50 protein-coding genes and 1 pseudogene (1 of these 51 running past the window's edge) are annotated in these 57,671 nt (G+C 54.7%); 42 read left to right on the top strand and 9 right to left on the bottom strand.

Translation table 11 applies throughout. The annotated features are described in order from the left end of the window. The 4 genes from AACY08_RS25330 to AACY08_RS25315 form a co-directional block, all read right to left on the bottom strand. Positions 1 to 208: the beginning of a YciK family oxidoreductase gene (locus tag AACY08_RS25330; RefSeq protein WP_339471906.1), read on the bottom strand. 533 nt of this gene lie to the left of the window's left edge; 208 of the gene's 741 nt are visible here — the first part of the coding sequence; the start codon lies at positions 206 to 208; the stop codon falls past the left edge of the window. Between the two features lie 95 nt (positions 209 to 303). Continuing rightward, complete coding sequence (gene mupP, locus AACY08_RS25325) at positions 304 to 975, bottom strand: N-acetylmuramic acid 6-phosphate phosphatase MupP (RefSeq protein WP_339471904.1); 672 nt, start codon at positions 973 to 975, stop codon at positions 304 to 306. A 4-nt stretch (positions 976 to 979) separates the two neighbouring features. Then, positions 980 to 1,678 carry a bifunctional 2-polyprenyl-6-hydroxyphenol methylase/3-demethylubiquinol 3-O-methyltransferase UbiG gene (gene ubiG / locus AACY08_RS25320; protein WP_017734479.1) on the bottom strand — a complete coding sequence of 233 codons (699 nt, stop codon included), beginning with the start codon at positions 1,676 to 1,678 and terminating at the stop codon, positions 980 to 982. A 64-nt stretch (positions 1,679 to 1,742) separates the two neighbouring features. Continuing rightward, positions 1,743 to 3,074, bottom strand: coding sequence for a TRZ/ATZ family hydrolase (locus tag AACY08_RS25315; protein WP_339471902.1), 1,332 nt, complete (start codon positions 3,072 to 3,074; stop codon positions 1,743 to 1,745). A 108-nt stretch (positions 3,075 to 3,182) separates the two neighbouring features. Here AACY08_RS25315 and mtnA point away from each other — a divergent pair, with 108 nt between their 5' ends. The 33 genes from mtnA to AACY08_RS25150 all read left to right on the top strand — a co-directional run bounded on the left by mtnA (position 3,183) and on the right by AACY08_RS25150 (position 42,449). Beyond that, a complete protein-coding gene (mtnA, locus tag AACY08_RS25310; protein WP_339471900.1) occupies positions 3,183 to 4,259 on the top strand; it encodes an S-methyl-5-thioribose-1-phosphate isomerase in 1,077 nt (358 codons plus the stop codon). Between the two features lie 424 nt (positions 4,260 to 4,683). After that, positions 4,684 to 7,353, top strand: coding sequence for a DNA gyrase subunit A (gene gyrA / locus AACY08_RS25305; RefSeq protein ID WP_339471898.1), 2,670 nt, complete (start codon positions 4,684 to 4,686; stop codon positions 7,351 to 7,353). A 242-nt stretch (positions 7,354 to 7,595) separates the two neighbouring features. Continuing rightward, complete coding sequence (gene serC / locus AACY08_RS25300; RefSeq protein ID WP_339471896.1) at positions 7,596 to 8,681, top strand: 3-phosphoserine/phosphohydroxythreonine transaminase; 1,086 nt, start codon at positions 7,596 to 7,598, stop codon at positions 8,679 to 8,681. After that, positions 8,681 to 9,775, top strand: coding sequence for a prephenate dehydratase (gene pheA, locus AACY08_RS25295; protein WP_053132458.1), 1,095 nt, complete (start codon positions 8,681 to 8,683; stop codon positions 9,773 to 9,775). The genes serC and pheA overlap by 1 nt, the downstream gene beginning before the upstream one ends. 9 nt (positions 9,776 to 9,784) lie before the next feature. Continuing rightward, positions 9,785 to 10,897 carry a histidinol-phosphate transaminase gene (gene hisC / locus AACY08_RS25290; protein WP_339471894.1) on the top strand — a complete coding sequence of 371 codons (1,113 nt, stop codon included), beginning with the start codon at positions 9,785 to 9,787 and terminating at the stop codon, positions 10,895 to 10,897. 28 nt (positions 10,898 to 10,925) lie between these two features. Further along, positions 10,926 to 13,136: a bifunctional prephenate dehydrogenase/3-phosphoshikimate 1-carboxyvinyltransferase gene (locus tag AACY08_RS25285; protein ID WP_339471939.1), complete on the top strand. Its 2,211-nt coding sequence runs from the start codon at positions 10,926 to 10,928 to the stop codon at positions 13,134 to 13,136. Continuing rightward, positions 13,133 to 13,822 (top strand): (d)CMP kinase, encoded by a 690-nt coding sequence (gene cmk, locus AACY08_RS25280; protein ID WP_012722932.1) that lies wholly within the window; start codon positions 13,133 to 13,135, stop codon positions 13,820 to 13,822. The genes AACY08_RS25285 and cmk overlap by 4 nt, the downstream gene beginning before the upstream one ends. Before the next feature lie 119 nt (positions 13,823 to 13,941). Next, the gene (gene rpsA / locus AACY08_RS25275; protein WP_012722933.1) at positions 13,942 to 15,633 is read left to right on the top strand and encodes a 30S ribosomal protein S1; all 1,692 of its coding nucleotides are present in this window, start codon (positions 13,942 to 13,944) and stop codon (positions 15,631 to 15,633) included. A gap of 163 nt (positions 15,634 to 15,796) precedes the next feature. Beyond that, a complete protein-coding gene (locus tag AACY08_RS25270; protein ID WP_339471892.1) occupies positions 15,797 to 16,081 on the top strand; it encodes a hypothetical protein in 285 nt (94 codons plus the stop codon). Between the two features lie 132 nt (positions 16,082 to 16,213). Continuing rightward, on the top strand, positions 16,214 to 16,510 hold the full coding sequence (ihfB, locus tag AACY08_RS25265; RefSeq protein ID WP_003218804.1) for an integration host factor subunit beta: 297 nt from the start codon (positions 16,214 to 16,216) through the stop codon (positions 16,508 to 16,510). A gap of 25 nt (positions 16,511 to 16,535) precedes the next feature. Further along, positions 16,536 to 16,778: a lipopolysaccharide assembly protein LapA domain-containing protein gene (locus AACY08_RS25260; RefSeq protein WP_339471890.1), complete on the top strand. Its 243-nt coding sequence runs from the start codon at positions 16,536 to 16,538 to the stop codon at positions 16,776 to 16,778. Positions 16,779 to 18,975: 2,197 nt separating this feature from the next. Continuing rightward, the gene (locus tag AACY08_RS25255; RefSeq protein ID WP_339471888.1) at positions 18,976 to 19,380 is read left to right on the top strand and encodes a sugar 3,4-ketoisomerase; all 405 of its coding nucleotides are present in this window, start codon (positions 18,976 to 18,978) and stop codon (positions 19,378 to 19,380) included. Further along, the gene (locus AACY08_RS25250) at positions 19,373 to 19,837 is read left to right on the top strand and encodes an acyltransferase (RefSeq protein ID WP_339471886.1); all 465 of its coding nucleotides are present in this window, start codon (positions 19,373 to 19,375) and stop codon (positions 19,835 to 19,837) included. The genes AACY08_RS25255 and AACY08_RS25250 overlap by 8 nt, the downstream gene beginning before the upstream one ends. Then, positions 19,834 to 20,961 (top strand): DegT/DnrJ/EryC1/StrS family aminotransferase, encoded by a 1,128-nt coding sequence (locus AACY08_RS25245; RefSeq protein ID WP_339471884.1) that lies wholly within the window; start codon positions 19,834 to 19,836, stop codon positions 20,959 to 20,961. Before AACY08_RS25250 ends, AACY08_RS25245 begins: the two co-directional genes overlap by 4 nt. Continuing rightward, the gene (locus AACY08_RS25240; RefSeq protein WP_339471882.1) at positions 20,961 to 22,241 is read left to right on the top strand and encodes an O-antigen translocase; all 1,281 of its coding nucleotides are present in this window, start codon (positions 20,961 to 20,963) and stop codon (positions 22,239 to 22,241) included. The genes AACY08_RS25245 and AACY08_RS25240 overlap by 1 nt, the downstream gene beginning before the upstream one ends. Positions 22,242 to 22,300: 59 nt before the next feature. Beyond that, the gene (locus AACY08_RS25235; protein WP_339471880.1) at positions 22,301 to 23,479 is read left to right on the top strand and encodes a hypothetical protein; all 1,179 of its coding nucleotides are present in this window, start codon (positions 22,301 to 22,303) and stop codon (positions 23,477 to 23,479) included. After that, positions 23,476 to 24,813, top strand: coding sequence for an O-antigen polysaccharide polymerase Wzy (wzy, locus tag AACY08_RS25230; protein WP_339471878.1), 1,338 nt, complete (start codon positions 23,476 to 23,478; stop codon positions 24,811 to 24,813). The genes AACY08_RS25235 and wzy overlap by 4 nt, the downstream gene beginning before the upstream one ends. Further along, positions 24,810 to 25,673, top strand: coding sequence for an alpha-1,2-fucosyltransferase (locus AACY08_RS25225; protein ID WP_339471876.1), 864 nt, complete (start codon positions 24,810 to 24,812; stop codon positions 25,671 to 25,673). The genes wzy and AACY08_RS25225 overlap by 4 nt, the downstream gene beginning before the upstream one ends. A gap of 474 nt (positions 25,674 to 26,147) precedes the next feature. Beyond that, positions 26,148 to 27,557 carry a mannose-1-phosphate guanylyltransferase/mannose-6-phosphate isomerase gene (locus AACY08_RS25220; protein ID WP_339471874.1) on the top strand — a complete coding sequence of 470 codons (1,410 nt, stop codon included), beginning with the start codon at positions 26,148 to 26,150 and terminating at the stop codon, positions 27,555 to 27,557. Further along, positions 27,523 to 28,329, top strand: a complete 807-nt coding sequence (locus tag AACY08_RS25215) for a glycosyltransferase (protein ID WP_339471872.1) — start codon at positions 27,523 to 27,525, stop codon at positions 28,327 to 28,329. Before AACY08_RS25220 ends, AACY08_RS25215 begins: the two co-directional genes overlap by 35 nt. 19 nt (positions 28,330 to 28,348) lie before the next feature. Then, positions 28,349 to 29,383 (top strand): UDP-glucose 4-epimerase GalE, encoded by a 1,035-nt coding sequence (galE, locus tag AACY08_RS25210; RefSeq protein WP_339471937.1) that lies wholly within the window; start codon positions 28,349 to 28,351, stop codon positions 29,381 to 29,383. Next, complete coding sequence (locus AACY08_RS25205; RefSeq protein WP_339471870.1) at positions 29,380 to 30,480, top strand: glycosyltransferase family 4 protein; 1,101 nt, start codon at positions 29,380 to 29,382, stop codon at positions 30,478 to 30,480. Before galE ends, AACY08_RS25205 begins: the two co-directional genes overlap by 4 nt. 1 nt (position 30,481) lies before the next feature. Continuing rightward, the gene (locus AACY08_RS25200) at positions 30,482 to 31,438 is read left to right on the top strand and encodes an NAD-dependent epimerase/dehydratase family protein (protein WP_339471868.1); all 957 of its coding nucleotides are present in this window, start codon (positions 30,482 to 30,484) and stop codon (positions 31,436 to 31,438) included. 40 nt (positions 31,439 to 31,478) lie between these two features. Then, positions 31,479 to 32,489 carry an MraY family glycosyltransferase gene (locus AACY08_RS25195; RefSeq protein ID WP_339471866.1) on the top strand — a complete coding sequence of 337 codons (1,011 nt, stop codon included), beginning with the start codon at positions 31,479 to 31,481 and terminating at the stop codon, positions 32,487 to 32,489. Between the two features lie 107 nt (positions 32,490 to 32,596). Further along, positions 32,597 to 34,591 carry a polysaccharide biosynthesis protein gene (locus tag AACY08_RS25190; RefSeq protein WP_445262045.1) on the top strand — a complete coding sequence of 665 codons (1,995 nt, stop codon included), beginning with the start codon at positions 32,597 to 32,599 and terminating at the stop codon, positions 34,589 to 34,591. A 596-nt stretch (positions 34,592 to 35,187) separates the two neighbouring features. Next, positions 35,188 to 35,547 carry an IS66 family insertion sequence element accessory protein TnpB gene (gene tnpB / locus AACY08_RS25185; RefSeq protein ID WP_339471864.1) on the top strand — a complete coding sequence of 120 codons (360 nt, stop codon included), beginning with the start codon at positions 35,188 to 35,190 and terminating at the stop codon, positions 35,545 to 35,547. Between the two features lie 18 nt (positions 35,548 to 35,565). Further along, the gene (gene tnpC / locus AACY08_RS25180; RefSeq protein WP_339471863.1) at positions 35,566 to 37,098 is read left to right on the top strand and encodes an IS66 family transposase; all 1,533 of its coding nucleotides are present in this window, start codon (positions 35,566 to 35,568) and stop codon (positions 37,096 to 37,098) included. A 102-nt stretch (positions 37,099 to 37,200) separates the two neighbouring features. Beyond that, positions 37,201 to 37,506: a GDP-mannose 4,6-dehydratase gene (locus AACY08_RS30675; RefSeq protein WP_445262044.1), complete on the top strand. Its 306-nt coding sequence runs from the start codon at positions 37,201 to 37,203 to the stop codon at positions 37,504 to 37,506. A 394-nt stretch (positions 37,507 to 37,900) separates the two neighbouring features. Continuing rightward, a complete protein-coding gene (gene gmd / locus AACY08_RS25175) occupies positions 37,901 to 39,025 on the top strand; it encodes a GDP-mannose 4,6-dehydratase (RefSeq protein ID WP_320400434.1) in 1,125 nt (374 codons plus the stop codon). A gap of 1 nt (position 39,026) precedes the next feature. Beyond that, on the top strand, positions 39,027 to 40,004 hold the full coding sequence (gene fcl / locus AACY08_RS25170; protein ID WP_339471861.1) for a GDP-L-fucose synthase: 978 nt from the start codon (positions 39,027 to 39,029) through the stop codon (positions 40,002 to 40,004). A gap of 263 nt (positions 40,005 to 40,267) precedes the next feature. Continuing rightward, on the top strand, positions 40,268 to 40,600 hold the full coding sequence (locus tag AACY08_RS25165) for a ComEA family DNA-binding protein (RefSeq protein ID WP_339471859.1): 333 nt from the start codon (positions 40,268 to 40,270) through the stop codon (positions 40,598 to 40,600). Positions 40,601 to 40,940: 340 nt separating this feature from the next. Then, positions 40,941 to 41,585 (top strand): GntR family transcriptional regulator, encoded by a 645-nt coding sequence (locus tag AACY08_RS25155; RefSeq protein WP_339471857.1) that lies wholly within the window; start codon positions 40,941 to 40,943, stop codon positions 41,583 to 41,585. Positions 41,586 to 41,600: 15 nt separating this feature from the next. After that, positions 41,601 to 42,449, top strand: a complete 849-nt coding sequence (locus AACY08_RS25150; RefSeq protein ID WP_339414802.1) for an urea carboxylase-associated family protein — start codon at positions 41,601 to 41,603, stop codon at positions 42,447 to 42,449. Between the two features lie 8 nt (positions 42,450 to 42,457). On the opposite strand, the gene AACY08_RS25145 is transcribed toward AACY08_RS25150, so the two are convergent. After that, on the bottom strand, positions 42,458 to 42,625 hold the full coding sequence (locus tag AACY08_RS25145; protein WP_339471855.1) for a DUF2897 family protein: 168 nt from the start codon (positions 42,623 to 42,625) through the stop codon (positions 42,458 to 42,460). A 111-nt stretch (positions 42,626 to 42,736) separates the two neighbouring features. Further along, complete coding sequence (gene eat, locus AACY08_RS25140; protein ID WP_049709334.1) at positions 42,737 to 44,101, bottom strand: ethanolamine permease; 1,365 nt, start codon at positions 44,099 to 44,101, stop codon at positions 42,737 to 42,739. A gap of 359 nt (positions 44,102 to 44,460) precedes the next feature. Between eat and kdpF the strand changes: the two genes are divergently transcribed. The 6 genes from kdpF to AACY08_RS25110 all read left to right on the top strand — a co-directional run bounded on the left by kdpF (position 44,461) and on the right by AACY08_RS25110 (position 52,459). Next, positions 44,461 to 44,550 carry a K(+)-transporting ATPase subunit F gene (gene kdpF, locus AACY08_RS25135; protein ID WP_003218754.1) on the top strand — a complete coding sequence of 30 codons (90 nt, stop codon included), beginning with the start codon at positions 44,461 to 44,463 and terminating at the stop codon, positions 44,548 to 44,550. A gap of 9 nt (positions 44,551 to 44,559) precedes the next feature. Next, positions 44,560 to 46,260, top strand: a complete 1,701-nt coding sequence (gene kdpA / locus AACY08_RS25130) for a potassium-transporting ATPase subunit KdpA (protein ID WP_339471853.1) — start codon at positions 44,560 to 44,562, stop codon at positions 46,258 to 46,260. A gap of 14 nt (positions 46,261 to 46,274) precedes the next feature. Continuing rightward, positions 46,275 to 48,338, top strand: coding sequence for a potassium-transporting ATPase subunit KdpB (gene kdpB / locus AACY08_RS25125; protein WP_445262043.1), 2,064 nt, complete (start codon positions 46,275 to 46,277; stop codon positions 48,336 to 48,338). A gap of 114 nt (positions 48,339 to 48,452) precedes the next feature. Further along, entirely contained in the window at positions 48,453 to 48,998 is a 546-nt protein-coding gene (gene kdpC, locus AACY08_RS25120) for a potassium-transporting ATPase subunit KdpC (RefSeq protein WP_339471849.1), read from the top strand. Positions 48,999 to 49,080: 82 nt separating this feature from the next. Further along, on the top strand, positions 49,081 to 51,732 hold the full coding sequence (locus AACY08_RS25115; RefSeq protein ID WP_339471848.1) for a sensor histidine kinase KdpD: 2,652 nt from the start codon (positions 49,081 to 49,083) through the stop codon (positions 51,730 to 51,732). A 37-nt stretch (positions 51,733 to 51,769) separates the two neighbouring features. Then, positions 51,770 to 52,459, top strand: a complete 690-nt coding sequence (locus tag AACY08_RS25110; RefSeq protein ID WP_010211910.1) for a response regulator — start codon at positions 51,770 to 51,772, stop codon at positions 52,457 to 52,459. Positions 52,460 to 52,574: 115 nt separating this feature from the next. Here AACY08_RS25110 and AACY08_RS25105 read toward each other — a convergent pair whose 3' ends face one another. Further along, the gene (locus AACY08_RS25105; RefSeq protein WP_339471847.1) at positions 52,575 to 53,612 is read right to left on the bottom strand and encodes a patatin-like phospholipase family protein; all 1,038 of its coding nucleotides are present in this window, start codon (positions 53,610 to 53,612) and stop codon (positions 52,575 to 52,577) included. 218 nt (positions 53,613 to 53,830) lie between these two features. On the opposite strand from AACY08_RS25105, the gene AACY08_RS25100 reads away from it, so the two are divergent. From AACY08_RS25100 to AACY08_RS25090, 3 genes are all read left to right on the top strand, one after another. Continuing rightward, complete coding sequence (locus AACY08_RS25100; protein ID WP_339414796.1) at positions 53,831 to 54,109, top strand: hypothetical protein; 279 nt, start codon at positions 53,831 to 53,833, stop codon at positions 54,107 to 54,109. A gap of 83 nt (positions 54,110 to 54,192) precedes the next feature. Continuing rightward, a complete protein-coding gene (locus AACY08_RS25095; RefSeq protein ID WP_339471846.1) occupies positions 54,193 to 54,954 on the top strand; it encodes a CHAD domain-containing protein in 762 nt (253 codons plus the stop codon). Positions 54,955 to 55,045: 91 nt separating this feature from the next. After that, a complete protein-coding gene (locus AACY08_RS25090) occupies positions 55,046 to 55,843 on the top strand; it encodes an acyl-CoA thioesterase (RefSeq protein ID WP_339471845.1) in 798 nt (265 codons plus the stop codon). Positions 55,844 to 55,876: 33 nt separating this feature from the next. On the opposite strand, the pseudogene AACY08_RS25085 reads toward AACY08_RS25090, so the two are convergent. Both AACY08_RS25085 and AACY08_RS25080 read right to left on the bottom strand, forming a co-directional pair. Continuing rightward, positions 55,877 to 56,116: pseudogene (locus AACY08_RS25085) on the bottom strand (DUF3040 domain-containing protein); the annotation flags it as partial. A 797-nt stretch (positions 56,117 to 56,913) separates the two neighbouring features. Then, the coding region (locus tag AACY08_RS25080) for an RHS repeat domain-containing protein (RefSeq protein WP_339471844.1) at positions 56,914 to 57,671 on the bottom strand (758 nt) is incomplete at its 5' end.

Below are 57,671 nucleotides of genomic sequence, written 5' to 3'. Positions count from 1 at the left end.
ACGGAATCACCACCGGTTGCGGGTGGCCCGCGGCTTCGATTTCGTCGTAGACCTGGGCCAGGTTGGCCTCGGTCTTGCCCAGCAGCAGCACGGTCGCGCCATGGGCGGCGTAGGTTTTTGCCGCCGCCGCGCCAATCCCGCGACCGGCGCCGGTTACCAGGATTATCCGGCCTTTGAGCAGTTCTGGACGTGCGGAGTAATCAAACATAAATAGCCTCGACAGAATTCAAGGTGATACAGCTCTCAATGTGGAATTCAATTCCTGTGGGAGCTGGCTTCAGTGTTTGCAGGGGCGGCAAACAATCAGCAACTGCACAGCGCGTTATCCAGCACCTTGCGCAGCTCCAGCGGGTGATCCACCACGACATCGGCGCCCCAATGACGCGGGTTGTCGTCCGGGTGGATGTAGCCGTAAGTGACCGCCGCCGTGCGGGTGCCGGCATCACGGCCGGATTCGATATCGCGCAGGTCATCGCCCACGAACAACACGCTGGCCGGGTCCAGGCCGAGCATCTTGCACGCCAGGATCATCGGCTCCGGGTCCGGCTTGCTGTGTTTCACATGGTCCGGGCAGATCAGCAGGGCCGAACGCTCGGCCAGGCCCAGTTGCTGCATGATCGGCTCGGCAAAGCGCAGCGGCTTGTTGGTCACCACGCCCCAGATCAGATGGGCCTTCTCGATGTCTTCGAGCAACTCGGCCATGCCATCGAACAGTTTGCTATGGATCGCGCAGCCCTTGACGTAGCGCTCGAGGAACTCCAAGCGCAATGCTTCAAAACCTGGGGATTCCGGGTCCATGGAAAAGGTCACGGCGACCATCGCCCGCGCACCGCCGGAGATTTCATCGCGGATGTGCTGGTCGTTGATCGGCGCCAGGCCGCGGTCGGCGCGCATGGCCTGGCAGATGGCGATAAAGTCCGGCGCAGTGTCCAGCAAGGTACCGTCCATATCGAAGAGAACCGCTCGCAACTTCACAGGCTTACTCCTCGCGCAGGGTCTGGATCATGTAGTTGACATCAACATCGCTGGCCAGCTTGTAGTGCTTGGTCAGCGGGTTGTAGGTCAGGCCGATGATGTCCTTGACGGTCAGCCCGGCCTGGCGGCTCCAGGCACCCAGCTCGGACGGGCGGATGAATTTCTTGAAGTCATGGGTGCCGCGCGGCAGCAGCTTCATGATGTATTCCGCGCCGATGATCGCGAACAGGTAGGCCTTGGGGTTGCGGTTGATGGTGGAGAAAAACACCTGGCCGCCCGGCTTGACCATACGGAAGCACGCGCGGATCACCGAGGACGGGTCCGGCACGTGCTCGAGCATTTCGAGACAGGTGACCACGTCGAACTGCTCGGGCATTTCTTCGGCCAGGTCTTCGGCGGTGATCTGACGGTATTCGACGTTGACGCCGGATTCCAGCTGGTGCAACTGGGCCACGGCCAATGGGGCTTCGCCCATGTCGATGCCCATCACGGTCGCGCCGCGCTGCGCCATGGCTTCGCTGAGGATGCCGCCGCCGCAACCTACATCCAGAACCTTCTTGCCGGCCAGGTTGACGCGCTCGTCAATCCAGTTGACGCGCAGCGGGTTGATGTCGTGCAGGGGTTTGAACTCGCTCTCGCGGTCCCACCAGCGGTGAGCCAGGGCTTCGAATTTGGCGATTTCGGCGTGGTCGACGTTGCTCATGGTGAATCCTCTAAATCTGATAAATCGGTTGGCCGTTTCTGAACGTCAGGGTTCAAAACCGGCGTTATTCGCTGTGCCCGCTGATGCGTTGGCCCCAGGCAATGGCCGTGGCGGTCAACTGTTGTTCATCCATGCAGGTCAATTGCCGGTCGTCGAGCAACTGCTTGCCGGCGACCCAAAGGTGTTTCACACAATCGCGTCCGGTGGCATATATAAGTTGTGAGACCGGATCGTAGATCGGTTGTTGCGCCAGCCCCGACAGATCGAAGGCGACCATATCCGCCGCCTTGCCCACTTCCAGCGAGCCAATCTCGCTTTCCAGGCCCATGGCCCGCGCGCCATTGAGCGTCGCCATGCGCAGGGCACGGTGGGCATCCAGCGCGGTGGCTGAACCGGCGACGGCCTTGGCCAGCATCGCGGCGGTGCGGGTTTCGCCCAGCAAGTCGAGGTCATTGTTGCTGGCGGCGCCATCGGTGCCGATGGCCACATTGACGCCAGCCTGCCATAACCGCTCCACCGGGCAAAAGCCGCTGGCCAGTTTCAGGTTCGATTCCGGGCAATGGATGACGCTGGTGTTGCTTTCTACCAGCAAAGCCAAGTCGTCCTCGCTGATTTGGGTCATATGAACGGCCTGGAAGCGCGGGCCCAGCAGGCCGAGTCGACCCAGGCGTGCCAGTGGGCGCTCGCCGGTCTGCTCAACCGCTTGCTGCACTTCAAAGGCGGTTTCGTGAACATGCATATGGATCGCGGCGTCCAGCTCCTCGGCGATTACCCGGATTTTTTCGAGGTTGTCGTCGCACACCGTGTAGGGCGCGTGCGGGCCGAAGGTGATTTTGATGCGTGGGTGGTGCTTGAGGTCGCCGAACAGCTCGACACCCTGTCGGATCGCCTCATCGGCGGTGCTGGCGCCGGGGATCGGGAAGTCGAGGATCGGAATCGCGATCTGCGCGCGCATGCCGCTGTTGTGCACGCAGTCACTGGCGACCTTGGGGTAGAAGTACATGTCGGAAAAGCAGGTAATGCCACCTTTGAGCTGTTCGGCGATGGCCAGGTCGGTGCCATCACGTACGAAGGCTTCATCGACCCACTTGGCTTCGGCGGGCCAGATGTGTTTTTCCAGCCAGGTCATCAGTGGCAAATCGTCGGCCAGGCCGCGAAACAGGCTCATCGCCGCATGCCCGTGGGCGTTGATCAGGCCGGGGCTGAGCAGCATGCCCGGCAGTTCGCACACCTCAACGGCCGAAAGCTTCAAGGCCGCGGCCCGTGGCCCGATAAAGGCAATGCGCCCATCGCGGATGCCCAGACCATGCTCCTTGAACACCACGCCGGCAGGTTCGACAGGTACCAGCCAGGTTGGCAGCAACAACAAGTCGAGCGGGGCGGCAGTGGCGGTCATCGCAGGCTTCTTCCCAGGCAGCTATAAAAGAAGGGCGAAGTATACCCGAGCGTCCTGGCTGGCGGATCGCTATAATCGGCGGCTTTGTTCATGAGTGCGGAGTAAGGGATGCGCGATCGACTGTTGGCAGCGGAGAAAGTGAAGGCCATCGATTGGCGTGATGGCGCGCTGTACCTGCTCGACCAGCGTGCCTTGCCGTCCCGGGAAAGCTGGGTGGCCTGCGCTACGGTCGATGAGGTGGCTGCAGCCATTCGCTCGATGGTGGTACGCGGTGCGCCGGCTATTGGTATCAGTGCCGCGTATGGCTTGGTGCTGGCGGCCCGCGAGCGCATCGCCGAAGGCGGTGATTGGCAGGCCGCATGGGAAGAAGACTACGCATTGTTAGCCGATACCCGATCGACCGCGTCGAATCTGTTCTGGGCACTGAAGCGCATGCGCGACCGCCTGGACCGCGTCAAGAAGCACGCCGATCCGCTGGCGGTGCTGGAAGCCGAGGCGATTGCGATCCACGAAAGCGACCGCGAAGCCAACCTGACCATGGCCCAGTTGGGCGTTGAGCTGATCCGCAAGCACCAGGGCAATGCCCAGGCAATCCTCACCCATGGCAACGCTGGCGCCCTGGCGACCGGTGGTGTCGGTACGGCCCTTGGCGTGATTCGTGCGGCCTATCTGGAAGGCATGGTCGAACAGGTTTACGCCAATGAAACCCGGCCCTGGCTGCAAGGCTCGCGCCTGACCGCCTGGGAACTGGCGGGCGAGGGCATCCCGGTGACGGTGAATGCCGACTCGGCCGGTGCACATATCCTGAAGACCAAAGGCGTGACCTGGGTAATCGTCGGTGCCGACTGCATCTCCGCCAATGGTGATGTGATCGGCAAGATCGGCACCTACCAGCTGGCCGTGTGTGCGATGCACCACGGTGTGCGTTTCATGGTGGTGGCACCGAGTTCGACGCTGGACATGATGATGGCTACTGGCGATGACGTTGCGCTGGAAGAGCGTGATGCGGATGAGCTGCTGGAAGTTGCGGGTCAGCGTTTCGCGGCCGATGTGACGGCTTACAACCCGGTGTTTGATGTGACGCCGGCTGATTTGATCGATGTGATCGTGACCGAGAAAGGCGTCGTTGAGCGGCCGGATACGGCCAAATTGGCCAAGTTGATGTGCCGTAAGCGGTTGCATTGAGGGCTTTGGCGCCTGTCCGATTGCTATCGCAGGCAAGCCAGCTCCCACCTTGGATAATGGTCACAGATCTAAGTGTGGGAGCTGGCTTGCCTGCGATTGGCCATTTAAGTCAATAAAATCCTTGGATCCACGCTCGAAAAATAGCACCACCCCACTTCTGAGCCCCTCTCGTCCCTCTCAAGCCTGTCATCCGTCAACTTACTATGCTCCATGCGCATCAGGGGGATAGGTGCGTGGCGGCGATTGTGATAACATCCGGCGGTTTCCAGGGCTGCCCCAAGGGGTGGCCTATAACGTGCAGATCCGTGTCATAACTCGTTGATTTGTCGTAAGTCGTTGTCAGGCACTCTGCCGGCAGCGGCGAGCTTCGTTCGTCCCATATGGATGTGACGAGGTTTCACCCGAAAAAGGAATCAGGCTTCTCATGGGCGAACTGGCCAAAGAAATCCTCCCGGTCAATATCGAAGACGAGCTGAAACAGTCCTACCTCGACTACGCGATGAGCGTAATTGTCGGTCGGGCACTGCCTGATGCGCGCGATGGCTTGAAGCCCGTGCACCGGCGTGTGCTGTTCGCGATGAGCGAACTGGGTAACGACTGGAACAAGCCGTACAAGAAATCTGCCCGTGTTGTCGGTGACGTGATCGGTAAGTATCACCCTCACGGCGACACTGCGGTGTACGACACCATCGTTCGGATGGCCCAGCCGTTTTCCCTGCGCTACCTGCTGGTAGACGGCCAGGGTAACTTCGGTTCGGTCGACGGCGACAACGCCGCGGCGATGCGATACACCGAAGTGCGCATGACCAAGCTGGCACACGAGCTGCTGGCCGACCTGCATAAAGAAACCGTGGACTGGGTGCCGAACTACGACGGCACCGAAATGATCCCGGCGGTCATGCCAACCCGTATTCCCAACCTGCTGGTCAACGGTTCCAGCGGTATTGCCGTGGGCATGGCCACCAACATCCCGCCGCATAACCTCGGTGAAGTCATCGACGGTTGCCTGGCGCTTATCGACAACCCTGAGTTGACCGTCGATGAGCTGATGCAATACATCCCCGGTCCGGACTTCCCGACCGCCGCGATCATTAACGGTCGCGCCGGCATCATCGAAGCCTACCGCACCGGTCGCGGCCGCATTTACATGCGCGCCCGCTCGATGATCGAAGACATCGACAAAGTCGGTGGCCGCCAGCAGATCGTCATCACCGAACTCCCGTACCAGCTGAACAAGGCGCGTCTGATCGAGAAGATCGCCGAGCTGGTCAAAGAGAAGAAGCTTGAAGGCATCACCGAACTGCGCGACGAGTCCGACAAAGACGGTATGCGCGTAGTGATCGAGCTGCGTCGTGGCGAAGTGCCTGAGGTGATCCTCAACAACCTTTACGCCCAGACCCAGCTGCAAAGCGTATTTGGTATCAACGTAGTCGCACTGATCGACGGTCGCCCGCGCATCCTGAACCTCAAGGATCTGCTGGAAGCGTTTGTCCGTCACCGCCGCGAAGTCGTTACCCGCCGTACCGTATTCGAACTGCGCAAGGCCCGCGAGCGCGGCCACATCCTGGAAGGCCAGGCTGTTGCGCTGTCGAACATCGACCCGGTCATCGCCCTGATCAAAGCCTCGCCGACCCCGTCGGAAGCTAAAGAAGCACTGATCAAGATGCCGTGGGAATCCAGCGCCGTAGTGGCGATGGTTGAGCGCGCCGGCGCCGATTCGTGCCGCCCTGAGACCCTGGACCCGCAATACGGTCTGCGCGACGGCAAGTATTTCCTGTCGCCGGAACAGGCCCAGGCCATCCTCGAACTGCGCCTGCACCGCCTGACCGGTCTGGAGCACGAGAAGCTGCTGGCCGAGTACCAGGAGATTCTCAACCAGATCGGCGAGCTGATCCGCATCCTCAACAGCGCCGTGCGCCTGATGGAAGTGATCCGCGAAGAGCTGGAAGTGATCCGCGCCGAATACGGTGATGTGCGCCGCACCGAGATCCTCGATGCACGCCTCGACCTGACCCTGGGTGACATGATCCCGGAAGAAGAGCGCGTCGTGACCATCTCCCACAGTGGCTACGCCAAAACCCAGCCATTGGCTGCGTACCAGGCCCAGCGTCGTGGTGGTAAAGGTAAGTCGGCTACCGGCGTCAAGGATGAGGACTACATCGCTCACCTGCTGGTCGCCAACAGCCACACCACGCTGTTGCTGTTCTCCAGCAAAGGCAAAGTGTACTGGCTGAAAACCTACGAAATTCCGGAAGCCTCCCGCGCCGCCCGTGGTCGCCCACTGGTCAACCTGCTGCCGCTGGACAGTGATGAATACATCACCACCATGCTGCCGGTCGAGGAATACACCGAAGGTCACTTCATCTTCATGGCGACCGCCAAGGGCACCGTGAAGAAGACCCCGCTGGAATCCTTCAGCCGTCAACGCAGTGTGGGCCTGATCGCCCTGGAACTGGATGAAGGCGACGTACTGATCTCCGCGGCCATCACCGATGGCGAGCGTGAAGTCATGCTGTTCTCCGACGGCGGTAAAGTAACGCGCTTCAAGGAATCCGACGTTCGCGCCATGGGCCGTACCGCTCGCGGTGTGCGCGGCATGCGCCTGCCGGAAGGGCAGAAGCTGATTTCGATGCTGATCCCGGAAGAAGGCAGCCAGATCCTCACCGCTTCCGAGCGTGGTTATGGCAAGCGTACCGCTATCAGCGAGTTCCCGGAGTACAAGCGTGGCGGCCAAGGCGTGATCGCCATGGTCAGCAACGACCGCAACGGCCGTCTGGTCGGCGCAGTCCAGGTGCTCGATGGCGAGGAAATCATGCTGATTTCCGACCAGGGCACCCTGGTACGTACCCGTGTGGCTGAAGTGTCGAGCCTGGGCCGTAACACCCAGGGCGTCACCTTGATCAAGCTGGCCAAGGACGAAAAACTGGTCGGCCTGGAGCGTGTCCAGGAACCGTCGGAAGTGGAAGGCGAAGAGCTGGAAGGCGACGAGCTTGAAGGTGAAGGCTTCGATGGCGAGGTGATCGCAGCCGGCGATGACAACGTCGACGAGCCAACCCTCGATGCAGCCGCAGACGAAGAAGAACCGCAGGAATAAGCGGACACACAGGGGGCGGATGAAGATTCGCCCCCTTGTTGTTTGTCCCTTATGAAATACACGACCTTTGTCCGGACGCGGCTCATGTGGGAGCTGGCTTGCCTGCGATAGCATCACCGAGGTATCACTGAGCTACCGAGGTGCGTGTATCGCAGGCAAGCCAGCTCCCACAAGGGTTCGCGCCATAGAAAGGTTGTTGCCGAACATGATTGCAGCCCCACCAGATCAGAGTGAGATTGGATGTGAGCAAGAGAGCCTATAACTTCTGTGCCGGTCCCGCGGCGCTTCCTGAAGCAGTCCTGCAGCGTGCGCAGGGTGAACTCCTCGACTGGCATGGAAAAGGCCTCTCCGTGATGGAAATGAGCCATCGCAGCGATGAGTTCGTGTCCATCGCCACCAAGGCCGAGCAGGACCTGCGCGACTTGCTGGGCATCCCATCCGACTACAAAGTGCTGTTCCTGCAAGGCGGCGCCAGCCAGCAATTCGCCCAGATCCCGCTGAACCTGCTGCCGGAAGACGGCACTGCCGACTATATCGACACCGGTATCTGGGGCCAGAAGGCGATTGAAGAGGCCTCGCGTTACGGTCACGTCAATGTGGCGGGCACCGCCAAGCCCTACGACTACTTCGCGATTCCCGGTCAGAACGAGTGGAAGCTGTCGAAGGACGCTGCCTACGTGCACTACGTGCAGAACGAGACCATCGGCGGCCTGGAGTTCGACTGGGTGCCGGAAGTGGGTGACGTGCCGCTGGTGTGCGACATGTCTTCGGACATCCTCTCGCGCCCGATCGATGTGTCCAGGTACGGCATGATCTACGCCGGCGCGCAGAAGAACATCGGCCCGAGCGGCATCGTGGTCAACATCATCCGCGAAGACCTGCTCGGCCGTGCCCGTTCGCTGTGCCCGACCATGCTCAACTACAAGGTCGCGGCGGATAATGGCTCGATGTACAACACCCCGCCAGCGTTCGCCTGGTACCTGTCTGGCCTGGTTTTCGAATGGCTGAAAGAGCAGGGCGGTGTGGCAGCCATGGGCAAGCGCAACGAAGAGAAGAAGCGCACCCTGTACGACTTCATCGACGCCAGCGGCCTCTACAGCAACCCGATCAACCTCACTGATCGCTCGTGGATGAACGTGCCGTTCCGCCTGGCGGACGACCGTCTGGACAAACCGTTCCTGGCCGGTGCCGACGAGCGCGGCCTGCTGAACCTTAAGGGCCACCGTTCGGTCGGTGGCATGCGCGCCTCCATCTACAACGCTGTCGACATCAACGCGATCAACGCGCTGGTTGCCTACATGGCAGCGTTCGAAAAGGAACACGGCTAATGTCTGAGCAAGAACTCAAGGCCCTGCGTGTACGCATTGACAGCCTGGACGAGAAAGTCCTGGAGCTGATCAGTGAGCGCGCGCGGTGCGCGCAGGAAGTGGCACGGGTGAAAATGGCGTCCCTGGCAGAAGGCGAGGTGCCGGTGTTCTACCGGCCTGAGCGTGAAGCCCAGGTGCTCAAGCGTGTGATGGAGCGCAACAAGGGCCCGTTGGGCAATGAAGAGATGGCGCGGTTGTTCCGTGAAATCATGTCGTCATGCCTGGCGCTGGAGCAACCGCTGAAAGTGGCGTACCTCGGCCCGGAAGGCACCTTCACGCAAGCGGCGGCCATGAAACACTTCGGCCACGCGGTGATCAGCAAGCCGATGGCTGCGATCGACGAAGTGTTCCGTGAAGTGGCGGCCGGTGCGGTGAATTTTGGCGTGGTCCCGGTGGAAAACTCCACCGAAGGCGCGGTCAACCACACCCTGGACAGCTTCCTCGAGCACGACATGGTGATCTGCGGCGAAGTCGAGCTGCGTATCCACCACCATCTGCTGGTGGGCGAGAGCACCAAGACCGACAGTATCAGCCGCATTTATTCTCACGCCCAGTCCCTGGCGCAGTGCCGCAAGTGGCTGGACGCGCATTACCCGAATGTTGAGCGCGTGGCAGTCTCCAGCAATGCCGAAGCCGCCAAGCGGGTCAAGGGTGAGTGGAACTCGGCGGCCATCGCCGGTGATATGGCGGCGGGCCTGTATGGCCTGACGCGCCTGGCCGAAAAAATCGAGGACCGCCCGGACAACTCCACGCGTTTCCTGATGATTGGCAGCCAGGAAGTGCCGCCGACCGGCGACGACAAGACCTCGATCATCGTCTCCATGAGCAACAAGCCCGGCGCGCTGCATGAGCTGCTGGTGCCGTTCCACGACAACGGGATTGACCTGACGCGCATCGAGACTCGTCCTTCGCGCAGCGGTAAATGGACTTACGTGTTCTTTATCGACTTCATCGGCCATCACCGCGACCCACTGGTCAAGGGCGTGCTCGAGAAAATCAGTCAGGAAGCCGTGGCACTCAAGGTGCTGGGCTCTTACCCGAAAGCGGTTTTGTGAGGCGTTAACATGAGTGGCAATTTTCTCGCCCTGGCTCAGCCGGGCGTGCAACAACTGTCGCCTTACGTTCCGGGCAAGCCTGTGGACGAGTTGGCGCGTGAGTTGAATCTGGATCCTTCCAAAATCGTCAAATTGGCGAGTAACGAAAATCCGTTGGGCCCGAGCCCTAACGTGCTCGCGGCGATTCGCGAAGAGCTGGCGGAGCTGACGCGTTATCCCGACGGCAATGGCTTTGCGCTTAAGTCGCTGTTGGCGCAGAAGTGCCGCGTCGAGCTGAACCAGGTGACGTTGGGCAACGGTTCCAATGACATTCTCGAGCTGGTCGGCCGTGCCTACCTGGCGCCGGGCCTGAATGCGGTGTTCAGCGAGCACGCGTTCGCGGTGTATCCAATTGTCACGCAGGCTGTTGGCGCTGATGCGCGCATCATTCCTGCGAAGGACTGGGGCCACGACCTGCCGGCCATGTTGGCGGCCATCGACGCCCAGACCCGCGTGGTGTTTATTGCCAACCCGAACAACCCGACCGGTACCTGGTTTGATGCTCAAGCGCTGAACGACTTCCTGCAAGACGTGCCTGAGCACGTACTGGTGGTGCTGGACGAAGCCTACATCGAATACGCCGAAGGCAGCGACTTGCCGGACGGCCTGGACTTCCTGGCGGCCTACCCGAACCTGCTGGTATCGCGCACGTTCTCCAAGGCCTATGGCCTGGCGTCGTTGCGGGTCGGCTACGGTCTGTCCAGTGCGGTGGTTGCCGATGTGCTGAACCGCGTACGCCAACCGTTCAACGTCAACAGCCTCGCGCTGGCCGCGGCCTGTGCGGCGGTTAAGGATACCGAGTACCTGGAAGAGAGCCGTCGCGTCAACGAAAGCGGCATGCTGCAATTGCAGGCAGGCTTTCGTGAGATGGGCCTGGGCTGGATTCCGTCCAAGGGCAACTTCATCTGTGTCGACCTTGGCCAAGTGGCTGCCCCGGTGTTCCAGGGTTTGTTGCGCGAAGGCGTGATCGTGCGTCCGGTGGCCAACTACGGCATGCCGAATCACCTGCGTATCACCATCGGTTTGCCGGCTGAAAACAGCCGCTTCCTGGACGCGCTGGCCAAGGTTCTGGCCCGTGGTTGATGTCACCGCATTGCAACCTGCTGTGCCTATGATCGGTCGCCTGGTGGTGGTCGGTCTGGGCTTGATCGGCGGCTCCTTCGCCAAAGGCCTGCGTGAAAGCGGGCTGTGTGGCGAAGTAGTCGGTGTGGACCTTGACCCCAAATCGCGTCAGTTGGCGGTTGAGTTGGGGGTGGTGGATCGCTGTGAAGCGGATCTGGCGCTTGCGTGCCGCGGCGCTGACGTGATCCAGCTCGCGGTGCCAATCCTGGCCATGGAGAAATTGCTCGGTATGTTGGCCGGCATGGACCTTGGTCAGGCGATCCTGACGGACGTCGGCAGTGCCAAGGGCAATGTGGTGCGTGCGGCGCAACAGGCGTTTGGCGGCATGCCGGCGCGGTTCGTGCCGGGCCATCCGATTGCCGGTTCCGAGCAGAGTGGGGTAGAGGCGTCGAATGCGCAGCTGTTCCGTCGCCACAAAGTCATCCTCACACCGCTGGAGCAAACCGACCCCGCTGCATTGGCGGTGGTGGATCGTCTGTGGCGTGAGCTGGGCGCGGATGTCGAGCACATGCAGGTTGAGCGTCACGACGAGGTGCTGGCGGCGACCAGTCACTTGCCGCATTTGTTGGCATTTGGCCTGGTGGACTCCCTGGCCAAGCGCAACGAGAACCTCGAGATATTCCGTTATGCCGCCGGCGGCTTCCGTGACTTCACGCGGATTGCCGGCAGCGACCCGGTGATGTGGCACGACATCTTCCTTGCCAATCGCGAAGCGGTGTTGCGCACCCTGGACACCTTCCGCAGTGACCTCGACGCCTTGCGCGATGCGGTCGACGCGGGGGACGGCCATCAATTATTGGGCGTGTTCACCCGTGCACGGGTGGCGCGTGAGCATTTCAGCAAGATCCTGGCTCGCCGGGCCTATATGGAAACCGCTGTGAGCGCTGATGAACTGACCTTTCTCGCCAGCCCGGGGGGCCGCTTGAGCGGGCGCATTCGGGTGCCGGGCGACAAGTCGATCTCCCATCGGTCGATCATGCTCGGTTCGTTGGCTGAAGGTGTGACCGAGGTCGACGGTTTCCTCGAGGGCGAAGACGCCCTGGCGACCTTGCAGGCGTTTCGCGACATGGGCGTGGTGATTGAAGGCCCGCACCATGGGCGTGTGACCATTCATGGCGTGGGTTTACATGGCTTGAAACCGGCGCCGGGGCCGATTTACCTCGGTAACTCTGGCACCTCCATGCGCCTGCTGTCCGGCTTGCTGGCAGCGCAGAGCTTTGACAGCGTGCTGACGGGCGACGCGTCCCTGTCCAAGCGCCCGATGAGTCGCGTGGCCAAGCCGCTACGGGAAATGGGCGCGGTGATCGAGACCGGGCCGGAAGGGCGTCCGCCGCTGACCATCCGTGGTGGCCAGTCGTTGAAGGGCGTGGCGTATGACATGCCGATGGCCAGCGCCCAGGTCAAATCCTGCCTGTTGTTGGCGGGTTTGTATGCCGAGGGCAAGACCGCGGTGACCGAGCCGGCACCGACCCGTGACCACACCGAACGTATGTTGCGCGGCTTTGGTTATCCGGTGGCGGTGCAGGGCGCGACGGCTTCGGTTGAGTCGGGGCATTCGTTGACGGCTACCCATATAGAAGTGCCGGGGGATATCTCTTCTTCTGCGTTCTTCCTAGTGGCTGCGTCGATTGCCGAGGGCTCCGAGTTGTTGCTGGAGCATGTCGGTGTCAATCCGACGCGTACCGGCGTGATCGACATCCTGCGGCTGATGGGCGCAGATATAACGCTGGAAAACCTGCGCGAAGTCGGCGGTGAGCCTGTCGCGGACCTGCGGGTGCGCGCGGCGGCGCTGAAGGGGATCGAGATTCCCGACGCGCTGGTGCCGTTGGCAATCGATGAGTTTCCGGTGCTGTTCGTCGCGGCGGCCTGTGCCGAGGGGCGCACGGTGTTGCGCGGAGCTGAGGAGCTGCGCGTGAAGGAGTCTGACCGTATCCAGGTGATGGCCGATGGTCTATTGGCGCTAGGGGTGAAGTGTGAACCGACCCCCGATGGGATTATCATTGACGGTGGCCTGATGGGGGGTGGCGAAGTGCATGCCCATGGCGATCACCGCATCGCCATGGCGTTCAGTGTGGCTTCCCTAAGGGCGGCGGCGCCGATTCGTATCCGCGACTGCGCCAATGTTGCTACGTCTTTTCCGAATTTTCTTACACTGTGTGCCCAAGTCGGCATCCGTGTTGCCCAAGAGGCTCAATTGTGAATATCAAAGCACCGGTGATTACCATCGACGGGCCAAGCGGTTCGGGCAAAGGCACGATAGCCGGCATCCTGGCCAAGCGCCTGGGTTGGTGCCTGCTGGATTCCGGCGCGCTTTACCGCCTGTTGGCGTTTGCCGCTCGCAACCATGGCGTCGACCTGACCAACGAAGAATCCCTGAAGCTGCTGGCCGCACATTTGGATGTGCAGTTCGTCGGCGCGACGGAAGGTCATCCCCAGCGCATCATCCTCGAAGGCGATGATGTGACCGATGATCTGCGCAACGAACAAGTCGGCTCCTGGGCGTCCCAGGTCGCCGCGCTGCCTGCGGTGCGTGACGCTTTGCTGCAGCGTCAGCGGGCGTTTCAGGAACCGCCGGGCTTGGTGGCCGATGGCCGCGACATGGGCACCGTGGTATTTCCAGAGGCGCCGTTAAAGATTTTCCTGACCGCCAGTGCCGAGGAGCGGGCTCGCCGCCGTTACTTGCAGTTGAAGGGCAAAGTCGATGGTGTTAGTCTGTCGAGTCTGCTAGATGAGATCCGTGCACGCGATGAGCGTGATACCCAGCGCGCAGTAGCCCCGCTAAAGCCGGCGGCTGATGCCATACAGCTGGATTCCACGGAGTTGTCCATTGAGCAGGTGCTGGAACGCATCATGAGCGAGATCGCTATTCGCGATATCGCCGGGTGACCAAGAAGGCCGCAGGGGACCAGTCATAGTCCTGTGGTGCTTCTTTTAATTGAAACTGACCCACACCGTCTGGGGTGTGGAGATGGGCGTATTCTTCGCCCTTATCAACAGGAATTAAAATGAGCGAAAGCTTTGCGGAACTCTTTGAAGAAAGCCTAAAAACCCTGAACCTTCAGGCAGGCTCCATCATCACCGGTGTTATCGTTGATATCGATTACCAAGCTCGCTGGGTAACCGTTCACGCTGGTCTGAAGTCTGAAGCTCTGATCCCTCTGGAACAGTTCTACAACGATGCTGGCGATCTGACAATCAATGTCGGTGACGAAGTTCACGTTGCTCTGGACTCGGTTGAAGACGGTTTCGGTGAAACCAAGCTGTCCCGTGAAAAAGCCAAGCGCGCTGAATGCTGGATTGTTCTCGAAGCAGCCTTCGCAGCTGAAGAAGTGGTCAAGGGCGTTATCAACGGTAAGGTTAAAGGCGGCTTCACTGTCGACGTTAACGGCATCCGTGCGTTCCTGCCAGGTTCTTTGGTCGACGTTCGTCCTGTGCGCGACACCACGCACCTGGAAGGCAAAGAACTCGAATTCAAGGTCATCAAACTCGACCAGAAACGCAACAACGTTGTCGTTTCCCGTCGCAGCGTCCTGGAAGCAGAGAACTCCGCCGAGCGTGAAGCTCTGCTGGAATCCCTGCAGGAAGGCCAACAAGTCAAAGGTATCGTCAAGAACCTCACCGATTACGGCGCATTCGTCGATCTGGGTGGCGTCGATGGCCTGCTGCACATTACCGACATGGCTTGGAAGCGTATCAAGCATCCTTCCGAAATCGTCAACGTTGGCGACGAGATCGATGTCAAGGTTCTGAAATACGATCGCGAACGCAACCGTGTTTCCCTGGGCCTGAAGCAACTGGGTGAAGATCCATGGGTCGCTATCAAAGCCCGTTACCCAGAAAGCACTCGCGTTACCGCGCGTGTTACCAACCTGACCGACTACGGCTGCTTCGCTGAGCTGGAAGAAGGCGTGGAAGGCCTGGTACACGTTTCCGAAATGGACTGGACCAACAAAAACATCCACCCTTCGAAAGTCGTACAAGTCGGCGACGAAGTGGAAGTTATGGTTCTGGACATCGACGAAGAGCGTCGTCGTATCTCCCTCGGCATCAAGCAGTGCAAATCTAACCCATGGGAAGATTTCTCTGGCCAGTTCAACAAGGGCGATAAAATCTCCGGCACCATCAAGTCGATCACCGATTTCGGTATCTTCATTGGTCTGGACGGCGGCATCGACGGCCTGGTTCACCTGTCCGACATCTCCTGGAACGAAGTGGGCGAAGAAGCTGTTCGTCGTTTCAAGAAGGGCGACGAGCTGGACACCGTTATCCTGTCGGTTGACCCAGAGCGCGAGCGCATCTCCCTGGGCATCAAGCAACTGGAAAGCGACCCGTTCTCTGAATACGTTCAGGACAACGACAAAGGCGCAATCGTTAAAGGCATCGTGAAAGAAGTTGACGCTAAAGGCGCCATCATCACTCTGGCCGACGATATCGAAGCGACTCTGAAAGCCTCCGAAATCAGCCGTGACCGCGTTGAAGACGCGCGCAACGTTCTGAAAGAAGGCCAGGAAGTAGAAGCCAAGATCATCAGCGTTGACCGCAAGAGCCGCGTAATCCAGCTCTCCATCAAGTCGAAAGACGATGCTGAAGAGAAAGAAGCCATCCAAAGCTTGAAAGACAAGCCTTCGGATAGCATCGCTGCTGGTCCTACCACTCTGGGCGACCTGTTGCGTGCACAAATGGAAAAACAGAACTAAGTTCTGTCAGACCATAGAAAAAGGGTGACTTCGGTCGCCCTTTTTTGTGCCTGAAATTTGTTGAATCAACGTCGAGAACCAAGGTGAGTAGCTCAGTGTCAGAACTGACTATAGTCTTAGGAAAAAAAGCGGTTCTCGTGATGTCGCTTCAATAAGGATTTGAATGAACAGGCTTATTGTAATACTCGCAGTGGTAATGCTTGCAGGCTGCTCTGCCACCAGTGCCAAGACCCACGCTAAGCGCGGCGTCAGCGGCATCGAGATCGACTGCTCGGGTCTGGGCAACAAGTGGGACAAGTGCGAGAAGCGCGCCGCCCGTGAGTGCAAGATGCAGGGCTACAAGGTCATCACCAAGTCCAGTGACGCCAAGGACGAAGAGGGCGACTACCTATTCGGCTGGAACCCTGCTGGCGCGGTGACTCGCAAGATGCTCGTCATCTGCAATTGAGGCGGTTACGTGTTTCACGCAGGTGTTTATTTAACCAGCAGATAAGTTTATCCATGGGCTGTTCAAATTCATCAAGTCATGCTAAAACCTTCGAAGCGCTTTTCCTAGCTGCTTGAAAAAGAAGGGAAAAATATGACGAAGTCGGAGTTGATCGAACGAATTGTCACCCATCAAGGGCTGCTCTCATCCAAGGATGTGGAACTGGCTATCAAGACCATGCTCGAGCAAATGTCCCAGTGTTTAGCGACTGGGGACCGGATTGAGATCCGGGGGTTTGGCAGCTTTTCGCTGCACTATCGTGCGCCGCGGGTAGGGCGGAATCCTAAGACTGGGCAGTCGGTGAGTCTGGATGGGAAGTTTGTGCCTCATTTCAAGCCGGGGAAGGAGTTGCGGGATCGGGTGAATGAGGATGAGGAAGAAGGCGTCTGAGTGTTTTTTGGGGTAGGAGAAGGTTATGAGTAGGGTTAAGCGCGTCATTGTGATACTGACGGTGCTGTTTGTTGCGTTGCTAGTGATGGCATTTGTACTGGAAAATCAGCAGGATATTTCTCTCTCGTTTATGGGCTTCGGTACTGGGAAGATGCCAGTGTCGATGTTTGTGGTTGGGGCGTTGGTCGCCGGAATGCTGGTAGGGCCATTATTTGGGTTTTTGATACGTAACCGGCGTCTTAGATCGGTCTATGACGGGCGGAGCTAAAGAATTGCACTTGCTGAAAAATGGTGAGCGGCTTGATGAGCGCTTATCAGAAGTTCCGCTTTTATTCTACGAAGTTGATTGTGCGTCCGGGCGGTTTTTCGATTGGTGAAATGATTTTTTCAGAGGAAAACCCCGAACAGTGCCCCGCTTGGTTACAGAATGTTTGTACGCTCTTAGAGGGTTGCAGTAGCATTTTCAACCTCGCGGCAAGAATCGTTTGCTTTACGTGCAAGGGCTCCGAAGAGGTTAGCGTAGTCAGCGGCGATTAGTGACCTCCCATCCAAAACTGATCACGCCTTCAGCTACACCGCTCATAACAGGAATGCAGTCGATTACACTCGGACCGGGTTATTCCTTGAACAATGCGTCAGTTTGAGGATTCACTGATTTAGCCCATGATCAACTATCTCGCTGTCAGCAAATTTTCAGTGACGCTTAGTTAACACCATTGCCCTTGCGGTGCTAGCTTGATAAGTACCACCTCCTTAACTCCGAGTGTTGAGATAAAACTTACGATTGATTCTAATTCGTAATCTTTTCAGAGTTCTACTGGCTAATCACCACAACCATGGTTTCGATTCTGGCAACTTACTGCAATGGAATTGAGTGCTGTATATATAGCGTGGAGGGCACAAAATATTTATTTTTAGCGAGGGTAGCTCTACAAGGAGATGGCTGGATGGAAAGTAACAATGATAAGCAGATTACTCCGAATTCCTAGTGACAGTTTTTCAGCGCCAGAGTCTCCTTAAAGAACAGCAATCATTACCCGCTTCTTATCAGTGCAAGAAATATTATTACTTTTCGAGTCCGCAGAGGCAAATTGAAAAGACTTGTATTTAAGCCGGTATCAATGACTAAGCTTTTTATGACGCTCCGCATAAATAAGTGCTGTCTTGATTGACGCAGTCGCGGAGCGCTCTGCCAGGTGCTAGGCGGAGCCGCATCAAGCTAAAGGGGCAGAGTTAGTGAGTCAGGAGATCTTAATGATTAACTCCGCCGCACTGCGAGTTTTCCGACCTTTTTCTGCGTAGGGAAAAGGAGAGCTGAAGAACTGCAAGTATCGTACTCAGACGTATGCGGGTCGGTAGGACACTAAGACCCACATAAAACCAGCGACGCCCTGCTGAAGTTTTCGTTATCGGGTCGACAGGCTAGCGATATTGCTTACGCCCAGCCGTTGCTTGCTGAGTCTATGTGCCGAGTACGCGTGACGGCCGACACCTTCCCCGCAAACGCCCTGGATTGCTGTTTGTAGAATATGCTTATAACCCCCACGTGTGACGTAGTTAACGCGACGGGCAGTTAATCTCTCAGCGTAGCACCAAGGAAAGTCTATGCCAGGGTGAGCGAGGCTGTTTGGACGCCATGCCAACTATTGGCAGCAAAATATCATCGAGCGTATCTCTGTTTGGCTGGCAGTGTGATGGAGAGAGCCTACGCATCGTTACGTACTTCGATCAAACCGCGCAAATTACCGGGCGATGGTTCCGTAGAGTTATTCTGCGCTGTGTCTACTGCATTGCGTATCGGGCAGACCCGTGCAACCGATTAGACGCAAGCACCGCCTCGATCGTACAATTCAAATGGCTATAATTCCGGTAGCACGAAGCATTCAGCAAGGTGCTTTAAGACTTTCTGCATATCATCGCTATAATGCGTGAGCTCTGAATTACAGGTTTGTTTGAACGGGGTTCTTCCAGCAAAAGCGAGGTGCTTCCTTCAGACGGCCCAAACACCAGATGCTGAGGGCCTGGCCGGAGCTCACGGGACGTTAAACGGTAGCAGTTGGGTATTGATGGAACCAAGAGTGTCCGGCTGCCTGAGCACTCCTTCGAACGAGGACAAAATCGCGACGTTTAGACTGAGCGTCTCCTTCCCATCACCATGCGGTTGCCTCGGACGACGGTAATTCGCTGTGGGTATGCGTGCGTTGAGTGCACGCATTTCTGTCTGAAGTTGTTGACCAGTTCACTATCGCGCGGCTTTGCCCGCTGTGGGTTTGAGGCAATGCCATTGCTGAAGGAGTATCTGCACAGGGTGACGGAAAGGGGGGGGGGGGGCGATCGCGTGATGGAAAGGTCAGACCGTCGGTTTTTGGTATGCAGTGCCTTTCGTGGTCTAATAATAGATATTTCTCTGTATGATGACATCATGCTGGCTACTTGATATGAGAATTGATTTGAGAGGGATCTAAATGAGTTTGGTGGATTTGGTTGACCTGCAGGTACTAGGTGATGATCGCGGGCAACTGGTTGTTTTAGAAGCACAAAAAAATGTCCCATTTGACATTAAGCGCGTTTATTTTCTAATTGGGACGCAGCCTGGCGTATCTCGCGGTTTTCATGCTCATCGAGAGTTGCAGCAGGCAGCTATCTGCGTCTCGGGCCAATGCCGTATGTTGATGAACGATGGTTTTAAAATTGAAGAAGTTATCTTAAATAGCTCAAGTAAGGCTATATTTATAGATAAGATGATATGGCATGAAATGCATGACTTTTCAGCAGACTGTATTCTTTTGGTTTTAGCCAGTGATTTTTATGATGAGCAAGATTATATTAGAGATTACTCAAAGTTTATAGGTCTTTTAAAATATGCCTAAAATACATGAGCTTGCAGATGTAAAAAGCAGTTATATAGGCGATGGTACGCGTGTTTGGCAGTATAGTGTAATACTTGAAGGCGCGAAGATTGGTAAAGACTGCAATATTTGTGCGCATACCCTAGTGGAAGGTGATGTTGTCATTGGAGATAATGTTACCTTAAAGTCGGGTGTGTATTTATGGGATGGAACTCGGGTAGAGGATAATGTTTTTATAGGGCCTAATGCCACGTTTACCAATGACTCAATGCCTCGTTCCAAAGTATATCCAGAAGAGTTTAAAAGTATTAACTTGAGGTTTGGCGCCAGTATCGGTGCGAACGCGACTATCCTACCGGGGGTTACCATTGGCCGCTTCGCTATGGTCGGTGCGGGGGCTGTGGTGACTAAAGATGTTCCTGATTGTGCAGTAGTGGTCGGAAATCCAGCTAAAATAATTCGGTATTTAAAAGTATGATTAAGTTCTTAGACCTGAAAGCAATCAATCACGATGTCCGGGCTGAGCTGCTAGAGGCGTGCGTTCGCGTTATTGACTCCGGCTGGTATATTGGCGGATTTGAATTGGAGCGCTTTGAGCACGAGTTTGCGGAGTATTGTGGTACTAAATACTGTGTAGGAGTCGCTAACGGTCTAGATGCGTTAAGTTTGACGTTGCGAGCCTGGAAAGAGCTCGGTCTTGTACACGATGGTGACGAGGTAATTGTTCCAGCGAACACTTATATTGCAAGTGTACTGGCTATCACTGAAAACGGTCTCGTTCCAGTTTTAGTTGAGCCCAATCCTACGACTTACAATTTGAATGTTAATGGTATTGAGCAGGCAATTACCTCGAGAACGAAAGTGTTGCTGCCTGTCCATCTTTATGGGTTGCTTTCTGATATGCCCGCTTTGGTATCGTTGGCAAAAAAATACGGATTATTAGTGCTGGAAGATTCCGCGCAATCGCATGGTGCAAGTCACAATGGTAGAAAGGCTGGTGCTTGGGGAGATGCTTCAGGTTTTAGCTTCTATCCAGGAAAAAATTTAGGCGCGCTTGGTGATGCAGGAGCCGTCACGACTAATGATGAGGAGCTAGCTCAAGTGCTGCGTGCTCTTCGAAATTATGGTTCGCACGAGAAGTATCAGAATCTATATCAAGGTGTAAACAGTCGTCTAGATGAGCTGCAGGCTGCAGTGCTGTCTGTAAAACTGAAGTATCTGGATGAGCAGGTTATGCAGCGCCGTGAGATCGTGCAAACTTATTTGAACGGTATTAAGAACTCCCATATAGTATTGCCCCTGCCTGCGGACATTGATGTAATAAAGTTCGAAGAACATGTCTGGCATTTGTTTGTCATTCGAACAGCACATCGTGAGGCGCTTCAAAAACACCTTAAAGATTTAGGGATTCAAACGCTTATTCATTATCCTATTCCTATTCATAAACAAAAAGCTTATGCCGAGATGTCAATGTTGTCTTTGCCCATTACTGAAGCTATTCATGATGAAGTGTTAAGTCTCCCACTAGGTCCTACGTTAACTCTGGAAGAAGCGAAAAAGGTCGTTTCGGCTTGTAATAGCTTTAGTGTCGGCAGCAGCTAATGACTCTGATAAAAACAGGGCTTTTGAATAGTATTGCTGTCGCTATAAAAATGTTGACGCTCTTGGGGATCAACAAGATGCTTGCGGTCTATGTTGGGCCTAACGGCTATGCAGCACTAGGGCAATTTCAGAACGCTATGCAAATGATAACGACGTTTGCAAGTGGCGCTATTAATACCGGAGTAACCAAATATACTGCTGAATATATTGATGATGAAGTAACACAACGCAAGGTGTGGGGGACTGCAGGTACAGTGGCTCTGGTTGGTTCTTTGCTCGGTGCTCTTATTATCGTCGTCTGCAACGAAGCGCTGGCGAAATGGTTTTTGAATAGCAAAGAATATGGTGGGGTATTTATATGCTTCGCCGCCTCGTTGGTGTTTTTTTCATTTAATACTCTTCTGTTGGCCGTTCTGAATGGGAAAAAAGAAATAGCTCGGTATGTGCTCGCTAACATAGCGGGGAGCGTTTTTTCATTTTTAATCACCACATTTATGGCTATAAACTTTGGATTGTATGGTGCTTTAATTGCTCTAGCGGTTTATCAGTCGTTCGCGTTTTTAGTGACGTTCATACTTTGCTATAGGGCACCTTGGTTTAAGGTTTCATATTTTTTCTCGGGCATTGATTCATCTGTCACTGTAAATCTCGGTAAGTATGCTTTGATGGCGTTAACGTCGGCTGCATGCGTTCCTGTAAGTCATATGATTGTACGTGAATACCTCGGCAACAAATTCGGTTTGCAGTCGGCCGGTTATTGGGAGGCGATGTGGCGTTTAAGTGCGGCTTACTTGATGCTTGTAACAACAACGCTGAGTGTATATTACCTTCCGAGATTGTCTGAGTTAAAGCGTGCTGATGAGATTAAAGCTGAGATAATCCAAGGGTATCGTGTAATATTGCCGGTTGCTATTTTTAGTGCTTTAATCATGTACCTGTTAAAAGATTTTATAATTCTTACGTTGTTCACGAAAGAGTTTTTGCCAATGCGTGAATTGTTTGCTTGGCAAATGTTCGGTGACACTTTGAAAATAGGTGGGTGGGTATTGGCTTATCTTATGCTGGGTAAGGCTATGGTGAAGCTATTTATCGTATCTGAGGTGTTTTTTGCTATTGGCTTTGTAGCGTTTACCTGGTGCTTCACCAAAATATTTGGATTTCAGGGGGTTGCAATTGCGCATGCTGTTAATTATTTTTTGTACTGGCTGGTCATGGCTTATTTCGTTTGGCGTAAGCTGATGGGTGACAAGTTGTCTACGGTCAATAAGTTTGGCTATTAGTCTGTTCGAGAGCTTTTTAGTACAAGCCGGGGTGGCATTTAGTGGTGAAGAGGACAGTATTGATTTTAACTCAAGGGCGTTTCGGAGGTACTGATTACCTTCTTGCGCGCCTTAGCGGTTGGTTGAAGCTCGGCCATTTCGATGTCGACGTTCTTACACCTGTTGATACGCCGAAATTTAAGGAATACGATATTGTGTTTCTTCCAACATCCGAGATGAGTCGGCTTTGGCTTTTTTCAGCAAGATTTATAAAGTTTAAACATGTCTGTGTTTGGTGCATGGGGTATGCGGCATTTCGTGGTGCATATCTATCGATTGCTGATGAAGAGTATTCCCAATACATTAGTTCGAAAGGCCCTAAAGCCGCGATAATTAACGCTTTGAAAGACAGGGCTAAGCGTTCGTTGGCTGTGCACCTCGCGAGCGAATCCATAGTATTTACTGATGAGGTTGGGGCATTTGCTGATATTGGTGACTTGGAAGTTCGTCAAAATATACAAGATATAATTTGCCCGATCGTCATAGATAAGAGCCCAGCTATACATTTCGAATATGACGCTCCGAAGAACATTCTACGATTGGGATGGGTTGGTCGCGTTGATATGGATTTCAAGTTTTATGCGTTGGAGCGAGTTATACTTGATATTCGCTCTCTGCGAGAAGGAACGTTAAAACGATACAACAAAATCGTTTTTTATATTGTCGGTGATGGTAACGCTATTGATGCCCTGAAGGAACTTACCTTATCTGACTCAAGTATAGAGTACCGTCTTATTCCTTCAGTTGATAAAGACGAGCTTAGCGGCTTTATTCGTGAGAATATCGATCTAATGTTTGCAATGGGAACGTCATCTTTGGAGGCGGCCAAGAATAAAATTCCCACTGTGGTAGTTCCTCCCAAGGCGCGTAGAGATGACCTTAAGTCTCCTCCATACAGATGGGTTTCACAATCTAAAGGCTACTCGTTAGGTGAGTTGAGTTATGCAGGTATAAAGCCAGTACAGCAATCAAGTTCCATGGATGTTCTAATTAACCAATTTGTCGAAGGTGCTTGTGATATTTCATCCGCTGCTTACGAATACTCTAATTTTTTTGATGCTGAACTAGTTTTTAAAAAGTTATATAGCGCGGCCGAACGAAGTGTGCCTTCCCGTATTTTGTACATTAAGTCCTTTGAGCTTTTTATGGTGAATAAGTTTAAAACAGTCGCCAAAGCTTTGCTGAGGCGCTCTTTATGATATTAGTCAAGCGAAGCGAGTTGGCGTTCGGGTTCTTTTTGCTTTTTAACTTTATCTTGACTGTCTTCCTGATTCTGGCTTTAAGCGAAGAGGGTAGTCACGTAGAGGATTATTTATATAATGCATTTTTAGTGTCTATTACTGCGCTGTTAGGTTTTTTTTGTTTTCAAGGAAATTATAAAAGCCCATTGAACATCGCTTCACTTGTTTCAATTTCGATATTTTTTTTCATGTGGGTTCGCCCATTTTTGACATTGTTTTTTGATAAGGACGTTGTTGAGGCGGGGGTCGTTTTGAGTAGGCGCTCAATTCATGAGTCGGTGCTTATTCTCGCGCTAGGGATTGTATTTATAGTCTCTGGGTATATCTTGGGTGAGCGACTTAGTTTGAAGCTGGTCAGGCGCTTGGTAAAGGTAACAACTCCATCTTTACCTCATCTGATGAATGGCTTTATCATAATTCTAGCGCTATGTAGTGGGTTTTTCTTTTTAGCTAAATCTTATATGTTGGCCCAGCAATATATGGTCGGTGATTATTTTGCAGCATTGGAAAATCCCGAGTTTCACGCCCATATTTTTACATTTTTTATTGCGAAGAACCTGTTGTTATTGTGGGGGATTTTTGGGAAGCACCATAATCGGTTTTTGATTATTTCATTTTTGTGGATGTTTATTGCGCTCGGATTTTTAATGATCGGCCTTCGGGGTTACTTTTTTACATATCTGTTTTTGTTCGTTTTTGTTTATGGGTTGGAACGTCGAATAAATTATTTGTTTCTAATTGCATTGGGTGTAGGGTCTCTAGTTCTTGCTAATGTTTTACTCGAATATAGATTGGGGTTTGAACTTGCAAGCGGTGTTATAGATAGAATCTCTCAAACCCTACATGGGCAGGGCGCGTCTTTTGAGGTTCTGTACGGGGCCGTGAATTTTGATAGCGCGGTGGGTGAATGTTTAAGTTTTACCAGTCAGTCGTTTGGTGTATGTGTTGATCAGGCTCGTAGTATAAATTTTGTTAGTGGCGGGTTTTCTACAAGTTTCTTCGCTGAGGCTTACTATAAAGGATGGTTGTTTTATATATTTTGGTGTCTTCTTCTTGGGTGCTTGGTCCGCTCGCTGGATGGAGTCGTTGCGCTATATAAAGAGGGCAAGGCTGGAGTTAAAAATAGTGGAGCGGTTCTGTTTGTAATTCTTTCAGTTTTGCCAAATCTTGTATATTTTTCTCGTTCAAGTATGTATGAGTTTCTCTTGAAATTTTTACAAGTTGCAATCGTACTAATGGTCGTGGCAATCGTCATGGCGCACGTTAAAAGATCTCGCGGAGTTTTTAGGTGAGCATACATATAAACGTTATGCTTCAGGGTGGCTTGGGCAATCAACTCTTTCAGTTGGCGTGGGCTAGATATGTTGAGTCTGTTTCAGGTCGCACGGTTTCGTATAATAGCAAAATGTTACTCGGTAAGGGTATGCATGGTGGCATACGTTTATCAGATTTGATTGACTTTGATCATGCTCAGTCCTCGGAAAGCTGTATTTTTTTTGAAACCGGATTTTTTGCTAAAGTCTCTCGGTTGATCGTCAGAAAAGCCCATCTGCGAAAAATCGGTAGTTACCTTCTTTATGATTACGATGCGGACACAAAATTTGAAGCGTCATGCAGTGCGATGAATGCAGGTTTTCACTTTGGCTACTTCCAATATGTTCAAAGCGCTCTATATTTTCGAGAAGAACTTTTGTCGCTAATTCGTCAGAAGCATTCTATCTTGCTGGACAAGGCAAGGGATCTTTATTCTACCAGTGTAGGTGTTCATGTGCGTCGGGGTGACTTTTTACTGTCAACGGATCCTCGTCACAAGGTCATGGGTGAAGATTATTATTTTAAAGCAATTAGACATTTTAAAGGACGCCGGTTTGTAGTGTTTACAGATGATAAACAATGGTGCGAGGAAGTTTTTAAAGGCCAAGATTTTGAAATTTGTGGATTGCTCGGCACTGAGGTAAAGCCCGCAATTGCTGATTTTTTAAGTTTGATTTGTTGCAAAGATTATATAATAGGTGCGAGCACGTTCGCTTGGTGGACTGCATTTTTAAGTTTAAGCGACAATCCCGTGGTATATATGCCTTGTACAAATCATCTATTTCAATCGGAATCTAGTAATCGGCTACTTGGCTGGAACTATATTTTGAGCGAGTAATAACTGACGAATTAGGCGCTGAAAATCTAAAGGAGATGGGGGATTTGTCTGTAATCAGGGTTGAAAATCCGCTTGTCCGAATGAGTCTTTCCCAGCATTTAGTGCGATGTTGCCCTATGATTATCGCGTCTCTGCCATCGTGAATTCATATGTTGACAGTCGAGTTCACGGCTGTTGCTCTGGTCTGCATTCGAGGCCATAGCTGATGATTTTCGATGATTGGCGTTAAGCTTGCTGTGGGTTAGCACCGCTGCCTGATTGCCAAAACGAATTACCTAGACTCATGCTTGAAAACTGCCACCATACTTGGATAATGAGCAGTTAAGTAATGTACGTATCCAATTTGCACGTTTCATAAAATTTTCGCAGATGATTGACATTGGGCACGCGCCCCAAATATTTCAAGCTCATCACGCTGTTCGACCTCGTATGCGGCGTCTTAAGCCTCTTCGAAGGTAATCAGAGGACGTATCAATGTTTGTTCCAATTATCATGGCGGGTGGTTCGGGCACTCGCTTGTGGCCTTTGTCTCGGCAGCTTCACCCAAAGCAGTTTCTTCCACTGGTAGACACAAAGTTTTCCATGCTGCAAGCCACAATCAATCGGTTGGCTGGCCTGGACCACGCATCGCCACAGTTAATTTGTAATGAGGAGCATCGGTTTTTGGCTGCGGAACAATTACGCATGCTTGGCCTTGAAGATATTAATATTTTGCTTGAACCATTGGGCCGAAATACGGCTCCGGCGATTGCTCTAGCGGCGCTTCAGGCCACCGCCGACGGCGCTGATCCCCTGCTTCTGGTTTTGGCTGCTGATCACCTCATTCAAGATACTGAAGCCTTCCATGATGGGATACGGAATGCAATGCTATTGGCCGGAGCGGGTAAGCTGGTCTCTTTCGGTATCACACCTACCAGGCCTGAAACTGGCTATGGCTATCTGCGGCAGGGCCCCTCAGTAGGACACGGAGGATTTGAAGTTACTCGTTTTGTTGAGAAACCAGACGCCGAAACTGCGCAGGTTTACCTCGCTGACGGCGGTTATTACTGGAACAGCGGCATGTTCATGTTCAGGGCGAGCCGTTATTTGGAGGAGCTGCAGGCCTATGAGCCCGATATTCTATTTTGGTGTCGTGAGGCCTTGGCAAAGGGGGAGCGTGATATGCATTTCACTCGGGTCGATCGAGAAGCATTCTTACAGTGCCCTGATAACTCCATTGACTACGCGGTTATGGAGAAGACTCAGCAAGCTGTGATGGTTCCACTCGATGCAAACTGGAGCGACATTGGATCATGGGCAGCGTTGTGGGAGGCCGGCACTCGTTCCCAGGACGGCAATTTGCTTATGGGTGATGTGATTTCGGTAGACACGTCAAACAGTTATGTTTATTCGGAAAGCCGCCTGGTGTCCACTGTTGGCATCCATGATCTTGTTATTGTAGAAACCAAAGACGCGGTACTTGTTGCTCATAAAGATCATGTTCAGGATGTAAAAAAAATAGTTGAAAAGCTGAAGGCCGACGGCAGGAAAGAGCACGTATCTCATCGTGAGGTTTATAGGCCCTGGGGAGTCTATGATGCTATTGATAGTGGTTTGCGCTACCAAGTAAAAAGGATTACGGTTAAACCAGGGCACAAACTCTCTGTGCAAATGCATCACCATCGTGCTGAGCATTGGATCGTCGTCAGTGGTACTGCAAAAGTCACAAATGGAGAACGGACCTATCTCGTGACTGAAAACCAATCTACCTACATACCAATAGGTGGTGTCCACGCACTCGAAAATCCCGGTGTCATACCGCTTGAGCTTATTGAGGTGCAATCGGGCTCTTATCTCGGGGAGGATGATATTGTCCGATTTTCGGATCACTACGGGCGGTGTTGAGATGCAGGAGTTAGACGATCAGCAGCGGCCGTTTTTCAGTGTTGTAATGTGTTGCAATCGTGATGATGGTTATATTAATCAGGCAATTGAAAGTGTTTTGGCGCAAAATTTTAGCCGGTTTGAATTTGTAATCGTCTTGAATCGGTGCTCGGATGAGTTATATGAATTTGTTGCCACGTTGAAAGATCCGAGAATTTTACTGTTTCGAACAGAAATAGGTCAGCTATCGTTTAATTTGAATTTTGGCGTCAATAGTGCCATCGGTAAGTACATAGTCAGATTTGATAGTGATGATGTTTGTCATGTTGATCGACTTGCAGAGACGTACAAAATTATTCAACAGAATCCAGGTACGGATATTGTTGCTGGATCTTGCCGAATTATTGATGCTGCCGGTAACGTCGTTGGTTCTCGTGTGATGGGAGAGCAAGATTGGCGCTCAAAAATCACTTACTCAAACCCTTTTGTTCATCCGGCTATCACAATCAAGAAGGATCTTATTCTGTCTGCGAGAGGGTACTTGGGCGGTTTTCAAAGTGAAGATTATGATCTTTGGATACGGTTAGCCAAGCGTGCCGATGTGAAATGCGTATTTACATCATTTCCAATGATTGACTACAGAATTTCCGATTTTCAATCGAAGGGTAGCCGTCAGGCTTACGCCGAAGTTTCTTCATATTTTTTGAGGGAGTTTCTGATTGAGCCTGGTGTTAAGAAGCTCCTAGGTGTATTTTTATCGATATTTAAAGTTTTTTTAAAATCAAAAAAATAGTTTTGGGTTTTAGGGGGTTATATTGAAAACGGTTTTAATTACTGGAGGGGCTGGTTACATTGGTTCTCACACAATTGTTGAATGTATTCAGGTGGGGTACCAGGTGGTGGTGCTCGATGACCTCAGTAATAGTTCAAGTGAAGTGCTGGTTAGAATCAAAAATATTACTGGTATTTGCCCCGTATTCTTTGAGGGGAGTGTCTGCGATGCCGAGTTGCTCACTAAGCTATTCAGCACCTACTCGATTGATTTTGTGATTCATTTCGCAGGCGTCAAAGCCGTAGGGGAAAGCGTTGAAAATCCTTTAAAATATTATAGTAATAACGTGCTTGGTTCGATAGTGCTCTGCCAAGTCATGGCTAGGATGAGTGTTTTTAATTTGGTATTTAGCTCTTCGGCTACGGTGTATGGGCAGTATTGTGAAATGCCACTTCGGGAGGACTCGCGTGGCGCTTCACCCACTAACCCTTATGGGCGCTCCAAATTGATGGTCGAGCAGATGTTGCTTGACTTGGCTCATTCTGACCCTCGATGGGCCATTGCGGTTCTACGTTACTTCAATCCCGTCGGTGCTCACGTAAGCGGATTGATAGGGGAGCATCCCAAGGGCGCGCCTAACAATTTATTCCCTTATATCAGCCAAGTTGCTGTTGGTATACGCTCTTCCGTTTCTGTTTTTGGGAATGATTACCCCACTCCGGATGGTACAGGTATTAGAGATTATATCCACGTAGTGGACCTGGCCAAGGGACATTTGGCAGCGTTAAGCTATCTTCAAAAGCATAGCGGGTGCTTCTTATGGAATTTAGGTACCGGAAAAGGCTATTCAGTATTAGAGGTAATCAACGCTTTCTCCACAATCAGCCAAGTAGATATACCTTTTCAGTATCTTGCGCGTCGGTCCGGGGATTTGGCTGAGTGCTGGTCAGATCCGTCTAAAGCAAAGAGAGACCTGGACTGGGTCGCATCGTTGGATTTGAATGCAATGGTTGTAGATTCTTGGCGTTGGCAAACTCTTAATCCTCATGGTTATGATGAGGAGGAAGAAAAGTGAGAGTTTTATACGTTATCACCCGTTCCGATGTTATTGGGGGGGCGAGCGTTCATCTTCTTGATCTCGCCAATGGCGTTCAAGAAGCAGGGCATGAAGTGGCCATCGTTGTAGGTGGCCACGGTATTTTTATTGAAAAGGCCAGAGAACGGGGGCTTAGATGCATTTCCGCGATACATCTAGTACGCCCCTTAAGCGTTATCAATGATTTTCGCTTTTATTTAGAATTTCGGCGTATTGTGTTGGAGTGGAAACCGAACCTTATTCATGCGCATTCTTCCAAGGCCGGAATAGTGGGACGTTTGGTTGCAAAAACGTTGTCCATACCGTGTGTATTTACAGCGCATGGTTGGGCATTTACCGAAGGCGTTGCCACGTCGCGGCGCATTTTGTATCGTTGTATAGAACGTCTGGTGGCAAATTTTACAGACAAAATTATTACTGTATCTGACTATGATCGTTCTTTGGCGCTGAGGTCAGGCGTGGGCGCGGCAGATTTAATTGTGACGATTCATAATGGGATGCCTTCGGTAACTGAAGAGGATTCTGTTACGGGATCATCTAAGGTAACTCGTCTCATAATGGTCGCTAGATTTGAAGCCCCAAAAGATCATGTGTTTTTGGTTCGTGCCTTGGCGTCATTGCCTCGCAGTGATTGGGCTATGGATTTCGTAGGCGACGGCCCCACTATGCCGGAAGTGAAAAATCTTGTCTCCGAACTAGGTTTGGAAGATAAGTTTTTTTTCGCGGGGGCTTGTTCTGATGTTTCTGAGCGCTTGTCTAAATCTGACGTTTTCTGCCTTATTTCAAATTGGGAGGGGCTGCCATTGACCGTGCTGGAGGCAATGCGTACTGGCTTGCCGGTGATCGCTTCACGTGTAGGTGGCGTTCCAGAGGCAGTGGCACAGCAGGAGACAGGAATATTGGTGGACAAGCATGATCATGATGGCCTGGTGTCCGCACTGAGTACTTTAATCGGCTCGCGGGATTTGCGTTCCAAGATGGGGGTCATGGGTAAATCTAGATTTCTTAGTGATTTTACCTTTGAGTTGATGCTTCAGCGAACGATAAGCGTTTATTCGGACGTGACCAAGGTGTGATATGCGTGTTCTAGTAACCGGAGCCACTGGATTTGTCGGCCGCAGTTTGATTGGTGCGTGCGCAGGTCTTGAAAGTATTGATGTAGTGGCAGCGCTGCGTACCTCTCAGCTTTGCGGCGAGTCTAGCGTGGGCGTTGTAGTCATCGGGGACATCAACGATGAGACTAATTGGAGACCTGCGCTTGCAGGTGTGGACGTAGTTGTTCACTTGGCCGGCCGGGCGCATGTCATGGGCGAGGCCCACTCTGACTCTCTGGCAAGGTTTAGATCTGTGAATGTTGGGGGAACCACCGCGCTTGCCCGACAAGCATGTGAGGCCGGAGTGAAGCGTTTCATCCTGATTAGCTCGATAGGTGTCAATGGTGCTCGAACCATCGATAAACCATTTAGCGAAGTTTCTACCCCAGCACCGCATGCAGCCTATGCCGTTTCCAAACTTGAGGCTGAGCAGGAATTACGTCAGATTGCGGAGGGCTCTGCGATGGAGTGGGTAATTGTGCGGCCCCCACTCGTCTATGGAGCTCAAGCTCCTGGGAACTTCGGGCGACTGCTTAAATTGGTATCATCCAGTCTGCCTTTGCCTCTTGCTTCGGTGAAGAACTCAAGAAGCATGATCTCCCTAGAAAATCTAGTGCATTTTTTGCGCCAATGCATCACTCAGTCATCCGCTGCGAATCAGTTATTTTTGATTTCTGATGGCATAGCGCTGTCTACGCCCGAGATCATTGCGCACCTAGCTGTCGGGATGGGATTGCAGCCCCGTTTGTTTTCTTGTCCGCCGGCGTTGATGCGATGGGGGGCGAGTCTGATTGGCAGGCAGGTTATGTATACACAGTTATGCGAGTCTTTGACGATTGACTCAAGCAAAGCCACCTCTCTGCTTGAATGGGTTCCGCCGCTGCCTCCCGAGCTTGCACTGCAAAAATGTGGTCGCGAGTTCTTGGCGTTAAGGTCATGATGCAAATTAACTTTCTGTAGCTCCAAGGACGTGCCTTTTTATGAGTTTGTGGCTTTTATCTCCTCTCGTTGTCTTTTTGTCCGCATTGTTGACTGTCGGTATCCGCCGGTACGCAATTAGTCGAAGCCTCATCGATGTTCCCAACTCGCGTAGTTCTCACTCGGTTCCCACGCCTACAGGCGGTGGAGTTGCGATAGTGCTGATTTTTTTGCTGTTCGTACCTCTCTTCGGCGTAACCGGGGGGACGGACTGGCAAATGATCTGGTCCCTACTCGGAACTGGTATTGGGGTCGCAGCCCTAGGCTTTCTTGATGATCATGGCCATATTGCCGCTCGCTGGAGGCTAATTGGACATTTCGTATGCGCCTCGTGGGCATTGTACTGGCTGGGTGGGCTACCCCCCCTTGAGTACTGGGGAGGGGTGGTTGATCTGCAATGGTTCGGCGGGATTTTGTCTGCCTTCTATCTTGTGTGGTTGTTGAATTTATATAATTTTATGGATGGTATAGATGGACTCGCAAGCGCAGAAGCTATCTGCACTTGTTTAGGTATTTGTATGATCTACTGGTTGACTGGTTTTACAGGTTTAATCGGGCCACCTTTACTCTTAGCAATGGCGGTCAGCGGGTTCCTTGTCTGGAATTTTCCACCGGCGCGTATATTTATGGGCGATGCAGGTAGCGGGTTTTTGGGAGTAACGATGGGAGTTCTCTCCCTTTATGCTGCTTGGAAAAGTCCGGTCTTTTTGTGGGTCTGGTTGGTTCTGTTGGGCGTATTTGTAGTCGATGCAACGATGACTCTATTTTCTCGCATGTTGCGGGGACATCGTGTGTATGAAGCTCATCGAAGTCATGCTTATCAGCATGCTGCACGCAAAGCTGGTAGTCATTTTTCGGTGACCATGGCAGTTGCCGCTATTAATCTATTTTGGCTATTGCCAATTGCTATCTGTATATCTGTTTTTGCGCTAAACGGCCTACTGGGTGTTATTATCGCTTATCTACCGTTGATGGTTTTAGCTTATAAGTATCGTGCTGGTACAGATTGTTAAATGCCTTGACCGGATTTATCTTTTTTGGATGACAGTCGAGATATCGGCTCAAAGGGAATCATGGCCTTTTATGTTAGAGGCGGGAGCTTAGTAAGGTGCTGGAGATGATGGATAAAATCAGGGCATTTTTGCTGAACCTACCGCGTAGGCAAAAGCGCGTATTGCAAGTCGCTGCTGATATTTTGCTGGTGTGGATCGCGCTATGGATGGCGTTTCTGGTGCGGTTGGGCTTGGATGAATTGGTCGATCCCTTTACAACGCACTTTTGGTTATTTTTAACCGCACCTATCGTAGCCATTCCGCTTTTTATACGCTTTGGTATGTACCGCGCCGTTATGCGCTATTTTGGTAACGACGCACTTATTGCGATTATCAAGGCTGTCAGTTTGTCGTCGTTGATTCTCGGCGTAGTTGTCTATTGGTACAGCAACCATCAGCATGTGATTCCTCGATCAATCGTTTTTAACTACTGGTGGCTCAGTTTGATCTTGGTCGGCGGGCTGCGGTTGGCAATGCGTCAGTATTTTCTTGGTGATTGGTTTGCTGCGGCCCAGCATATGCCTTTTACTAACCGCGAAGATGGTTTGCCCAGAGTTGCTATCTACGGTGCGGGCGCTGCTGGTAATCAGTTGGTTGCAGCATTGCGTATGGGGCGAGTCATGCGCCCAGTTGCTTTCATTGACGATGATGCCAGTATTTCTGACCGAGTGATTTCCGGGCTGCAGGTATATAAGCCCAAACATATTAGTCGCATGATTGATGCGACAGGTGCCCAAGAAATTTTACTTGCAATTCCTTCCTCAAATCGCGCCCGTCGACGGGAAATATTGGGCTTTCTCGAAGGTTTCCCTCTACATGTTCGCAGTGTTCCTGGGTTTATGGATCTCGCCAGTGGGCGCGTGAAAGTAGATGACATTCAGGAAGTTGATATCGCGGATTTGCTTGGGCGTGACGCGGTGCCGGCCCAGGGAGAGCTGTTGGAACGTTGCATTAAGGGACAGTGTGTATTGGTCACAGGCGCAGGCGGCTCAATCGGCTCTGAACTCTGTCGACAGATACTGAATTTACACCCCACAACATTGTTGTTGTTCGAACACAGTGAGTTTAACTTATATAGCATTTTATCCGAGCTCGAGTTACGTATTGTCCGAGAGTCTTTACCTGTCAAGCTGCTTCCAATCTTAGGCTCTGTGCGTAATGAGAAAAAATTAGTCGACGTTATGAAAAGTTGGAGCGTTGACACGGTCTATCATGCTGCTGCCTATAAGCATGTGCCGATGGTTGAGCACAATATCGCAGAGGGTGTACTAAATAATGTTATTGGAACACTCAATACTGCTCAAGCAGCGTTGCAGGTTGGAGTGGCGAACTTTGTACTAATCTCCACTGATAAAGCGGTTCGTCCAACTAACGTTATGGGCAGTACAAAACGCTTAGCTGAGTTGACACTGCAAGCGCTCAGCCACGAATTGGCTCCTGTATTGTTTGGGGATAAATCTAATATTTCGCGGGTCAATAAAACACGCTTCACAATGGTTCGTTTTGGAAACGTTCTTGGCTCTTCTGGTTCGGTTATTCCGTTGTTTTATAAGCAAATTAAGTCGGGAGGCCCCCTTACTGTCACCCATCCTAAAATCACTCGTTACTTCATGACGATCCCTGAAGCTGCTCAATTAGTGATCCAAGCAGGTTCCTTGGGGCAAGGAGGGGACGTTTTTGTTTTGGATATGGGAGAGCCGGTAAAAATTATCGAGTTGGCCGAGAAGATGATTCACCTTTCTGGTTTGAGCGTTCGCTCAGAGAAAAAACCTCATGGAGATATTTCAATTGAATTCTCTGGTTTACGACCTGGCGAAAAACTTTACGAAGAGTTGCTCATTGGTGAAAACGTCGTCGCAACGCAGCACCCGATGATTATGAGGGCCAACGAAGACTACCTAAATTGGGAATTGCTTAAGATTAAACTCGCTGAATTGCTGTTGGCGGTTGAAAAAGATGACTATTCCCGTGTTCGTCAGATACTACGTGAAACAGTTAGCGGCTATGCGCCCGATGGGGAAATTGTTGATTGGATTTATCAGCAGCGTCGTTTTGAACCGTAGCTTCTATTGATGATACTTAACAGGCGGTGCGACATTGTCTGTGGGCGAAAAAGTCCATTCTCGCTCTTAGGCATTTGCATTGTCCATATGCCTGTTTTGACGATTTATAATTAAATCATGCTTTATTTTGAATCGATGAGAGCGGTGGGCGGCAGAACTAGATTCGCCCTTTTTCAAACGATAAAAACGCTCATGCAGTATCTAAAAAATATTGAGTTTTTTTAGTTGCAAGAACGCGACCGCTTATTTCTTGAAAAAGGCGAGTTTCAATAATTTTCTTTCCGACTCTACTGAATGGTAATTCGATAGTAAGCGTCCAGTAATTACACATTTCAACTTTGAAATGTCTATGCGTTACCAGCGCACTTTGACTCGCTGCCGGCCTACATTACTTTTGATTAGGAGTGATTGCGAGGGCCTACAACTGGGCGGCTAATGCGCAGTTCAAATCATACTGTTCGGCAATGCTGACAACCCTGCGCGCGCTTATTGCCACCGAGCCCTCTTGTGTCGTAAGCGATCCACCATGTACACATTCAAAACTGCCCGTTGAGGCCTGATGCTGTGCTCCCGATTCCCATCAGGAGCCCGCAGTTATGATGCGCCCCGACGCCAAATTTGAAAAAGTCTACCTCTACCCCAAGCCTGTCGACTTCCGAAATTCCATCGACGGCCTCGCCGCCTTGGTCGAATTGGATATCAAAGTGGCGGTGTTCGACCCCGTGCTTTTTGTTTTTCTGAATCGCCCCCGTAATCGGGTGAAAATACTTTATTGGGAGCGCAACGGCTTCTGCCTTTGGCTCAAGCGCCTCGAATCCGAACGATTCAAAACGTCCCCTGACGATACGGATGAAGCCATTGTCCTGACGGTTCAGGAACTGAACTGGCTGCTCGACGGTTTTGATCTCTGGCGCAACCGTCCGCATCAGGTTTTGACGCCGCGATTCGTCGCTTGATTGGGTATAATCCGGGCCATGATTTCCATGCCCGACGACCTCCCTGATGATCCGGTTCTGCTCAAGCAAATGCTTGTGCAGATGCTCAGTGAGCGTCAGGTGGACAAAGACCAGATTGTTGATCTGAAAGAACAGATCCGGCTATGGCGTGAACGTTTTTTCGGGCGTAAATCAGAGCAAACCGTCGATCCGCAGACGCCACAGCTCGCGCTCTTTAATGAACCCGAAAGTCTCGCGGTTCCGGTCTCCGATGAGTCTGACGAAGAAGTCGTTGCCCCGACCCAACGCCGAGGCAAACGCAAACCACTGTCAGCCGATCTACCACGCATCGAAGTCATTCACGAACTGCCCGAACATGAACTGACCTGCGCGTGCGGCTGCCGCAAACACACCATCGGTGAAGAAACCAGCGAACAGCTTGAAATCGTGCCGATGCAGATCCGGGTGATCAAACACGTCCGCAAGGTCTACGGCTGCCGTGGTTGTGAAGCCGCGCCAATCACCGCCGACAAACCGGCCCAATTGATCGAAAAAAGCATGGCCAGCCCCAGCGTCCTGGCGATGCTGCTGACCACCAAATACGTCGACGGTCTGCCACTGTATCGGTTCGAAAAAGTCCTTGGCCGACACGGCGTCGACATCCCACGCCAAACCCTGGCGCGCTGGTTGATCCAGTGCTGCGAACACTTTCAGCCGCTGCTGAATCTGATGCGCGACCGGTTGCTAGAAAGTCCGGTGATCCACTGCGATGAAACGCGGGTACAAGTGCTGAAGGAACCGGATCGAGACCCGACCAGCCAGTCCTGGATGTGGGTGCAGGCCAGCGGCCCGCCTGAGCGCCCAGTTATTCTTTTTAACTACACCACCAGCCGCGCGCAGGAGGTGCCACTGCGTCTGCTCGCCGATTATCGTGGCTACCTGATGACCGACGATTACGCTGGCTATAACGCCGTGGGTGCGCAACCGGGTGTCGAGCGTCTGGGCTGCTGGGCGCATGCGCGGCGCAAGTTCGTCGATGCGCAAAAAGTGCAACCCAAAGGCAAGACGGGCCGTACCGATATCGCGCTGGCCATGATTAACAAGCTGTATGGTATCGAACGTGAACTCAAAGAGGTCACGGGTGATCAGCGTTTTGTCGGTCGCCAGGAACAGAGCTTCCCGGTGCTTGCCCAACTGAAAAGCTGGCTGGAGAAAACCCAGTCCCAAGTGACGCCGCAAAGTGCGCTGGGCAAGGCCGTTAATTATCTGGCCAGCAACTGGAGCCGGCTGGAGCGTTACGTGGAGGCTGGGTTTTTACCGATAGACAACAATAAAGCCGAGCGCGCAATAAAGCCGTTTGTCATAGGGCGCAAGGCATGGCTGTTCAGCGATACGCCCAAAGGCGCCACCGCCAGTGCGCAGATCTATAGCTTGGTCGAGACCGCCAAGGTCAACGGCCAGGAGCCCTATACGTGGCTGCGCCACGTACTTGAGCGGTTGCCGCATGCATCCACGGCAGAAGACTACGAAGCGTTGTTACCGTGGAACTGCTCACCGGAAATGCCACGGTAAACGGAAACCGTACCTGATTGTAGGTGTGCTTGGTGGATCGCTTACGTTCAATCGAAATACCATTTATTAGGCTGGGAAGCGTGGTACCAGATTCCCGCAGGAATGGTTGTTCAGTACCAGCGTTCCATTTGCTCCAGCTTGATGTGTGGAAGATGCTTGAGGTCAGCCTGTGCCGGAGCAGCCAATCCGCTTTCACTATGCGGGCTTAAGCGAGTTTCGGCTAAACGGACGGCGAACCCGTCTCCGGAAACACGACGTACCATGTCCAACCTTTACGCAATGGCTAAATCCTCAGCTTTCTGGCTGGTCGATCATTATCGTGAGGCTTATAATCTTTTCGCGAGTATAGGTATCCTGTTCAATCACGAATCTGAATTACCCCACCCCGGTTTACGCAAAGCATCGTAACTACGGCCAAGCGTATTGCGGCAGGTTTGGGGGGAGCGATTGACGCCTGACGCCTGGATATTGCATGTGACCGAGGAGCGGCGTCAGAGCATGTCGATGCTATTTGGCGCATGTTGCAGTGCAATTAGACGAGTAATTTCAGGAAAGATGCAGGCCAGGCCCACACACCGGAAACATTCGGTGCTGAAGCATTCACACAGCTGGGCCTCGACTGGAAGGAGCATTTCTACCAATCGCAGGAATTTTTCGACCGCAGATCTGCTGACCAGTCGTATGGATCCGACCACGGCCTAATTGGTATTGGGACAGAAGGCTCAGTCGACCATGATCAGTGTCATTGGCAGTATGCTAAATGCAATTTAATTACACATTCAAAGAATGCTAGGACGTAGACATGACCCTGAAGAAAGCGCTTATTACCGGGATCACCGGCCAGGACGGCTCCTATCTGGCTGAGTTGTTGTTGGAAAAAGGCTATGAAGTCCATGGTATTAAACGACGCGCGTCGTCGTTCAACACCCAGCGCGTTGATCACATTTACCAGGATCCTCATGTCGATAACCAACGCTTTATCCTTCACTACGGTGACTTGTCCGATTCGTCTAACCTGACCCGCATCATTCAGGAAGTACAGCCTGATGAGGTCTACAACCTAGGCGCGCAGTCCCACGTCGCCGTAAGCTTCGAGTCGCCGGAATACACCGCCGATGTCGATGCGATGGGAACATTACGTATCCTTGAAGCGATTCGACTGCTCGGGCTGGAAAAAAAAACCCGGTTCTACCAAGCCTCGACCTCAGAACTTTACGGACTGGTACAAGAAACCCCTCAAAAAGAAACAACACCTTTCTATCCGCGCTCGCCGTATGCGGTGGCAAAACTTTACGCCTACTGGATCGTAGTCAATTACCGTGAAGCCTATGGCATGCATGCTTGCAACGGGATTTTGTTTAACCACGAATCTCCACGACGCGGTGAGACATTCGTGACCCGCAAAATCACTCGCGGCCTTGCAAATATTGCACAGGGTCTTGAACAGTGTTTATACATGGGTAACATGGATGCGCTGCGCGATTGGGGGCATGCCAAAGATTACGTTCGCATGCAGTGGATGATGCTGCAGCAAGATACTCCTGAAGATTTTGTGATAGCGACGGGCGTACAATATTCTGTTCGTGACTTCATTCGCTGGTCTGCCGCAGAACTCGGCATCACCCTGCGCTTTGAAGGAACCGGCGTGGATGAGCGAGGCATTATTGAGTCCATAGATGGCGACAAGGCTCCAGCACTCAAGGTGGGAGACACATTGGTTCGCGTTGACCCTCGCTACTTTCGTCCCGCAGAGGTTGAAACTCTACTTGGCGATCCGACCAAAGCGAAAACCAAGCTAGGCTGGGTCCCGGAAATTACCGCACAGGAAATGTGTGCCGAAATGGTTCGTGAAGATCTTAAAGTCGCCCAGCGTCATGCGCTGCTGAAGAATCATGGTTACGACCTGCCAGTGTCGCTGGAGAACTAGGATGTCACGCCAGTTGAGCGAGTGTGTTTTTGTCGCCGGCCATAAGGGAATGGTTGGCTCTGCCATCGTCCGACGCCTGCAGGCGTTGGGCTATACGAACATTTTGACCCGGGACAGGTCTCAATTGGATCTCCTAGACCAACACTCGGTAACGTCTTTTTTTGCGGAGAGCAAGATTGAGCAGGTCTATATGGCGGCTGCAAAGGTGGGTGGCATTCATGCCAATAATACCTATCCGGCAGAGTTTATCTACGAAAACCTGACCATGCAGGCAAATATTGTTCACGCGGCGCATCAACATGATGTGCAGAAATTGCTGTTTTTAGGCTCTTCATGTATCTACCCGGTTAAGGTCCAGCAGCCAATGGCTGAGGAGGCTTTGTTGACCGGGGTGCTTGAGCCTACCAATGAGCCTTACGCAATTGCAAAAATCGCCGGGATCAAACTGTGTGAAAGCTATAACCGTCAATATGGCCGCGATTACCGTAGCGCCATGCCTACCAACTTGTATGGGCCGAACGACAACTTTCATCCGGAGAACTCCCACGTCATTCCCGCGCTTCTTCGTCGCTTCCACGATGCCGTTGAACAGGATGTAGAAGAAGTGGTGATCTGGGGTAGCGGATCGCCAATGCGTGAGTTCTTGCACGTCGATGATATGGCTAGTGCGTCCGTTCATATCATGGAGCTGAACTCTGAGCAGTATCAAGCCCATACTCAGCCGATGCTCTCTCACATCAACGTAGGTACAGGGGAAGATTTCACTATCCGCGAACTTGCTCAAACCATCGCCAATGTCACCGGGTTCAAAGGTCGTCTGACCTTCGACGCAAGCAAGCCGGACGGCGCACCAAGGAAGTTGATGGATGTCTCCCGACTACAGCAGTTGGGTTGGCAAGCAACAATCAGCCTTGAAGACGGACTTCGGAACGCCTATGCCTGGTTTTTCGAGAATGCTTTAGATGTGCGCTCGCGGTAGCGGCACGTCGCATGGGTGGTTCCTTCAGCAATCATCCAGTTAGTTCCTTTCACTTCTCGACTTTTTGCCAGAGCGTTTTTTGCGCTTGCAGGGACTAATTCCGCAGGTACGGATCTGTACGAGGGCATGCGATTGCCACTCCTACCGCGACCGATTTAACACTCTGTTACTCAAGCATTTTTGACGAATCCCCAATATGGCCTAAGTTTGAAAAGCAGCTTCGGAAAAGCTGCTTTTCCCTCATCAATGTCATGGAGCGTCAAATGCAAAACACCTACCTCACCTCCCTAATCTTCGCCTTCCTCACCACCCTCTCCGTAACCACAACCGCGGCCCCCTCCATCAAGCCCGAAGCCCCAACACCCATCACCGCCCAAATGTCCAAAGCCGAGCAACCCGCCAAGGTCAACCTCAATGCCGCCGACGCCGAAACCCTGCGTCGCGATCTCTTCGGTATTGGTGCCGCCAAAGCCAAGGCGATTGTGGCCTACCGGGAAAGCAATGGTCCGTTCACGGCGGTTGATGAGCTGCTGGAAGTGAAGGGTATCGGCAAAGCCTTGCTGGAGAAGAATCGCGATAGGCTGGCGATCAACTAAGCCAGCCAAAGGAAGCCGGTCATTGACCGGCTTTATCTCGATCAGAACCCTGGGTTGTGTCGTCGTACTGTGCTGGCCTCTCAGGCCCAGTTCGGCGGACATGGTAGCCAGCAGGCAACCTTGGCTGGGGAGGTCAGGTGCCATTCCAACAGATAACTTTCAATAAACGTTTCCAGTGGCCGTTCTTGGCTGAAGAGCTTGTCGCAATGGGCATCCAGCTCTGCCGCCGAGGGCAGGAGGGATTTTTACTTGAAGTGCGCCCAAAACCCGAAGGTTAAAGCGTTGGCATGAAAAGTGGTTACCTCTAAGCATGAGATTGTTCAACAATCGTGAGGCAATCATGACATCCAGCTTGTCTTTAGCCGATCAAATCGCCTTGGAACTCCGCGCCGACATCATCGGCGGGCGGCTTTTGCCGGGGATGCCGTTGGTTGAGGTGGACCTGGTGAAAGCCTACAACGCATCACGTAACACCATCCGCGAAGCATTGCACCGTCTCGGCCAAGAAGGGCTGACCCGCTACGTGCGCAACAAGGGCGTCATGGTCCGGCGGCTGGAACGCGACGAGGTGCGTGATTTGTTTGTAGTCCGCCGCACCCTGGAGTTGCAGGCCATCGCCCAGAGCGGCCCGCTGACAGAGGCCCAATCCGAGCGCATGCAAAACGCTATCGACGCAACCACCCTGGCCCGTGAGCGCGAAGACTGGCGTGCGGTCGCCACCCACAGCCTGGTGTTTCACCAGCAGATCGTTGGGTTGATGCGCAGCCCGTTGTTCGATGAGTTTTTTGCCCAGGTCATCGCCCAGCTGCGTCTGGTGTTTTGCGCAGAGCCTGACGAGCAGCGTTTCCAGTCGCCATGGTTGGAGCGCGATCGTGAGATTTACACGTTACTGGTCCAGCAGGATAAACCGGCGGCAGGGCAGGCGATGAGCCTGTACCTGGCTGATTCGGAACGCTTGTCGTTGGCTTTGTTTAATCACCCCTGATCGAGGATCCGCACCATGTACAAAGACTATCCGGCCGCTTATCAGGTCAGCAAAGGTTCGGCGCTGCAGGTCGACACGGCGTTTTACGAGCGCATCCGTGACCATAAACAGCAACGTACGTTGATCGAGCAGTTCGAGGTACCGATCCGAACCGGCAGGGCGTGGAAGGTGCCGGCCGGGCATGTGTTTCGTGTGACCACGCCGGTCGGTCCACAGGTGGGTGACTTCAATGTGTGGAACGCCAACGACCCTCGCGAACGCCTGTGGGCGGCGCGCACGCGTCAGTTGCAGGGCGCCCATGTGAGCACGCATGACCGGTTGTGGTCGAATCTGCCATTTTTAAGACCGCTGGTGACGATCACCGATGACAGCCTGGCCAGTTACGGCACCGATGAGCATGGCGGGCGCTTGCATGATTTGCTCGGAACGCGTTGCGATCCGTATGTGAATCGGATGCTCACCGGCGAGGACTTCCATCACCATTGCCATTCGAACCTGACGCGCGCGGTTTTACCCCACGGTCTGACGGAGTTCGACGTGCATGACGTGCTGAACATTTTTCAGTGCACGGGCCTGAATCACGACGACATGTATTTCATGAAGGCTTGCCCGGCGCAGAAGGGCGATTACCTGGAGTTCTTTGCAGAGATTGATTTGCTGTGTGCGCTGTCGACGTGCCCGGGTGGGGATTTATCGTTGCCGATGTGGGGGCCGGAGGCGCAGGACCCTCTCACGGTATGCCGTCCGCTCGGGGTTGAGATCTACAAGTTGGAAGATGAATTGCTGAACGGCTGGAGCCAGCCGGAGCGTGCTGCCTACAAGGGGCAGCACGGTTTGCAGATTGCCAAGGCGGCTTGGGAGTAACCCAAGGCTCAGCGATCCTGCGCGTCCTTCGCATCCGCCTGGGCGTTACGCTCGTCCACGCGTTTGCGTTGTTCTTCGGTGAGTTCGACCTTGTTGGCGCTGTCTCGCAGCATCATCAGCCCACCGACGATCGACCCGATCGCGACCACCATAATCAACCACGCATACCACGGCATAAGGCTCTCCTTGAGGCAGATCCCCGTGGGAGAATTTTCCCACGGGGATAACTGCTTTGAGTACCAGGCTTTCTCAGGAGTTCAGTGTAGGCCTATTCCGCCTCGTTAACCTCAGAGTCCGGTCAACATCGCATCCGCAGGTGCATCCGCGCGGTCTTGCGCGGTCATCTGGAAGTAAACGAACCCAACGGCCATAAAGCCCAGGAAGATCAGCCCGATCAGCGTGTTAAACCAGGCCATGGCCACCAGGCACACCACCGCCAGCACCAGCGCAATGCCCGGCACGATGGGGTAGCCCGGTGCGCGGAAGGTGCGCTCCAGCAACGGTTCGGTCTTACGCAGTTTGAACAGGCTGAGCATGCTCATGATGTACATCACGATGGCGCCGAATACGGCCATGGTGATCATCGCTGCGGTCAGCGTCATGCCGCCCAGGTTGATCAGGCCGTCGCTGTAGATCGCGGCGATGCCGACCACGCCGCCGGCGATGATTGCCCGGTGCGGTGTCTGAAAGCGCGACAGTTTGGCGAGGAAAGACGGCAGGTATCCGGCGCGGGCCAGGGCGAAGAACTGGCGCGAATAGCCCAGGATGATGCCGTGAAAACTCGCTACCAGGCCAAACAAGCCGATCCACACCAGCATGTGCAACCAGCCGGAGCTGTCGCCGACCACGGTTTTCATAGCTTGTGGCAATGGGTCGTTGATATTGGAGAGGGTGCGCCAGTCGCCCACACCGCCGGCAAAGAACATCACGCCCATGGCCAGGATCACCAGGGTCAGGATGCCGCTGATGTAGGCTTTTGGAATGGTGCGCTTCGGATCTTTCGCTTCTTCGGCGGCCATGGCGGCGCCTTCGATGGCGAGGAAGAACCAGATGGCAAAGGGAATCGCGGCAAACATGCCGGCAATCGCCGGGGCGCCAAAGGTGTCGGAACCGGCCCAGCCGTTCAGGGCGAAGTTGCTGAAGCTGAAGGCGGGCGCTACGACGCCCATAAACACCAGCAACTCGGCGACGGCGAGTACGCATACCACCAATTCGAAGGTGGCGGCGAGTTTCACACCAAGGATGTTCAGGCCCATGAACACGATGTACGCGCCGACGGCCGCGTGTTTCGGGTCCAGCGCCGGGAATTGCACGTTCAGATATGCGCCGATGGCCAAGGCGATCGCAGGCGGCGCGAAGACGAACTCGATCAAGGTCGCGAGCCCCGCGATCAAACCGCCTTTCTCACCAAAGGCACGACGGCTGTAGGCAAACGGCCCACCCGCGTGAGGAATCGCGGTGGTCAGCTCGGTGAAACTGAAGATGAAGCAGGTGTACATGGCGGCGACCATCAACGAGGTCACCAAAAAGCCCAAGGTCCCGGCGACGCCCCAGCCATAGCTCCAGCCGAAGTATTCGCCGGAAATCACCAGGCCGACGGCGATGCCCCACAAGTGCAGGGTGCCCAAGGTGGGTTTGAGTTGTGTGTTCATTGTGCTGCTCCCTGAACGGTTTGGAATGATTCAAGGTGTTGCAGCGTGCATGCCAGGCTGAGAATCATTGTCGTAAAGCGGTGCAAGTGTCGCCACGGGAACGGTTTGGCGTTTGAATTTGCCCTGCGTTGCACCAGATAAGTGCTGTGGTGACTGAGCTGGCGCTTTCGCGGGCAAGTCGAATCGTCGCACCGCGATGAGGTCCTCCCATCCACAGCAAATCCCCCTGTAAACCCCGCATAAACCCACTCTTTACGCCGTCTTTACGCCCCGCCCATACCCTCGCTCTCGTTCCTTTACACCACTCCTGCCGACAATTGACCCACACGCGGCACTCGCCGCTAAACGGAGAGACTTCCATGAGCGTTCTGGACGGGGTGTCACTGCTATTGGCCGTGGCGCTGTTCATTTATCTGCTGGTTGCGCTGTTACGCGCGGATCGGAACTAGGAGCTGGCCATGCACAGTTATGACTATTGGCTGATCATTGCCTTTTTTGCCTTGGTGCTGGTGCCGGCCCCGTTCCTGGGGCGGTTCTATTACAAAGTGATGGAAGGGCAGCGCACCTGGCTGAGCCCGGTTCTGGGGCCTGTGGAGAAAGCCTGTTATCGCCTGGCGGGCGTGGACGAGCAGCAGGAACAAAGCTGGCAGAAATACATGCTGGCCTTGCTCGCGTTCAATCTAGCGAGCTTTTTGCTGTTGTTCACGATCCTGTTGTTCCAGGACTATCTCCCACTGAACCCGCAGAAGTTGCCGGGTCAGGAATGGACGCAGGCCTTCAACACGGCGGTCAGTTTCATGACCAACACCAACTGGCAGTCCTACAGCGGTGAGGCGTCTTTAAGCTACCTCAGCCAGATGGCCGGCCTGACCGTGCAGAACTTCGTCAGCGCTGCCACTGGCCTGTCAGTCCTGGTTGCTCTTTGCCGTGGGATTGGTCGCAAATCGACGCACACATTGGGTAACTTCTGGGTCGACATGACCCGCGCCACCCTCTACGGCCTGTTGCCGTTGTGCCTGGTGCTGGCGTTGTTCCTGGTGTGGCAGGGCGTTCCGCAAACCTTCGCCCATTACGTCGATGCCGTGACGATGCAAGGCGTGGATCAAGTGATCCCCCTGGGCCCGGCGGCCAGCCAGATTGCGATCAAGCAGTTGGGTACCAACGGCGGTGGCTTCTTTGGTGTCAACTCGGCGCACCCGTTCGAAGACCCGACTGCCTGGGCCAACCTGTTCGAAGTGGCATCGATCATCCTGATCCCGGTGGCGCTGGTGTTCACCTTCGGCCACTACGTGAAAGACCTGCGTCAGAGCCGTGCGATTCTCGGCTGCATGCTGGCGCTGTTCCTGATCGGTGGCGCGACCTCGTTGTGGTCCGAATACCAGCCCAACCCGACCCTGAACAACCCGGCCGTGGAGCAGACCGCGCCGCTGGAAGGTAAGGAGGCGCGCTTCGGCACCACCGGCACGGTGCTGTGGTCGGTGACCACCACCGCAGCGTCCAACGGTTCGGTCAACGGCATGCAGGACAGCCTCAGCCCCCTCAGCGGGATGGTGGCGCTGGTCAACATGATGGTCGGCGAAGTGATCTTCGGCGGCGTCGGTGCCGGCATGTACAGCATGTTGCTCAATGTGTTGATCGCGGTGTTCCTCGCCGGCCTGATGATCGGCCGCACCCCGGAATACCTCGGCAAGAAGCTGCAGGCCAAGGAAGTGCAATTGCTGGTGGTGACGCTGCTGGTCATGCCGGTTGGCGTACTCGTGCTCGGCGCCATTGCCGCGAGCCTGCCAGGCCCGGCCGGTGCCATCAGCAACCCAGGTCCGCACGGCTTCAGCCAGTTGCTCTACGCCTACACCTCGGCCAGTGCCAACAACGGCTCGGCGTTCGGTGGCTTCAGCGCTAACACACCGTTCCACAACCTGATGCTGGGCCTGGGCATGTTGATCGGTCGCTTCGGCTACATCCTTCCGGTACTGGCCCTGGCCGGCAGCCTGGCGATGAAGAAGGCCGCGCCGATTGGTCAGAACAGCTTCCCTACCCATGGCCCGCTGTTCGTGACCCTGTTGACCGTGACCATTTTGCTGGTGGGCGGCCTGACCTTCCTGCCGACGCTGGCACTGGGCCCTATTGCTGAACATCTGAGCATGGCTGCTTCTAAATGAAGAGCGAAGGGGATATGAAAATGAATATGCCTGTAAAAAATGTGGCTTCGGTGCAAACCCAAGAGCCCGCCAAAACCGCGATCTCCGCCCTGTGGCGCCCGGCGCTGGTCCAGGCGTTCGTGAAGCTGGACCCGCGCCAACTGCAACGCTCGCCAGTGATGCTGGTGGTCGAGCTGACCGCCATCCTCACCACCGTGCTGTGCTTTGTGCCGGACACGACGGTGCCGACCTACGTCGCCGTGCAAATCGCTGTGTGGCTGTGGTTCACCGTGCTGTTCGCCAACTTTGCCGAAGCCTTGGCCGAAGGGCGCGGCAAAGCCCGTGCCGACAGCCTCAAGGCCGGCAGCGAAGGCCTGAGCGCACACCGCAAAGAGGCCGATGGCAGCTTCAAAGTGGTGCCGGCCACCAGCCTGCGCAAAGGTGATGTGGTGCGCGTTACCGCTGGGGAAATGATCCCCGGTGACGGCGAAGTCGTTGAAGGCATCGCGGCGGTTAACGAAGCGGCGATCACTGGCGAATCCGCCCCCGTGATCCGCGAGTCCGGTGGCGACCGTTCGGCCGTCACCGGCAACACCCGTCTGGTATCGGACTGGCTGCTGATCCGCATCACCGCCAACCCGGGTGAGTCGACCCTGGACCGCATGATCGCCCTGGTGGAAGGCGCCAAACGCCAGAAAACCCCCAACGAAGTCGCGCTGGATATCCTGCTGATCGGCCTGACCCTGATCTTCCTGCTGGTGGTGGTGACCCTGCAACCGTTCGCCCACTTTGCCAATGGCAGCTTGCCGTTGGTGTTCTTGGTCGCACTGTTGGTGACGCTGATTCCTACGACCATTGGCGGCTTATTGTCGGCGATCGGTATCGCCGGTATGGACCGCCTGGTGCGCCTCAATGTGATCGCCAAGTCCGGCCGCGCCGTGGAAGCGGCGGGGGACGTGCATGTGCTGCTGCTGGACAAGACTGGCACCATCACCTTTGGTAACCGTCGCTGTACGGCGGTGGTCGCGGCGCCTGGCGTCAGCGGCAAGGAAGTGGCCGAAGGCGCGTTGTTTGCCTCCCTGGCGGATGACACGGCGGAAGGTAAATCCATCGTCGAATACCTGCGCGCCTTGCACCCGCAAGCCGAGCCGACTGCGGATGAGCTGACGGCTGTGCCGTTCAGTGCTGAAACCCGCTTGTCTGGCGTCGATTATCAGGGCCGTGTGTTCCGCAAAGGCGCCGTGGATTCGCTGCTGGCGTTTATCGGCCAACAACGCAGCGACCTGCAACCAGCACTGTCGCGGGAAATCGACAAGATCGCCCAGAGCGGTGGCACGCCATTGCTGGTGTGTGCCGATGGCAAGTTGCTCGGTGCGATTCACCTGAAGGACGTGGTCAAGCCTGGCATCCGCGAGCGTTTCGCCGAGTTGCGCAAACTGGGCATTCGGACCGTGATGGTGACGGGCGACAACCCGCTGACCGCTGCTGCGATTGCTGCCGAAGCCGGCGTGGACGACGTGCTGGCCGAAGCCACGCCGGAGAAAAAACTCGCCCGTATTCGTCATGAGCAGAACGACGGTCGCCTGGTGGCGATGTGCGGCGACGGCGCCAACGATGCTCCGGCCCTGGCCCAGGCGGACGTTGGCATGGCGATGAACGATGGCACCCAGGCCGCTCGCGAAGCCGCCAACATGGTCGACCTCGACAGCGACCCCACCAAGTTGCTGGACGTGGTGCAGATCGGCAAGGAGTTGCTGGTGACGCGCGGTGCGCTGACCACCTTTTCCATCGCCAACGACGTGGCCAAGTACTTTGCGATTTTGCCGGCGCTGTTCGCTTCGATCTACCCGCAACTCGGCGTGCTCAACGTGATGCACTTGCAGAGCCCGCAAAGCGCGATTCTCTCGGCCATCGTGTTCAACGCGCTGATCATCGTGGTGCTGATCCCGCTGGCGCTGCGTGGTGTGCGCGTGCAAGCGGCGAGCGCGGCGGCCTTGCTGCGGCGCAACCTGCTGATCTACGGGCTGGGCGGGCTTGTGGTGCCGTTCGTGGGCATCAAGGCGATCGACATGCTGCTGACGGCGTTGCACCTGGTGTAACCGAACTCGCTCTCGTAGTGAGCGGGCTTGTCGAATCGTCGCACCGCCCGCGCTGGGCTGCGAAGCAGCCCTCTGCAACCACACCAGTGCGTCCAACAACTTGAGGAATCCAAAATGTCCAACCTAATCCGTCCGGCCCTTAGCCTGCTGGTGCTCATGACCCTGATCACCGGCGTCGCTTACCCACTGGTGGTGACCGGCGTCGCCCAAGTCGCCTTCCCGGATCAAGCCAATGGCAGCCTGGTACACGACGCCAGCGGCAAAGTGCGCGGCTCCAGCTTGATCGCCCAGGACTTTACCGGTGACAGCTGGTTCCACCCGCGCCCCTCGGCCGGCGCTTTCGCGACGGTTTCCAGCAGCGCCAGCAACCTTGGCCCAAGTAACCCGGCGCTGGCGACGCGCATCTTTGATGATGCGAATAAACAGCGCGTGCCCAGCCAAGGGCCGGTGCCTTTGGCGTCGCTGACTACCTCTGGCAGCGGTCTTGATCCACACTTGCCACCGGAAGCGATTGCCTATCAACTGGCGCGGGTGGCGGCGGCGCGGAGTGTGCCGGTATCGACCTTGCAGCGGTTGCTGGATGAGCATATCGAAAGCCCGCTGGTGGGCCCGCCAGTGGTGAATGTGCTGGCATTGAACATGGCTCTGGAAAAACTGTAACCCCCTGTGGGAGCGGGCTTGCTCGCACACATTCGATCTTCGGTGGGTTTGAATATCTGAACACTTAAAGGAACCCCCAAGCATGAGCGACTCCGGCCGCGCCGATGCCCTGCTAGCCGATCTGCCCCGCAACGGCCGTGGCCGGCTCAAAGTCTTCCTTGGCGCCGCGCCCGGCGTGGGCAAGACCTACGCCATGCTCCAGGCCGCCCATACCCAGTTGCGCCAGGGCGTGAAGTTGATCGCCGGCGTGGTCGAGACCCACGGCCGCGCCGAGACCGAAGCCTTGCTCAGCGGCCTGCCGCAGCAACCGTCGCTGCGCACCGAATATCGCGGCGTGATGCTTGAAGAAATGGACCTCGACGGCCTGCTCGCCGCCCAGCCCAAGCTGGTGCTGGTGGACGAGCTGGCCCACAGCAACGCCCCCGGCAGCCGCCATGAAAAGCGCTGGCAAGACATCCAGGAACTGCTCGCCGCCGGCATCAACGTGTTCACCACGGTCAACGTCCAGCACCTGGAAAGCCTCAACGACCAAGTACGCGGCATCACCGGCGTGCAGGTGCGTGAAACCCTGCCGGACTGGGTGCTGCAAGAGGCCGACGAACTGCTGCTGATCGATCTGCCCTCTCGCGAGTTGCTGGAGCGCCTGCGCGACGGCAAGGTCTATGTGCCGGAGCAGGCCCGCGCGGCCATTGATGCATTCTTCACCCAGACCAACCTCATGGCCTTGCGCGAGTTGGCGATGCAAACCGCCGCCGCCCATGTCGACGATGATTTGGCCCAAGGCTACCGCCAACTCGGCCAGGCCGCGCCGGCAGTACGTGGGCGTTTGTTGGTCGGCGTGGACGGCGATGCACAGGCCGAACGCCTGGTGCGCCATGCCAGCCGTGTTGCCCAACGCCGGCATTTGCCGTGGAGCCTGGTGCACATCGATAACGGCCGTGCGCGGGATGAGCAGTTCCGATTGCGCCTGCAAAATGCCCAGCAACTGGCCGAACGCCTTGGCGGTGAAGTGGTGTTGCTGCGAGCCGGCGAGGTGGCCAAAACGCTGATCCAGCATGCCGCCGAACGCCGCGCCAGCCTGGTGTTGGTGGGGCAGTCGCGGATGCGTTGGCGGCGTCGGTTGTTCGGTGGCGGCCTGGCTGCGCGTTTGCTGCGTAATGCGCGTAGCTTGGAAATCAACGTCCTCGACAGCGATGACATCCCCGCACCGTCACGCTTGCCGGACGTGCGCGGGCTGGTGTGGTTCGACTATGCGCTTGCGGTCGTGGCGACGGTGGTTGCTGCGGCATTGGCTTGGGCGGTGTCCAGCGTCTTGCCGCTGCCGAATATCTCGCTGGTGTTCCTGGCGGCGGTATTGCTGGTGGCCGTGCGCAGCAGCCTGGGGCCCTCGCTGGTGTGTGCGGCGTTGTCGTTCATAACCTACGACTTCCTGTTTATCCCACCGAATTTTTCCTTCGCCATCCAGCGCGAAGAGGACGTGCTGACCCTGTTGTTCTTCCTGTTGATGGCGGCGTTGACCGGCAACCTCGCCGCACGTCAACGCCGTCAGTTGCAAGCGTTGCGCGACACCCAGGAAGAAACCAGCGAACTGCTCGACCTGTCACGCAAACTGACCGCCGCCACCGATCGCCAGGCGGTGATCAGCGCCGCGGCGCATCACCTGGAAGGCTGGAGTGACCTGGACCTGTGCCTGGTCAACCGCGATAGCCAGGGCGGTTGGGCGATTGAGACCGGCGGCCCGCTGACGCTTACCGAAGCCGAGCGCGCCGCTGCTGATTGGGCCTGGCAGCATGACCAACCGGCGGGCATGGGCACTGGCACCTTGCCGTTCGGGCGTTGGTGGTGGTGGCCGTTGTCAGCCGAAGAGGGCCCGTTGGGTTTGCTGGGCGTTAGTCCAAAACCCGGCCAGGAACTGAGCGGCCAACGCCGTCGCTTGCTGACTGCCCTGAGCCAGCCATTGGCCCAGGCGCTGGCGCGGGCGCAACTGGCCCAGGAGCTGGAGTCCGCACGGTTGCACGGTGAGACCGAGCAACTGCGCAGCGCCTTGCTGGCCTCGGTGTCTCACGATTTGCGTACGCCGCTGACCTCCATGCGCGGCAGCATCGATAGCCTGTTGGCGCTCGGTGAGGCCATCCCGCTGGAAGATCGCCGCGAGTTGCTTGAAGGCACCCGCGATGAGGCCGAACGTCTCGACCGCTATATCCAGAACTTGCTCGACATGACGCGCCTCGGCCATGGCGCTTTGAAACTGGCGCGGGATTGGGTGTCGCCGGGCGATATCGTCGGCAGCGCCCTCGGTCGTTTGCGTGCGGTGCTGGCGCCGTTGAAGGTGAGTACCGACGTGCCGCCTGAGTTGCCACTGTTGTATGTGCATGCCGCGCTGATCGAACAAGCGCTGGTTAATGTGCTGGAAAACGCCGCGCGTTTTTCACCGTCTCAAGGGCGCTTGCAACTGAGCGCGGGCGTGCTGGATAACCAGCTGTTTTTTGCCGTCGCTGATGAAGGCCCAGGCATTCCCGAAGACGAGCGCGCAAAGATTTTCGACATGTTCTACACCGCCGCACGGGGTGATCGAGGCGGGCAGGGCACAGGCTTGGGCCTGGCAATCTGCCAGGGCATGGTCGGTGCCCACGGCGGGCATATCAGCGTGGCCGACGGCATTGACGGGCGCGGCACCTGCATCACCTTGTTCCTGCCCTTGCCGACACAGCCTGGCCTGGAGCGCGAGGCATGAGCTACCCTGTTTTCTTCACGGATTTTGATTGGACACCATGAGCCAGACCGCGACGATTTTGGTCATTGATGACGAACCGCAGATCCGCAAATTTCTGCGCATCAGCCTGGCCTCCCAGGGCTACAAAGTGATTGAGGCCGGCACCGGCAACGAAGGCCTGGCCCAGGCGGCACTGAGCAAGCCGGACCTGCTGGTACTCGACCTTGGCTTGCCGGACATGGACGGCCAGCAAGTGCTGCGCGAATTCCGTGAGTGGTCGACGGTGCCGGTGTTGGTGCTGTCAGTCCGCGCCAGTGAAGGGCAAAAAGTCGAGGCGCTCGACGGTGGCGCCAATGACTATGTGACCAAACCCTTCGGCATCCAGGAGTTTCTCGCCCGGGTACGTGCGCTGCTGCGCCAGGCGCCCGCGGGTGAAGCCCAGGAAGCGGCCTTGCGGTTTGGCCCATTGACGGTCGACCTGGCCTATCGCCGCGTGCTGCTGGACGGTGCCGAAGTGGCGCTGACGCGCAAGGAGTATGCGGTGCTCGCGCAGCTCGCCCGGCATCCGGGGCGGGTGATTACCCAGCAGCAATTGCTCAAGGATATCTGGGGCCCGACCCATACTGAGGACAGCCACTATCTGCGTATTGTGGTGGGGCATCTGCGGCAGAAACTGGCGGATGATCCGACACAGCCGAGGTTTATCGTGACCGAGGCGGGGGTGGGGTATCGGTTGTTGAGTGCCTAGATGTTTGGCGTCGGCTCCGAGGCCATCGCGGGAAAGCCCGGCTCCCACAGGGGAGTGCATTCCAAAGGTGGGAGCTGGCTTGCCTGCGATGGCGTCATCAGCCGCACCTTAACCCTCAACTCTGCTCACGCTCATACCGATCCAACGTATCACTGGCAATCTCTCGCCCCAGCGCAATCAACTCCGGCGCTTTGTAGAACTCGAAAAACCGGCACACCCGCTTCGGCACGTTGATCAGCACATCCGGCGGGTAGCCGGCGATTTTGTACTGCGCCAGCGAGGTTTGCATCACCTCGAAGCTCTGGTTGATCAGGTCCAGCAGCGACGCCGGGCCGACGTTATCGATGATGAACGACCCGGTCGCCGACTTCGGTGCACCGGGTTTTTCCGGTGCGGCGTTGGGTTGTTGGGATTCCGGCTCGGCCGAGTCCAGCCACGGGTTGATCTCTGCCGCTTGCGCCTCCAATGCCTCTTGCTCCAGCTTCAGCAATTGTTCGGCCTGCTTGCGGCGAAACGGCAGGTGCGAACCGAGTGATTTGGCCAGGTTGTTGAAGCGACTCTTGAACGCTGGCGGGCGTTGGATCACCGGCAACCGGTACTGCTTCTGGTTGGTGGCGTTGAGGTTGACCGCGATGATCAAGTCACAATGGCTCGACACCACCGGCACGATGGGCAGTGGGTTGAGCAGGCCGCCGTCCACCAGCATGCGGTTGCCTTGCATCACCGGGGTAAACAGGCTGGGAATCGCCGCGGAAGCGCGCATGGCCTGGTGCAGGCAGCCTTCCTGGAACCAGATTTCCTGTTGGTTGGTCAGGTCGGTGGCGACGGCGGTGTAGGGGATGCGCAGTTCTTCGATATTGATCTCACCGACGATCTTGCGGATCTGCCCGAAGACCTTCTCGCCGCGAATCGCCCCCAGGCGAAAACTCACGTCGACCAGGCGCAGCACGTCGAGATAGTCGAGGCTTTCAATCCAGTTTCGATACTCCTCCAGCTTGCCGGCGGCGTAGATCCCGCCGACCACGGCCCCCATGGAGCACCCGGCGATACAGGCGATGTCGTAGCCGCGCCGTTCGATTTCCTCGATAACCCCAATATGGGCGTAGCCCCGGGCCCCGCCGGAGCCCAGCACCAAGGCAACACGTTTTTTCATGGTCAATGTCCTTCCTAATGCAGGCGCCCACAATGCACCCATTGAGGTGGCAGCTTCAATCTTCGCTAGGCATGTAATATTTTTCCTGAATACTCGCGGCGCTCGGGTATGCTCGGGTGTATAGGTACTGTCGATTTCAGGCTAAGGATTAGGCACTTTTCCATGTAGGCAACGTCTACAACGTACGACTGTTTTTTCTTTATTTTGAGGTGTCATCGATGAAAGCCTGGATGTGTGTGCCTGTGATCGTGTTGGCCCTGGCCGGTTGTGCCGGTAAAACCGCGTACCGCGACAGCTGCGGCTCGCAATTGGACGCTGCCTGGAAGGAGCTCGACCTGGCCAAGGCTGAGGGTTTTGCCGGCACGGTGAGCTACTCCAAGGCCTTGTCTTTGTTGACCGGCGCCAAAACCCAGCAACAATTTGAAGCGTTCGAAGGCTGCTCCACTAAAGCCGAGAAAGCGCGGTTCTATATTCGTGAGTCTCGCGCCGGGCGTTGACGCGTAGCCGCTGTCGAGTGCAACGAGGCTGCGTCGGCGGCCATGAGTTACCTGGGAATTTTCGTCGTCAGGGGGAGGAAGGGATGTCAGCTTTGGTCGATCAGTTAGTCGCTCAGGTCATTAGCCTGGAAGTAGGGTTACTGAGCTGCCAGGCTCGCCTCGCCGCCGTCACCGACGATGAAGCCTTGCATGACTTGCGCACCACCGTGCGACGACTGCGCAGCCTGTTGCGTCCCTTGCGCGGTCTACCTGGGGTAGAACAGCTTGAATTGGCAGCCAGCAAGGTCGGCCAACTGACTACGCCGCTACGCGACCGCGAGGTGCTGGCGGCGTATTTGCATCAGCATGGCCATCACGAAGCCGCGAGCCGGCGCCTGCGTTTGCAACCCGATGCCTATCGCCAGGTGGCGCAAAGCCCGGAAGTTGCCCATTTGCTGCAGATACTCGACGCCTTCCCACGTTTTATTCGTGCCTCTGAACACCAGAAACTGCTCAAAGGCCTGCGCCCACGCATCGAGAAACGTCTGGCCAAGCAATGGCAGAAACTCGGTGAAGCGTTGAAAGAGCCCGACCATGATCGTCACCGCCTGCGGTTGCTGATCAAGCGCGTGCGCTACGCTGCGCAAGCGTATCCCGAGCTGGACAAATTGCCTGCCAACGCCATGTCACGCTTGAAAAAAGCCCAAGCTGCCCTCGGGGATTGGCATGACTGCTGGCAGTGGTTGGCCCAGGCCGAGCACCAGGCCGATCTGCAACCTTGTGTTGCGGTATGGCATCGCACCATGGCCAAGGCGCAAGGCCAGGCCGATCGCGTGCTCGCCAAATTCAGCGCCGATTGTTTCTGAGCCGGTCCGGCTTTTGGCCGGAATAGGCGCTGCACCTCACGGGCCCGATGATTAAGATCACCCATCTGTTCCTTCTGATGTGAGACGCGCCATGCGCTTTAGTGATTTGCTCGACGCCGCACGAAGCAACCCGCTGGATGTAACCATCCCCGCGGAATGGGCCCAGGGCCGCGCAACGTTTGGTGGGCTGGTCGCCGCATTGCAATACGAAGCCCTGCGCGCCCAGGTACCAGCCGATCGGCCTTTACGATCAATGGCAATCACCTTTGTTGGCCCGGTAGCGCCGGACGTTTCTGCCAGTTATCAAGTCGAAGTGTTGCGCGAAGGCAAGGCCGTTAGCCAATTGCTCGGCCGCGTGACGCAGAACGGTGAAGTGGCGACACTGGTACAAGCCAGTTTCGGCGCGTCGCGAGCGTCGGAAATCGCTGTCGAGAATGAAGCACCGCCCGTGTTCAAACACTGGGATGAGTGTCAGGAACTGCCCTATATCAAGGGCGTCACCCCTGAATTCATGCGCCACCTGGCGATGCGATGGAGCGTCGGCGGCTTGCCATTTACTGGCAACAAATCCCGCGACATGGGCGGGTGGGTACGTTTACGTGGGGATGTAAAAGAAGAGCCACTGACCGAGGCGCATATCCTCGCCTTGGTCGACGCCTGGCCACCGGCCCTACTGCCGCACCTGAAAAAGCCGGCACCGGGCAGCACCCTTACCTGGACCATCGAGTTCATCCAACCTTTGCAAAATCTCACGACGCTCGACTGGTGCCAGTACCATGTCAACATCGAGCACGCCCGCGACGGCTACGGCCATGCCGCTGCCGCGCTATGGAGCCCCACCGGCGAGCTGATCGCCATCAGCCGCCAGACCGTGGTGGTCTTCGCCTGACCTCAATGCCGGTGGCGCTGCTGTTCAACACAAACTGGCTTGGACTTCCACGCTATGACCCTGCCGCTGCAAGGCCAGACCAGCCAGGACACCGACAATGCCGACGGCGACACTGGCAGGGCTTGTGCTGAATACCCCGGATACGATCAACAGAAACCCGATAATGAACAGCGCCACCGCAATCAGGCGCAATGCCTGGTTGGTCGGGTGCTGATGGTTTTGCGGGTAGCTGCGCCATTGCCAGGCGGGGAGGTTGGGGTGACGTTTGCCCATGATGGTGAATCCTCTGTCCGTTGAAATGCTATGGACAGAGTTTAGGTGGGGCGGGGCGAGTGGGCGAATTGGGGTTGGCTATGGGGGGCATAGGGAATACTCACCTAAAGTCTGCAAGAGCATTTTTTAGCGGATGTCGAGGCTAAATGTTCTGGGCGAGTCTAGCTGTGAATGTATTCGTATACCTCTGGATAGAGGATTTTCCTGATGTCTAAGGTGCTGATCGCAAACTCTAATTTTTCTGAATGTATAGCGTGACATATGATTTGAGCGACGCCATGCGTTTCAGTGTCATGAAATTTGAATAACAGATTTTCTTCGTCTGCCAATATTAATTTAAAATCGTCCGTTGTGGATATGTACTCTAAATGGCTTAGTCGTTGCCATAATAACTCTGGTTGGTAGTCTTGTCTTGTCATTAAAGTTGCACGGCTACGGTATGCCTTTAGTTTGTTTGGATCTATATGGTCTGGACGGGTGTCCAAATACTCTACTCCAGAATAAATTGAGGTTGCTTCATTTTTTCTGAATATGTCTTTGGGGCCTGAGTTTTTCGCAAAGCGCCTTAACGCTAGGTACTCCTGTGTCTTGCTGTACTTGGGAGTCCTAGTGGTATACCAAGTTAGTATCAGTGGCCATTCATGTGTCAACAGTGATGCGAGGGCGAGCCAAGTGTTCCACACATTTTCAAAGTCTTGATTAAGGAGTGTGAACGTGGCATACCCTCGTTCTTCTGTAGGGTGTAGGTGTGCCCAGGGGTGTATGCCGGTTTCGTGTATGAAGACTGTGTCCATTAATCACCTTTTAAAATACGTATGGGAGTCATTGCCGATGGTTAACGGAACTTTTACCCCCTCAACGGTAACCTCGGTATTGAAGTGTGGAGCATGATTGCCTTTTTCATGACCTAATGAATGCTCACGAATTTCTACATCTCTATAAAGTAATTCGAATTCGTAAACCCTTCCTTGAATGTAGCGATCTTGATCGGTGATGGTTTCTCGGTAAATATTTTTGGGATGCTGAGTCTTAGGTACACCTCCGATTGCTTTTGCTCTTTTAAAAGCTCCATTTCTAGAAAGTCTGGTATCAAAGCCTTTGGGTAGCTCAACGTCACCCTCATTGACGTCAACGTTTTCCCCCGGATTTTCTGGGCGATTTGTGGGTTTACATCCATCCTCCCCCGGACACCTGCTCAGCCCTAGCGGATCCACCCAACCCGTAGGGTTGGGCACGTACTGGTAGGCGTTAATCCCACCCGCCAACTTAACTGGATCTGGCGTCAGGTAGCGACCAATATCCGGATTGTAATAGCGATGGCGGTTGTAGTGCAGCCCGCTTTCTTGATCGAAGTATTGGCCTTGGAAGCGCAGCGGGTTGTCGACTTTTCCTATGTCCAGGCGGGTGATTTCACCGTAGGCGCGGTAGTGCGCGGACCAGATGATTTCGCCATCTGGGGCGGTGAGTTCTTGTGGCGTGCCGAGGTGGTCGAGTTGGTAATGGTAGGGCTTCGTTTCTTTTGGACCGAAACCTTCCAGCAGCGCCAACGGGCGGA

This window comes from Pseudomonas sp. EL_65y_Pfl1_R83 (genome assembly GCF_963970695.1).
Classification (GTDB): domain Bacteria; phylum Pseudomonadota; class Gammaproteobacteria; order Pseudomonadales; family Pseudomonadaceae; genus Aquipseudomonas; species Aquipseudomonas tritici.
Note: the sequence above shows the minus strand (reverse complement) of the source record. Positions and strands in the feature narration are given on the sequence as shown.

What these genes read in the sequence shown, in the direction of transcription:
- ubiG (WP_017734479.1), bottom strand. Translation starts at nt 1,678, where the DNA reads ATGAGCAACGTCGACCACGCCGAAATCGCCAAATTCGAAGCCCTGGCT.
- AACY08_RS25315 (WP_339471902.1), bottom strand. Translation starts at nt 3,074, where the DNA reads ATGACCGCCACTGCCGCCCCGCTCGACTTGTTGTTGCTGCCAACCTGG.
- mtnA (WP_339471900.1), top strand. Translation starts at nt 3,183, where the DNA reads ATGCGCGATCGACTGTTGGCAGCGGAGAAAGTGAAGGCCATCGATTGG.
- gyrA (WP_339471898.1), top strand. Translation starts at nt 4,684, where the DNA reads ATGGGCGAACTGGCCAAAGAAATCCTCCCGGTCAATATCGAAGACGAG.
- pheA (WP_053132458.1), top strand. Translation starts at nt 8,681, where the DNA reads ATGTCTGAGCAAGAACTCAAGGCCCTGCGTGTACGCATTGACAGCCTG.
- hisC (WP_339471894.1), top strand. Translation starts at nt 9,785, where the DNA reads ATGAGTGGCAATTTTCTCGCCCTGGCTCAGCCGGGCGTGCAACAACTG.
- AACY08_RS25285 (WP_339471939.1), top strand. Translation starts at nt 10,926, where the DNA reads ATGATCGGTCGCCTGGTGGTGGTCGGTCTGGGCTTGATCGGCGGCTCC.
- rpsA (WP_012722933.1), top strand. Translation starts at nt 13,942, where the DNA reads ATGAGCGAAAGCTTTGCGGAACTCTTTGAAGAAAGCCTAAAAACCCTG.
- AACY08_RS25270 (WP_339471892.1), top strand. Translation starts at nt 15,797, where the DNA reads ATGAACAGGCTTATTGTAATACTCGCAGTGGTAATGCTTGCAGGCTGC.
- ihfB (WP_003218804.1), top strand. Translation starts at nt 16,214, where the DNA reads ATGACGAAGTCGGAGTTGATCGAACGAATTGTCACCCATCAAGGGCTG.
- AACY08_RS25260 (WP_339471890.1), top strand. Translation starts at nt 16,536, where the DNA reads ATGAGTAGGGTTAAGCGCGTCATTGTGATACTGACGGTGCTGTTTGTT.
- AACY08_RS25255 (WP_339471888.1), top strand. Translation starts at nt 18,976, where the DNA reads ATGAGTTTGGTGGATTTGGTTGACCTGCAGGTACTAGGTGATGATCGC.
- AACY08_RS25250 (WP_339471886.1), top strand. Translation starts at nt 19,373, where the DNA reads ATGCCTAAAATACATGAGCTTGCAGATGTAAAAAGCAGTTATATAGGC.
- AACY08_RS25245 (WP_339471884.1), top strand. Translation starts at nt 19,834, where the DNA reads ATGATTAAGTTCTTAGACCTGAAAGCAATCAATCACGATGTCCGGGCT.
- AACY08_RS25240 (WP_339471882.1), top strand. Translation starts at nt 20,961, where the DNA reads ATGACTCTGATAAAAACAGGGCTTTTGAATAGTATTGCTGTCGCTATA.
- wzy (WP_339471878.1), top strand. Translation starts at nt 23,476, where the DNA reads ATGATATTAGTCAAGCGAAGCGAGTTGGCGTTCGGGTTCTTTTTGCTT.
- AACY08_RS25220 (WP_339471874.1), top strand. Translation starts at nt 26,148, where the DNA reads ATGTTTGTTCCAATTATCATGGCGGGTGGTTCGGGCACTCGCTTGTGG.
- AACY08_RS25200 (WP_339471868.1), top strand. Translation starts at nt 30,482, where the DNA reads ATGCGTGTTCTAGTAACCGGAGCCACTGGATTTGTCGGCCGCAGTTTG.
- AACY08_RS25195 (WP_339471866.1), top strand. Translation starts at nt 31,479, where the DNA reads ATGAGTTTGTGGCTTTTATCTCCTCTCGTTGTCTTTTTGTCCGCATTG.
- AACY08_RS25190 (WP_445262045.1), top strand. Translation starts at nt 32,597, where the DNA reads ATGGATAAAATCAGGGCATTTTTGCTGAACCTACCGCGTAGGCAAAAG.
- tnpB (WP_339471864.1), top strand. Translation starts at nt 35,188, where the DNA reads ATGATGCGCCCCGACGCCAAATTTGAAAAAGTCTACCTCTACCCCAAG.
- tnpC (WP_339471863.1), top strand. Translation starts at nt 35,566, where the DNA reads ATGATTTCCATGCCCGACGACCTCCCTGATGATCCGGTTCTGCTCAAG.
- AACY08_RS30675 (WP_445262044.1), top strand. Translation starts at nt 37,201, where the DNA reads ATGGTTGTTCAGTACCAGCGTTCCATTTGCTCCAGCTTGATGTGTGGA.
- gmd (WP_320400434.1), top strand. Translation starts at nt 37,901, where the DNA reads ATGACCCTGAAGAAAGCGCTTATTACCGGGATCACCGGCCAGGACGGC.
- fcl (WP_339471861.1), top strand. Translation starts at nt 39,027, where the DNA reads ATGTCACGCCAGTTGAGCGAGTGTGTTTTTGTCGCCGGCCATAAGGGA.
- AACY08_RS25165 (WP_339471859.1), top strand. Translation starts at nt 40,268, where the DNA reads ATGCAAAACACCTACCTCACCTCCCTAATCTTCGCCTTCCTCACCACC.
- AACY08_RS25155 (WP_339471857.1), top strand. Translation starts at nt 40,941, where the DNA reads ATGACATCCAGCTTGTCTTTAGCCGATCAAATCGCCTTGGAACTCCGC.
- AACY08_RS25150 (WP_339414802.1), top strand. Translation starts at nt 41,601, where the DNA reads ATGTACAAAGACTATCCGGCCGCTTATCAGGTCAGCAAAGGTTCGGCG.
- AACY08_RS25145 (WP_339471855.1), bottom strand. Translation starts at nt 42,625, where the DNA reads ATGCCGTGGTATGCGTGGTTGATTATGGTGGTCGCGATCGGGTCGATC.
- eat (WP_049709334.1), bottom strand. Translation starts at nt 44,101, where the DNA reads ATGAACACACAACTCAAACCCACCTTGGGCACCCTGCACTTGTGGGGC.
- kdpF (WP_003218754.1), top strand. Translation starts at nt 44,461, where the DNA reads ATGAGCGTTCTGGACGGGGTGTCACTGCTATTGGCCGTGGCGCTGTTC.
- kdpA (WP_339471853.1), top strand. Translation starts at nt 44,560, where the DNA reads ATGCACAGTTATGACTATTGGCTGATCATTGCCTTTTTTGCCTTGGTG.
- kdpB (WP_445262043.1), top strand. Translation starts at nt 46,275, where the DNA reads ATGAAAATGAATATGCCTGTAAAAAATGTGGCTTCGGTGCAAACCCAA.
- kdpC (WP_339471849.1), top strand. Translation starts at nt 48,453, where the DNA reads ATGTCCAACCTAATCCGTCCGGCCCTTAGCCTGCTGGTGCTCATGACC.
- AACY08_RS25115 (WP_339471848.1), top strand. Translation starts at nt 49,081, where the DNA reads ATGAGCGACTCCGGCCGCGCCGATGCCCTGCTAGCCGATCTGCCCCGC.
- AACY08_RS25110 (WP_010211910.1), top strand. Translation starts at nt 51,770, where the DNA reads ATGAGCCAGACCGCGACGATTTTGGTCATTGATGACGAACCGCAGATC.
- AACY08_RS25105 (WP_339471847.1), bottom strand. Translation starts at nt 53,612, where the DNA reads ATGAAAAAACGTGTTGCCTTGGTGCTGGGCTCCGGCGGGGCCCGGGGC.
- AACY08_RS25100 (WP_339414796.1), top strand. Translation starts at nt 53,831, where the DNA reads ATGAAAGCCTGGATGTGTGTGCCTGTGATCGTGTTGGCCCTGGCCGGT.
- AACY08_RS25095 (WP_339471846.1), top strand. Translation starts at nt 54,193, where the DNA reads ATGTCAGCTTTGGTCGATCAGTTAGTCGCTCAGGTCATTAGCCTGGAA.
- AACY08_RS25090 (WP_339471845.1), top strand. Translation starts at nt 55,046, where the DNA reads ATGCGCTTTAGTGATTTGCTCGACGCCGCACGAAGCAACCCGCTGGAT.